This window comes from Lacicoccus kunmingensis DSM 17847 (assembly GCF_059568765.1).
This window is the reverse complement of record NZ_JCANUC010000004.1, coordinates 57,672-115,342: the sequence shown is the minus strand read 5'-3', so window position 1 is coordinate 115,342 and position 57,671 is coordinate 57,672. Positions and strand designations below refer to the sequence as shown.

Annotated in this window: 57 protein-coding genes and 1 riboswitch (2 of these 58 cut by a window edge); of the genes, 43 read left to right on the top strand and 14 right to left on the bottom strand. The window is 42.5% G+C overall.

All coding sequences use genetic code 11. The features are described from left to right. On the top strand, positions 1-248 hold the 3' portion of the coding sequence (locus BO48_RS06165; RefSeq protein WP_496366546.1) for a DUF456 domain-containing protein. Its footprint begins 238 nt before the window's first position; the window shows 248 of its 486 coding nt (coding positions 239-486); its start codon lies off the left edge, out of view; the stop codon is at positions 246-248. A 50-nt stretch (positions 249-298) separates the two neighbouring features. Here the strand turns inward: BO48_RS06165 and BO48_RS06160 are convergent, their stop codons facing one another. From BO48_RS06160 to BO48_RS06145, 4 genes are read right to left on the bottom strand one after another with little or no spacing between them, the layout of a single operon-like run. After that, positions 299-1,387: an ABC transporter ATP-binding protein gene (locus BO48_RS06160; RefSeq protein WP_496366545.1), complete on the bottom strand. Its 1,089-nt coding sequence runs from the start codon at positions 1,385-1,387 to the stop codon at positions 299-301. Beyond that, positions 1,365-2,378 carry an ABC transporter ATP-binding protein gene (locus BO48_RS06155; protein ID WP_496366544.1) on the bottom strand — a complete coding sequence of 338 codons (1,014 nt, stop codon included), beginning with the start codon at positions 2,376-2,378 and terminating at the stop codon, positions 1,365-1,367. Before BO48_RS06155 ends, BO48_RS06160 begins: the two co-directional genes overlap by 23 nt. 16 nt (positions 2,379-2,394) lie before the next feature. Further along, entirely contained in the window at positions 2,395-3,315 is a 921-nt protein-coding gene (locus BO48_RS06150) for an ABC transporter permease (protein WP_496366543.1), read from the bottom strand. Between the two features lie 10 nt (positions 3,316-3,325). Beyond that, positions 3,326-4,234 carry an ABC transporter permease gene (locus BO48_RS06145; protein ID WP_092985416.1) on the bottom strand — a complete coding sequence of 303 codons (909 nt, stop codon included), beginning with the start codon at positions 4,232-4,234 and terminating at the stop codon, positions 3,326-3,328. A 266-nt stretch (positions 4,235-4,500) separates the two neighbouring features. Between BO48_RS06145 and BO48_RS06140 the strand changes: the two genes are divergently transcribed. From BO48_RS06140 to BO48_RS06110, 7 genes are all read left to right on the top strand, one after another. Continuing rightward, positions 4,501-6,183, top strand: coding sequence for a glutathione ABC transporter substrate-binding protein (locus BO48_RS06140; protein WP_496366542.1), 1,683 nt, complete (start codon positions 4,501-4,503; stop codon positions 6,181-6,183). 163 nt (positions 6,184-6,346) lie between these two features. Then, complete coding sequence (locus BO48_RS06135) at positions 6,347-8,029, top strand: glutathione ABC transporter substrate-binding protein (protein ID WP_496366541.1); 1,683 nt, start codon at positions 6,347-6,349, stop codon at positions 8,027-8,029. A 151-nt stretch (positions 8,030-8,180) separates the two neighbouring features. Beyond that, a complete protein-coding gene (locus BO48_RS06130; protein ID WP_496366540.1) occupies positions 8,181-9,872 on the top strand; it encodes a glutathione ABC transporter substrate-binding protein in 1,692 nt (563 codons plus the stop codon). A gap of 307 nt (positions 9,873-10,179) precedes the next feature. Continuing rightward, positions 10,180-11,913: a glutathione ABC transporter substrate-binding protein gene (locus tag BO48_RS06125; protein WP_496366539.1), complete on the top strand. Its 1,734-nt coding sequence runs from the start codon at positions 10,180-10,182 to the stop codon at positions 11,911-11,913. A 119-nt stretch (positions 11,914-12,032) separates the two neighbouring features. Further along, positions 12,033-12,326 (top strand): hypothetical protein, encoded by a 294-nt coding sequence (locus BO48_RS06120; RefSeq protein ID WP_496366538.1) that lies wholly within the window; start codon positions 12,033-12,035, stop codon positions 12,324-12,326. A gap of 44 nt (positions 12,327-12,370) precedes the next feature. Beyond that, a complete protein-coding gene (locus tag BO48_RS06115; RefSeq protein WP_496366537.1) occupies positions 12,371-12,712 on the top strand; it encodes a hypothetical protein in 342 nt (113 codons plus the stop codon). Between the two features lie 33 nt (positions 12,713-12,745). Further along, entirely contained in the window at positions 12,746-13,309 is a 564-nt protein-coding gene (locus BO48_RS06110; protein WP_496366535.1) for a GNAT family N-acetyltransferase, read from the top strand. Here BO48_RS06110 and BO48_RS06105 read toward each other — a convergent pair. Both BO48_RS06105 and BO48_RS06100 read right to left on the bottom strand, forming a co-directional pair. Continuing rightward, the gene (locus tag BO48_RS06105) at positions 13,304-13,894 is read right to left on the bottom strand and encodes an LOG family protein (protein ID WP_496366630.1); all 591 of its coding nucleotides are present in this window, start codon (positions 13,892-13,894) and stop codon (positions 13,304-13,306) included. The genes BO48_RS06110 and BO48_RS06105 overlap by 6 nt on opposite strands. 38 nt (positions 13,895-13,932) lie before the next feature. Continuing rightward, positions 13,933-14,940, bottom strand: coding sequence for a hypothetical protein (locus BO48_RS06100; protein ID WP_496366534.1), 1,008 nt, complete (start codon positions 14,938-14,940; stop codon positions 13,933-13,935). 133 nt (positions 14,941-15,073) lie between these two features. Between BO48_RS06100 and BO48_RS06095 the strand changes: the two genes are divergently transcribed. Next, positions 15,074-15,784, top strand: coding sequence for a DUF542 domain-containing protein (locus BO48_RS06095; RefSeq protein ID WP_496366533.1), 711 nt, complete (start codon positions 15,074-15,076; stop codon positions 15,782-15,784). A 54-nt stretch (positions 15,785-15,838) separates the two neighbouring features. On the opposite strand, the gene pnpS is transcribed toward BO48_RS06095, so the two are convergent. Both pnpS and BO48_RS06085 read right to left on the bottom strand, forming a co-directional pair. Continuing rightward, entirely contained in the window at positions 15,839-17,629 is a 1,791-nt protein-coding gene (gene pnpS, locus BO48_RS06090) for a two-component system histidine kinase PnpS (RefSeq protein WP_496366532.1), read from the bottom strand. After that, positions 17,626-18,321: a response regulator transcription factor gene (locus BO48_RS06085; protein WP_496366531.1), complete on the bottom strand. Its 696-nt coding sequence runs from the start codon at positions 18,319-18,321 to the stop codon at positions 17,626-17,628. The genes pnpS and BO48_RS06085 overlap by 4 nt, the downstream gene beginning before the upstream one ends. Before the next feature lie 195 nt (positions 18,322-18,516). On the opposite strand from BO48_RS06085, the gene BO48_RS06080 reads away from it, so the two are divergent. From BO48_RS06080 to BO48_RS06030, 11 genes are all read left to right on the top strand, one after another. Further along, positions 18,517-22,188, top strand: a complete 3,672-nt coding sequence (locus BO48_RS06080; protein ID WP_496366530.1) for a nitrate reductase subunit alpha — start codon at positions 18,517-18,519, stop codon at positions 22,186-22,188. Next, entirely contained in the window at positions 22,178-23,731 is a 1,554-nt protein-coding gene (gene narH / locus BO48_RS06075; RefSeq protein ID WP_496366529.1) for a nitrate reductase subunit beta, read from the top strand. Before BO48_RS06080 ends, narH begins: the two co-directional genes overlap by 11 nt. Then, entirely contained in the window at positions 23,724-24,302 is a 579-nt protein-coding gene (gene narJ / locus BO48_RS06070) for a nitrate reductase molybdenum cofactor assembly chaperone (protein ID WP_496366528.1), read from the top strand. The genes narH and narJ overlap by 8 nt, the downstream gene beginning before the upstream one ends. Next, complete coding sequence (gene narI / locus BO48_RS06065) at positions 24,295-24,969, top strand: respiratory nitrate reductase subunit gamma (protein WP_496366527.1); 675 nt, start codon at positions 24,295-24,297, stop codon at positions 24,967-24,969. Before narJ ends, narI begins: the two co-directional genes overlap by 8 nt. A 30-nt stretch (positions 24,970-24,999) precedes the next feature. Then, positions 25,000-25,455 (top strand): GAF domain-containing protein, encoded by a 456-nt coding sequence (locus tag BO48_RS06060; protein ID WP_496366526.1) that lies wholly within the window; start codon positions 25,000-25,002, stop codon positions 25,453-25,455. Next, the gene (locus BO48_RS06055) at positions 25,452-26,495 is read left to right on the top strand and encodes a sensor histidine kinase (RefSeq protein ID WP_496366525.1); all 1,044 of its coding nucleotides are present in this window, start codon (positions 25,452-25,454) and stop codon (positions 26,493-26,495) included. The genes BO48_RS06060 and BO48_RS06055 overlap by 4 nt, the downstream gene beginning before the upstream one ends. Next, positions 26,492-27,142 (top strand): response regulator, encoded by a 651-nt coding sequence (locus BO48_RS06050; RefSeq protein ID WP_496366524.1) that lies wholly within the window; start codon positions 26,492-26,494, stop codon positions 27,140-27,142. The genes BO48_RS06055 and BO48_RS06050 overlap by 4 nt, the downstream gene beginning before the upstream one ends. A gap of 19 nt (positions 27,143-27,161) precedes the next feature. Beyond that, positions 27,162-27,692, top strand: a complete 531-nt coding sequence (locus tag BO48_RS06045; RefSeq protein WP_496366523.1) for a hemerythrin domain-containing protein — start codon at positions 27,162-27,164, stop codon at positions 27,690-27,692. 94 nt (positions 27,693-27,786) lie between these two features. Next, complete coding sequence (locus BO48_RS06040; protein WP_496366522.1) at positions 27,787-28,956, top strand: nitrate/nitrite transporter; 1,170 nt, start codon at positions 27,787-27,789, stop codon at positions 28,954-28,956. Positions 28,957-28,968: 12 nt separating this feature from the next. After that, on the top strand, positions 28,969-29,973 hold the full coding sequence (locus BO48_RS06035) for a ThiF family adenylyltransferase (protein WP_496366520.1): 1,005 nt from the start codon (positions 28,969-28,971) through the stop codon (positions 29,971-29,973). A 10-nt stretch (positions 29,974-29,983) separates the two neighbouring features. Next, positions 29,984-30,490 carry a MogA/MoaB family molybdenum cofactor biosynthesis protein gene (locus BO48_RS06030; protein ID WP_496366519.1) on the top strand — a complete coding sequence of 169 codons (507 nt, stop codon included), beginning with the start codon at positions 29,984-29,986 and terminating at the stop codon, positions 30,488-30,490. A 392-nt stretch (positions 30,491-30,882) separates the two neighbouring features. Here BO48_RS06030 and moaC read toward each other — a convergent pair whose 3' ends face one another. Further along, positions 30,883-31,362, bottom strand: a complete 480-nt coding sequence (gene moaC, locus BO48_RS06025) for a cyclic pyranopterin monophosphate synthase MoaC (protein ID WP_496366518.1) — start codon at positions 31,360-31,362, stop codon at positions 30,883-30,885. A gap of 406 nt (positions 31,363-31,768) precedes the next feature. Between moaC and BO48_RS06020 the strand changes: the two genes are divergently transcribed. From BO48_RS06020 to BO48_RS05980, 9 genes are read left to right on the top strand one after another with little or no spacing between them, the layout of a single operon-like run. Next, positions 31,769-33,028: a molybdopterin molybdotransferase MoeA gene (locus BO48_RS06020; protein WP_496366517.1), complete on the top strand. Its 1,260-nt coding sequence runs from the start codon at positions 31,769-31,771 to the stop codon at positions 33,026-33,028. Continuing rightward, positions 33,029-33,484 carry a molybdopterin-guanine dinucleotide biosynthesis protein B gene (gene mobB, locus BO48_RS06015; protein ID WP_496366516.1) on the top strand — a complete coding sequence of 152 codons (456 nt, stop codon included), beginning with the start codon at positions 33,029-33,031 and terminating at the stop codon, positions 33,482-33,484. Beyond that, positions 33,481-33,924, top strand: coding sequence for a molybdenum cofactor biosynthesis protein MoaE (locus BO48_RS06010; RefSeq protein ID WP_496366515.1), 444 nt, complete (start codon positions 33,481-33,483; stop codon positions 33,922-33,924). The genes mobB and BO48_RS06010 overlap by 4 nt, the downstream gene beginning before the upstream one ends. A 2-nt stretch (positions 33,925-33,926) precedes the next feature. Further along, the gene (locus BO48_RS06005) at positions 33,927-34,160 is read left to right on the top strand and encodes a MoaD/ThiS family protein (RefSeq protein ID WP_496366514.1); all 234 of its coding nucleotides are present in this window, start codon (positions 33,927-33,929) and stop codon (positions 34,158-34,160) included. Next, positions 34,160-34,732: a molybdenum cofactor guanylyltransferase gene (gene mobA, locus BO48_RS06000; RefSeq protein WP_496366513.1), complete on the top strand. Its 573-nt coding sequence runs from the start codon at positions 34,160-34,162 to the stop codon at positions 34,730-34,732. The genes BO48_RS06005 and mobA overlap by 1 nt, the downstream gene beginning before the upstream one ends. Before the next feature lie 11 nt (positions 34,733-34,743). Continuing rightward, the gene (gene moaA, locus BO48_RS05995) at positions 34,744-35,769 is read left to right on the top strand and encodes a GTP 3',8-cyclase MoaA (RefSeq protein ID WP_496366512.1); all 1,026 of its coding nucleotides are present in this window, start codon (positions 34,744-34,746) and stop codon (positions 35,767-35,769) included. A gap of 53 nt (positions 35,770-35,822) precedes the next feature. Further along, complete coding sequence (locus BO48_RS05990; RefSeq protein ID WP_496366511.1) at positions 35,823-37,391, top strand: ATP-binding cassette domain-containing protein; 1,569 nt, start codon at positions 35,823-35,825, stop codon at positions 37,389-37,391. Then, on the top strand, positions 37,391-38,947 hold the full coding sequence (locus tag BO48_RS05985) for an ATP-binding cassette domain-containing protein (RefSeq protein WP_496366510.1): 1,557 nt from the start codon (positions 37,391-37,393) through the stop codon (positions 38,945-38,947). The genes BO48_RS05990 and BO48_RS05985 overlap by 1 nt, the downstream gene beginning before the upstream one ends. Before the next feature lie 53 nt (positions 38,948-39,000). Continuing rightward, positions 39,001-39,852 (top strand): DegV family protein, encoded by an 852-nt coding sequence (locus BO48_RS05980; protein ID WP_496366509.1) that lies wholly within the window; start codon positions 39,001-39,003, stop codon positions 39,850-39,852. A 16-nt stretch (positions 39,853-39,868) separates the two neighbouring features. Here BO48_RS05980 and BO48_RS05975 read toward each other — a convergent pair whose 3' ends face one another. Continuing rightward, positions 39,869-40,315, bottom strand: a complete 447-nt coding sequence (locus BO48_RS05975) for a MarR family winged helix-turn-helix transcriptional regulator (RefSeq protein WP_496366508.1) — start codon at positions 40,313-40,315, stop codon at positions 39,869-39,871. Between the two features lie 309 nt (positions 40,316-40,624). Here BO48_RS05975 and BO48_RS05970 point away from each other — a divergent pair, with 309 nt between their 5' ends. The 3 genes from BO48_RS05970 to BO48_RS05960 all read left to right on the top strand — a co-directional run bounded on the left by BO48_RS05970 (position 40,625) and on the right by BO48_RS05960 (position 42,813). Further along, on the top strand, positions 40,625-41,968 hold the full coding sequence (locus BO48_RS05970) for a hemolysin family protein (protein ID WP_496366507.1): 1,344 nt from the start codon (positions 40,625-40,627) through the stop codon (positions 41,966-41,968). Positions 41,969-42,199: 231 nt separating this feature from the next. Beyond that, positions 42,200-42,487 carry a hypothetical protein gene (locus tag BO48_RS05965; RefSeq protein WP_496366506.1) on the top strand — a complete coding sequence of 96 codons (288 nt, stop codon included), beginning with the start codon at positions 42,200-42,202 and terminating at the stop codon, positions 42,485-42,487. A gap of 11 nt (positions 42,488-42,498) precedes the next feature. Continuing rightward, complete coding sequence (locus tag BO48_RS05960; RefSeq protein WP_496366505.1) at positions 42,499-42,813, top strand: hypothetical protein; 315 nt, start codon at positions 42,499-42,501, stop codon at positions 42,811-42,813. A 32-nt stretch (positions 42,814-42,845) separates the two neighbouring features. On the opposite strand, the gene BO48_RS05955 is transcribed toward BO48_RS05960, so the two are convergent. Next, positions 42,846-43,103, bottom strand: a complete 258-nt coding sequence (locus BO48_RS05955; protein WP_496366504.1) for a GlsB/YeaQ/YmgE family stress response membrane protein — start codon at positions 43,101-43,103, stop codon at positions 42,846-42,848. A 266-nt stretch (positions 43,104-43,369) separates the two neighbouring features. On the opposite strand from BO48_RS05955, the gene BO48_RS05950 reads away from it, so the two are divergent. The 6 genes from BO48_RS05950 (at position 43,370) to recQ (ending at position 49,038) form a co-directional block, all read left to right on the top strand. Then, complete coding sequence (locus BO48_RS05950; RefSeq protein ID WP_496366503.1) at positions 43,370-43,948, top strand: anthranilate synthase component II; 579 nt, start codon at positions 43,370-43,372, stop codon at positions 43,946-43,948. 2 nt (positions 43,949-43,950) lie between these two features. Beyond that, the gene (gene pabB, locus BO48_RS05945) at positions 43,951-45,645 is read left to right on the top strand and encodes an aminodeoxychorismate synthase component I (RefSeq protein ID WP_496366502.1); all 1,695 of its coding nucleotides are present in this window, start codon (positions 43,951-43,953) and stop codon (positions 45,643-45,645) included. 10 nt (positions 45,646-45,655) lie between these two features. Then, a complete protein-coding gene (locus BO48_RS05940) occupies positions 45,656-45,865 on the top strand; it encodes a hypothetical protein (protein ID WP_496366501.1) in 210 nt (69 codons plus the stop codon). A 17-nt stretch (positions 45,866-45,882) separates the two neighbouring features. Next, the gene (locus BO48_RS05935; protein WP_496366500.1) at positions 45,883-46,140 is read left to right on the top strand and encodes a hypothetical protein; all 258 of its coding nucleotides are present in this window, start codon (positions 45,883-45,885) and stop codon (positions 46,138-46,140) included. Then, on the top strand, positions 46,137-47,078 hold the full coding sequence (locus tag BO48_RS05930) for a 5-oxoprolinase subunit C family protein (RefSeq protein ID WP_496366499.1): 942 nt from the start codon (positions 46,137-46,139) through the stop codon (positions 47,076-47,078). Before BO48_RS05935 ends, BO48_RS05930 begins: the two co-directional genes overlap by 4 nt. Positions 47,079-47,211: 133 nt before the next feature. Then, the gene (gene recQ, locus BO48_RS05925; protein ID WP_496366498.1) at positions 47,212-49,038 is read left to right on the top strand and encodes a DNA helicase RecQ; all 1,827 of its coding nucleotides are present in this window, start codon (positions 47,212-47,214) and stop codon (positions 49,036-49,038) included. Positions 49,039-49,088: 50 nt separating this feature from the next. Here recQ and BO48_RS05920 read toward each other — a convergent pair whose 3' ends face one another. Then, positions 49,089-49,949, bottom strand: coding sequence for a DMT family transporter (locus BO48_RS05920; RefSeq protein WP_496366497.1), 861 nt, complete (start codon positions 49,947-49,949; stop codon positions 49,089-49,091). Between the two features lie 381 nt (positions 49,950-50,330). Between BO48_RS05920 and nrdI the strand changes: the two genes are divergently transcribed. Genes nrdI through nrdF form a run of 3 tightly spaced genes read left to right on the top strand, consistent with a single transcriptional unit; the run spans position 50,331 to position 53,795 of the window. Further along, entirely contained in the window at positions 50,331-50,738 is a 408-nt protein-coding gene (gene nrdI / locus BO48_RS05915) for a class Ib ribonucleoside-diphosphate reductase assembly flavoprotein NrdI (RefSeq protein WP_496366629.1), read from the top strand. Continuing rightward, positions 50,701-52,806, top strand: coding sequence for a class 1b ribonucleoside-diphosphate reductase subunit alpha (gene nrdE / locus BO48_RS05910; protein WP_496366496.1), 2,106 nt, complete (start codon positions 50,701-50,703; stop codon positions 52,804-52,806). Before nrdI ends, nrdE begins: the two co-directional genes overlap by 38 nt. Before the next feature lie 20 nt (positions 52,807-52,826). Next, positions 52,827-53,795, top strand: coding sequence for a class 1b ribonucleoside-diphosphate reductase subunit beta (gene nrdF, locus BO48_RS05905; RefSeq protein WP_496366495.1), 969 nt, complete (start codon positions 52,827-52,829; stop codon positions 53,793-53,795). Positions 53,796-53,860: 65 nt separating this feature from the next. Here the strand turns inward: nrdF and BO48_RS05900 are convergent, their stop codons facing one another. Further along, on the bottom strand, positions 53,861-54,607 hold the full coding sequence (locus BO48_RS05900; protein WP_496366494.1) for an isochorismatase family protein: 747 nt from the start codon (positions 54,605-54,607) through the stop codon (positions 53,861-53,863). A 27-nt stretch (positions 54,608-54,634) separates the two neighbouring features. Further along, entirely contained in the window at positions 54,635-56,029 is a 1,395-nt protein-coding gene (gene hydA / locus BO48_RS05895; protein ID WP_496366493.1) for a dihydropyrimidinase, read from the bottom strand. A 281-nt stretch (positions 56,030-56,310) separates the two neighbouring features. Continuing rightward, positions 56,311-56,439: riboswitch (FMN riboswitch) on the top strand. 122 nt (positions 56,440-56,561) lie between these two features. Here hydA and ribD point away from each other — a divergent pair. Then, positions 56,562-57,599: a bifunctional diaminohydroxyphosphoribosylaminopyrimidine deaminase/5-amino-6-(5-phosphoribosylamino)uracil reductase RibD gene (gene ribD / locus BO48_RS05890; protein WP_496366492.1), complete on the top strand. Its 1,038-nt coding sequence runs from the start codon at positions 56,562-56,564 to the stop codon at positions 57,597-57,599. Beyond that, positions 57,600-57,671: the beginning of a riboflavin synthase gene (locus tag BO48_RS05885; protein WP_496366491.1), read on the top strand. It continues 567 nt past the right edge of the window; the window shows 72 of its 639 coding nt (coding positions 1-72); the start codon lies at positions 57,600-57,602; its stop codon lies beyond the right edge, outside the window.

Here is a 57,671-nt window from a genome sequence, read left to right as displayed (position 1 = left end):
CTAAAAAGAGTGAAGTTGCAGCAATCATCGGTGTGGTCGCAGGTATGTTCATCTACCCGCCGTTCGGGGTCATATTTGTGCCTTTCGTCTTTGTTCTGGCACTGGAATTTATTACAACGAGAGACATTAATGCAGCTTTCAGGGCAGCCCTCGGTTCACTGCTTGCATTTTTCGCAAGCTCGGCATTCAACCTGGTGATATATGTACTGCTGATCATCTGGTTTTTATTGGATGCATTTCTATTTTAAAAGAAAAGGTGATGACAAAATGTTATTTTGTCATCACCTTTTTTAATATATTATTTTACATCTTTTTTGGCAGATGCCGCCTCTTCGCTTTCATCATCAAGCACTCTGCGAACATTTTTCATGTCGTGAGTGGCTTTATGTCTGCCTTCCTGGATGTCTAACGCATAGTGACATGCGACATCGTGCTGACCGGCATATGTTTCGTCCTTGTGCTCCAGAACAGGTATTTCCGTTTTACATTTCTCGGTTGCGAACGGGCACCTTGTATGGAATCTGCAGCCTGTCGGCGGATCGATAGGTGAAGGCACATCACCGCGTAAGAAGATACGCTCACTCTTATTTTTCGGATCCGGTACAGGGATTGCTGAAAGCAGTGCCTTTGTATAAGGATGCTGAGGATTTTCGAAGATGCTTTTCGTATCTCCCATTTCAACAATTTTACCCAGGTACATTACTATGATCCGGTCGGATATGTGTCTTACCACACCAAGGTCGTGAGCGATGAATAAATACGTCAGACCCATTTCACGCTGCAGTCTCTGCAACAGGTTCAGAACTTGTGCCTGAATGGATACATCCAGGGCACTCACGGCTTCGTCGGCGATGATCAGTTTTGGATTTACTGCCAGTGCACGAGCGATACCGATACGTTGTCTTTGACCACCTGAGAATTCGTGAGGGAAACGGTCGATCTGATGTTTTTGAAGACCGACTGTCTCCATGATCTCTAGTGCACGTTCAGTTCTTTCTTTTTTAGGTACAACATTCTGTATGTCCATTGCTTCAATCAAAGTCATCTTTACAGTTTTTCTCGGATTCAGTGATGCGAAAGGATCTTGGAAAATAATCTGCATTTCACTTCTCATATCACGCATTTCTTTTTTGCTCAATGAAAGAATGTCTTTGCCCTCGAACGTGACAGTACCTTCAGTCGGCTCATCGAGACGCAGAATCGCACGTCCTGTAGTGGATTTTCCACAGCCGGATTCTCCGACGACAGAAACTGTTTCTCCTTCTTTGATATCAAAGCTGATATCATCCACGGCTTTGACATTGTTTACAGTACGGCCAAGAAAACCGCCTTTTATCGGGAAATACTGCTTCAGCCCTTTAACTTCAAGAAGAGTGTTCTTTGTCATATACTTTTACCTCCTCTCCGTCCCATTCATCAGTGTAGATCCAGCATCTGACTTCGTTGCCGTCCTCCTGGGTTTCAAGTTCAGGCAATTTTGAACAGATATCACTTGCAAACGGGCAGCGTGGTGCAAAACGGCAGCCTTCAGGCATCTCATCCGGCGCAGGAACATTTCCTTTGATTGGAACCAGTTCATCCTGGTCCTGGTCGTGACGCGGCAATGAGTTTAAAAGACCGACTGTATAAGGATGGCGTGGATTTTCAAATAAAGTCTCCACGTCTGCAAATTCAACGACTTTACCACAGTACATTACTGCGACGTAATCACAAGTTTCAGCAACAACCCCGAGATCGTGAGTGATCATTACAACACTCATGCCGATTTCTTCCTGTAATTCTTTGATCAGTTCTAAAATCTGTGCCTGAATGGTAACGTCCAGAGCAGTTGTCGGCTCATCGGCAATGAGCAGCTCAGGTTTACAGGCAAGTGCCATAGCAATCATGACACGTTGTCTCATACCGCCGGATAGTTCATATGGATATTGATCCACGCGTTTTTCCGGTGACGGGATACCGACAAGCTCCAGCATTTCTATAGAGCGTTTTGTACCCGCTTTTTTCCCAAGTCCTTCGTGTATTTTAAATGATTCCCTCAACTGTTGGCCGACAGTGTACACAGGATTCAGTGATGTCATCGGTTCCTGGAAAATCATTGAGATTTCATTTCCCCGTATTTGTCTCATCCGCGGTTCTTTGGCAGCTGTGAGTTCCTCACCTTTAAAACTGATACTGCCGTCGACGATTTTACCCGGATCTTCCACGAGTCTTAAAATCGACAGTGCAGAGATACTTTTACCTGAACCGGACTCACCGACAATGCCGAGTGTTTTTCCTTTAGGTACATTAAAAGTAACACCGTCGACTGCTTTTATTTCACTTCCATCAACAAAGAAGGAAGTTTTTAAATTATTTACATCAAGTATGTTTTCTGACATTTTTGTCACTCCCTACCTAGTTTAGGTCCACACGCTTGTTCAGCATTCTGTATGAAATATCAACAAGTAAGTTGACGAATACGAAAGTGACGGCAATTACGAGCACTGCACCCTGAACAACAGGGAAGTCCCTTTGAAGGATTGAATCGATGATTAATCGTCCAAGACCATTAATTGCGAATACACTTTCTGTCAGTACTGAACCAGCAAGCAAGTAACCGAACTGCAGACCAACAACGGTTACGACTGGAATTAAAGCATTTTTAAGTGCGTGACGGAAAATTACAACACGTTCCTTTACCCCTTTGGCACGGGCAGTACGTATGTAATCCTGTGTAATGACATCAAGCATGGAGCTTCGTGTCATACGTGCAACGATTGCTGCACCGGCTGTACCGAGTGCAATGACCGGTAACACCAGCTGATCAAGATTTCCCCAGCCTGTCGGTGCAAACCAGCCGAGCTCAATTGAGAACCACTGGATAAGCATTAAACCTAACCAGAAGTTCGGCATTGAAAGACCGAACAGAGTAACGACCATAAGAGAAACGTCTGAAATAGAGTAACGTTTAACAGCCGAAACGATACCTGCAAGCATACCTAAAACGACAGTGAATATTGTCGAATAGATTGCCAACTCCAAAGTGATGAAAAATCTTGCCTGAATATGGCTCATTACAGGGATGTTATCTCTGATTGAAGTACCAAAATCCAGTTGTAAAGCACTCGTTAAAAAGTTCCAATACTGTACATATAAAGGATCATTCAATCCCAAACGCTGTTCAATAGCCGCGACAGTAGCTTCAGGCGCACTTTCCCCGGCCATGATGACTGCAGGGTTACCTGGAGTGAGGTGCATCAGACTGAACACGAGTATTGAAACCCCGATAAGTACAGGGATCAGTTGCAAAACACGTCTAATAATAAATGTTGTCATGATTTACCTCCTATTGTTTTTGTTTAGGATCGATTGCATCTCTCAATCCATCTCCAAATAAGTTAAATGCAAGAACTACGATTACAATCATCATACCCGGGAAGAAAGTAATGTGACCTGCCTGATACATATAGTTACGACCATCATTCAGCATCGCGCCCCATTCCGGTGTAGGTGGCTGAACACCTAGACCAAGGAATGAAAGACCTGCTGCAGAAAGAATTGCAGAAGCGATGAATAGTGTTGTGTTAACAATTATTGGTGACATGATGTTCGGTAAGATATGTTGGAAAATAATTTTACCGTCTCTGGCACCAAGTGCGCGGATTGCATCGACATACTCCAACTTTTTAGTTGTCAGAGTGGAACCGCGTACAATTCTGGCAAATTGCGGTAATGAGCCGATCGCGATGGCAATAGTAACGTTGATTGTACTGCCGCCAAGTACGGAAACGATTGCAAGAGCAAGCAGAATACCAGGGAATGCAAGCAAAACATCCATAACGCGCATGATAATAGTATCAAGCCATCCACCATAGTAACCTGCAAGAATTCCAAGTGGAACCCCTACAAAAGCCCCCATAAACGTAGCTGCAAAGCCCACACCGAGTGTTATGTACATACCATGAAGTATACGGAAGAAAATATCTCTGCCGAGATGGTCCGTTCCGAACCAGTGTGCAGCTGATGGGCCCTCCAGTTTTTCTGTCAGACTCGTAGCGTTTGAACTGACTCCGAGTAAGTTGTAGTTAGCATCTATTGCGCCAAAGATTGACACAAGAAATAAAAAGGCTAATACATAAAAACCGACCAGGGCTGACTTATTCTTTCTAAGCCGTTTGAAAAACTCTTTAAAACTTTTAATTCGCGGGTTCACAGGTTTTGTATCATGAACCCTCTCTTTAGAAGCGACCGCCATTCAAGAGACCCCCTTATCATTGAAATTTAGGAATAGTGAGAAAACTATACGTATAATATAGCTATTCAATAATGATACATATTAGATTGCATAATATCAATGTTAAAAAAAGAGAATAAAATCACGTAGTTAACAATTTTAAGATAAATATAGACAAATAATGTACTAATCAAAGTAAAAATACAGTTTACAACTTCCAATTCCTAGTGCTATAATATGGATTAATTCCTAGTATATCAATAGGGTATCAAACGGGAGGTTGGAAAATGAAATACATATTCAGATTATCTTTATTGGTTTTGTTCGTAGTTGTTCTTGCGGCTTGTACTGATGACAGCGATGTGGATGAGGAAGCTGAAGGTGAAACGGTAGATGACACCGCAGCTGAAGGTGGCGGAGATCTCGTGTTATCAACAGGCAATGATGTTGTTTCACTGGACCCTCATTCCAGTAATGATCTTTATTCGGACCAGGTCAGAAATACAGTATATGAAGGTCTGGTCACTCAGGATGAAAATTTTGAAATACAGCCTTTGCTTGCTGAGAACTGGGAGCAGGTTGATGAGCTGACATGGCAGTTCACTTTGAATGAAGGAGTGACTTTTCATGACAGCAGTGGGTTTGACGCTGAAGTCGTCAAAGCGAATTTGGATCGTGTACAGGACCCGGCAGTGGCCTCGCCGAGACTGAGCATTTTTGAAATGATTGATGAAGTGAATGTCATAGATGATTATATTGTCGAAATAGTAACCGAGTATCCATTTTCACCGCTGCTCAGTCATTTGACACATGATGGAGGAGGTATGATCAGTAAGGAAGTCATAGATGAAGACTATGAAAAAGCACTGCAGAATTCTAATTCTGACTATACAGTGGATGAATATTATGAATTGAGAGAAGAAGGTTCAGATGAATTTGAAGAAATAGCGGAGGAAATTTCCAGTGATATTGGTACTGTGGTAGATCAAAAACCTGTAGGCACGAATTATGCAGAGTTTGAGTCCAGAATCCCAGGAGAACGCACTGTACTTAAAAGATTTGAGGATTATTGGCAGGAGCCGATGAATCTGGATACAATCACTTTCAAGATTGTCACAGAAACAAGTTCAAGAATTGCAGAACTTGAGACTGGTGATTCACATGTCATCACCGGTTTTGAACCGAATAACCTTGAAAGAATTGAAGATAATCCTGAGACAGAACCTTATACTCTATATAACATAGCAATGGAGTTTATCGGTTTTAATACTCAAAAAGAGCCGCTTGATGATGTCAGAGTGAGACAAGCGATATCACATGTAGTGGACCGTGAGGAAATTATAGATGGAATATACAGCGGTACAGGAAAAATTCCTAAAGGCCCGATTGTTGAAGGTCTGACAGGGCATGATGAAGAAGTGGAAAATCTGGAGTATGATCTGGAAGAAGCTGAAAGATTGATGGCAGAAGCAGGATATGAAGATGGTTTTGATATATCCATCATTACAAACGATGCATCTGAAAGAGTCGATGCGGCAATTTACCTGCAGGAAGCATTGAAACAGATCAATGTGACAGCGACTGTTGATCAGATGGAATGGGGCGCTTACCTTGAAGAAGCTTCAACTGGAGATCATGACATTTTTCTTTTAGGATGGCCGAATGCTACAGGAGATCCGGATCAGTCACTATGGCCATTATTCCATTCAAGCATGGCAGGAGCACAGGGGAATAGAACATTTTATGAAAACCCTGAAGTTGATGAACTGCTTGAAGCGGGCCGTCAGGAATCAGATGAAGAAAAACGTGCAGAGATATATGAAGAAGCCCAGGAAATCCTTGTGGAAGATGCACCCATGATCTATATGAGGCAGGCACTCAGTATGAATGCCCACAGGCAGGAAGTGGAAGATTTGTATATCAGTGATTACAACAAGCCTGACTTCAGAGATGTAACTTTAACAGAATAAAATCTTCTCAACATAAGGTAAATGCATTCGCCATATTGTTAATTTAGAAAATTAGTTATGAAAAAAATGCTTCAGAATATTTACAACTCCAATCCCTAGTAATAAGATATGAATTAATTCATGGTTATTTACTAGGGATTAATTTATTGGAGGAGGGGTATATTTGAAATACATATTGAGGATAACTTTATTAGCTTTGTTTGCGGTGGTGCTAACGGCATGCGCAGATGACAGCAGTGTTAACCAGTCAGTCGAAGGCAGTGAGTCTGAAGAGGGTAGTGAGGGCACAGGCGGCGATTTAATATTATCAACCGGCAATGATGTTGTATCACTGGACCCGCATGCCAGCAACGAATTATATTCGGATCAGGTCAGAAATACTATTTATGAGGGTCTGGTGACACAGAATGAAGATTTCGAAATCCAGCCTTTGCTTGCTGATGACTGGAATCAGGTCGATGATTTAACATGGCAGTTTTCATTAAGAGATGATGTTACTTTCCATGACGGCAGTGAATTTAATGCACAAGTGGTTAAAGCGAATTTAGACAGAATCAGAGACCCGGCAATCGCCTCCCCCAGATTAAGTATTTTCGAAATGATTTCAGAAGTTAGTGTGATAGATGACTATACTGTGGAAATTATAACAGAGTATCCCTTTGCACCGTTGCTTAATCATTTGACACATGATGGCGGCGGCATGATCAGTAAAGAAGTCATAGATGAAGATTATGAGCAGGCTTTACAAAATGCAGGTTCTGAGTATTCAGTGGATGAGTACTATGAACTGCGAAAAAAGAACAATGAAGAGTTTGAACAAGTAGTGGATGAAATTTCTGGTGACATCGGTGCAGTAGTAGACAGGAATCCTGTGGGTACGAATTACGCACAGTTTAAATCGAGAGCGCCCGGAGAAAACATAGTTATTGCAAAGTTTGACGATTACTGGCAGGAACCGATGAATCTTGACACCATCACATTTAAAATTGTTACAGAAACAGGTTCAAGAATGGCAGAACTTGAAACAGGAGCCTCACATGTGATATTTGGATACGAGCCCGGCAGTGTGGAAAGAATTGAGAATAATCCAGAGACAGAAACTTATAACAACTCCAATGTAGCAATTGAATTTATCGGGTTTAATAATCAGAAAGAGCCATTGGATGATGTCAAAGTCAGGCAGGCAATAACTCATGCTGTGGACAGAGAAGAGATTATAGAAGGCATCTACAGTGGTATTGGCGAAGTTCCGGACGGTCCTTTAGTTGAAGGTCTGGTCGGTCACAGTGATGATATGGAGAACTTGGAATATGATTTGGAGAAAGCTGAAAAGCTTATGGAAGAAGCAGGCCATAAAGATGGTTTTGAACTCAGCATTATAACGAATGACACACCTCAAAGAGTGGATGCTGCTATTTATTTGCAGGAAGCTTTAGCTGATATAAACATAACAGCAACTGTTGATCAGATGGAATGGGGTGCTTACCTGGAAGAAGCATCAACCGGTGAGCATGATATATTTCTTTTAGGATGGCCGAATTTTACAGGAGACCCGGATCAGTCACTGTGGCCGTTGTTCCACTCGAGTATGATGGGAGCGCAGGGTAACAGAGTATTTTATGATAACCCTGAGATTGATCAACTGCTGGAAGAAGGCCGCAAGGAATCGGACGAAGAAGTAAGGTCTGATATATATGAAAAAGCGCAGGAAATTTTACTCGAAGACGCGCCGATGATATACATGAACCAGGGAATAAGTATGAATGCTTACCGAAGTGAAGTGGAAGGCTTATATATAGACGATTATATAAAGCCTGATTTTAGAGATGTGATTTTAAATGAGTAATTAAAAATAGAAAAGTGCTGTGTCAACTCATATGTGGTAGGGATTGACACAGCTTTTTATTACCCTTGATATTTATCAGAAAATTCTCTATTGATTGAATACGGAGGGTGAAGTATTATGTTAATAACCATAAAAAATAGAGGGGACTGGAATGAAAAATATTTGGAAATTATTTTTACTCAGTATTATGGTTTTAGTGTTGGCAGCGTGTACGGATGACGACGGAGTTGAAGAGGAAGCGGCAGGGGGGACTGATTCTGATGATCAAACAGAAACAGCCGCCGGAGGGGATTTGACAATTGCAATTCCGAGTGACGCGGTGTCAATGGATCCGCACGGCAGTAACGATGTACCATCGGAACAAGTCAGAGATGAGATTTATGAACCTTTGGTAACGCAGGACGAGAATTTGGAAATTGTACCATTGCTTGCAGAAGAATGGGAAGAGATAGATGAAACTACATGGCAGTTTTCATTAAGAGATGACGTTACTTTTCATGACGGCAGCGAATTTAATGCAGAAGTTGTAAAAGCGAATATTGAACGTTTATTGGATCCAGCAATTGCTTCACCGAGATCATTTCTGCTGGAAATGGTTGAAAATGTCAACGTAATCGATGATTATACAGTGGAATTTGAACTTGAATATCCTTATTCGCCACTTTTAAATAACTTATCACATGGTGCAGGTAAGATGATCAGTAAAGAGCTGATCGATTCTGATTATGAAAACGCCTTATCAGAAGCCGGTGAAGATATGTCGGTTGAGGAATACTACGAACTTCGTGACGAAGGTGGAGAAGGCCACGAAGAAGTTGCGAATGCAATCGCAGGCGATGTGAGCACATTAATTGAACAAGGGCCGATTGGAACGAACTATATGTCGTTCGAATCAAGAAATCCGGGTGAAAATACTGTGCTTACCAAATACGAAGACTACAGAGACGGAGCGGGTACGATTGACAGCGTAACCTATAAAGTGGTCACTGAAACAGGTTCGAGAATTGCAGAACTGGAAACAGGAGATTCAGATTTCGTTCTCAATGTCCAGTCCAGCAATATAGACCGTGTAGAGAACAATGATGACGTGACACTTGAGCGAAATGAATCGGTGTCCATCGACTATATCGGATTCAACACGGAAAGCGAGCCGCTTGATGATCCATTAGTGCGCCAGGCGATCACACATGCATTTGATAAAGAAGCAGTATTATCCGGCGTTTACAATGACTCCGGCAGACCTGCGGTTGCACCGCTTGCACCTGATGTACTAGGTTATTCCGAAGATTTGGAAGGTCTGGATTATAATATGGACAGGGCGGCTGAACTGCTTGAAGAGGCGGGACACGGCGATGGATTTGATATTAATTTAATGGTAAACGATGATAACCCTGAGCGTGTGGATATGGCTGTATTCCTACAGGAGGCACTTGCAGATCTTAATATCAACGTCAATGTCGAGCAGGTTGAATGGGGTGCGTATCTGGATGCCACAGCAAACGGTGAACATGATATGTTCATTCTTGGCTGGTCCAATTCCACCGGTGACCCCGACAACGGTATAGCGCCACTGTTCCATTCAAACAATATGGGGGATACAGGAAACCGTTCATTCTTTGCTAATGATGAACTGGATACTTTACTCGACGAGGGTGCACAGATTACAGATGATGACGAGCGTCAGAAAATTTACGAACAGGCACAGCAGATACTGGTTGACGAAGCACCGGCTATTTTTGTCAGACACGGGGAAAATTTAAACGCATATAATAATAATGTCGAAGGCATTCAAATTGACAGTTACAATATTTTCGATTTCAGAGAAGTGACTTTAACAGAATAATTGATGAGAAAGCAGACCGGGAGTTTTCCCGGTCTGCTTTTTTTTTTACGGTTTCACAAAGGTTTTAAACAGACAGTCATGGATATCATTGACAGTTATATAAAATAGTATTGAAAACGCTGTCATTTATGAATATAATAACTTAGAGGAGTAATTTAATTAAAAAAGGAGATAAAATCGCTATTTGTAAGTTCTGTTATTTCAATTATGAGATATTTCTAAAGTTTCATTGAAATAAGAAAATTATTGAGGTATATTAAAAAAAGGTTAAGATTTTCATTTAATTTTAATAATAGGAGGTAAATAAATGAAAAATTTTAAATTGTTGTTCATGATGGCAATGATTACAGTCCTTTCTGTAGTTCTTGTTGCCTGTGCTGATGATAGTGATGTAGAACCTGAAGCAGACACTGAAGATGGCGCAGCAACTGAAACAGAAGAAGGTTCTGAAGATGCAACAGGAGAAGGATCCGGCGGTGGAGATCTGGTCATATCTGAAGCAGCCGATATTGTAAGTTTAGATCCACACGGAAATAACGACGTTCCTTCAAGTAACGTCCGTAATAATATTTATGAAACACTTGTTTACTTAGATGGAGATATGGAAGTACAGCCGAGACTCGCTACAGAGTGGGAAGAAGTAGATGAGACTACTTGGGAGTTTACTCTTAAAGAAGGCGTAACATTCCATGATGGTTCAGAATTTAACGCAGAAGTAGTTGAAGCAAATCTGGACCGTATACTTGACCCGGCAGTTGCTTCACCACGTATGTTCTTATATGAGATGGTAACTGATGTGGAAGCTGTAGACGACTATACAGTGCAGATCACTTTAGAGTATCCATTTGCACCGATTCTGGCTCACCTCGCACATGATGCAGGCGGTATGCTCAGTAAAGATGTAATCGACGCAGATTATGAAGCGGCATTAGCAGACGCTGGTGAAGAAATGTCTGTTGAAGAATATTACGAGCTTCGTGAAGAAGGCGGAGATCAGCATCAGGAAGTTGCGGATGCGATTACCGATGCAACAGGTAACCACGTAAGTGAAAACGCTATAGGTACTGGTCCGTTTACACTCGAATCACGTTCTGCAGGTGAAGAAGTCGTTCTTGCGAATAACGCAGAGTATCACGATGAAGAAAATGCAGCGGAGCTTGACTCTGTGACGTTTAAAGTTGTACCTGAAACAGCGGCGCGTATCGCTGAAATTGAAACTGGCTCAAGTCACGTTGCCGGTGCAACAGAACCGACAAACGTTGAACGTATCGAGTCTCATGACGCGATTGAATTAAATCAGACACCATCACTGGGTCTGTCATATGTCGGCTTTAACGTCGAAAAAGAACCATTGGACGATCCTTTAGTCCGTCAGGCGATTTCTCATGCTATTGACCGTGAAGCGATCATCGACGGTATCTATGAGGGAGTCGGTACAGCTGCTGAAGGTCCGCTAGCTCCAGGAGTATTTGGATACGATGAAGATGTTGAAGGTATTCAGTATGATTTAGATCGTGCGAAAGAATTGATGGCTGAAGCTGGTCAGGAAGATGGCTTCGAACTTGAAATCCTTACAAACGACGATAACCCTCAGCGTGTGGATACAGCAATCTACATCCAGGAAGCTCTTGAAGAGCTGAACATCGATGTATCAGTTCAGCAGCTTGAGTGGGGTGCGTACCTTGAAACAACAGCAGCAGGCGACCATGACATGTTCGTACTTGGCTGGTCTACTGTAACTGGTGATGCTGACTATGGTATGTATGCGTTGCTTCATTCATCAATGCATGGTGACCCTGGTAACCGTTCATTCTTATCCAACGACAATGTAGATGAACTGTTAGAAGAGGGACGTACTGAGACTGATCCGGATGCACGTCAGGAAATCTACAGTGAACTTCAGGAAGGATTAGTAGATGTTGCACCAATGATCTACATCCACCACCAGGACTTCTTAACTGGTATCAGTTCAGATGTTGAGAACTTTGAAATTGATGCATTAGGTATTTACCAAATGAGAGATACAACAATCTCAGAATAATAAATACAACATTTAAAATAGATGATGTCATTTTGACATCGTCTATTTTTTTGTCTTAAAGAAAGAAAAATATCGTTTTAAATGATATAATGACAACATTGGTAAAAGGAGAGTTCATCTTGAAAAGAGCGATTATACTTGTGTTATTGACGGTGTTTCTTAGCGCCTGCAGCAGTGTACCATCGCAGGCCGAAAAGGATTTGGAAGAAGTGAATAATGATATCAATGAGCTTCAAAGCGAGATAAAGAAGGTTCGCAGTGAAAATGAAACTGTTGAAAGTGATATCGAAAATAAAGAAAGAGAATTGGAAGGATTATCATCGGATGAATCTGAGGATAGCGATTCCGATGATCAGGAAGAGTCAGAGGAAGAAGACAGCGAAGAAAGTTCATCAGAGGGCTCAGAATCATAAATTCTTTCGTAAAAAAATTATATTAAAAAGGAGAATGATATAACATGCATGAGAAAAAATTTTCATTAATAGAAGGCGAAACTTTCACAATAGATGAACTGGGTAAAGAAATAGAAGAAATCGTCGATTCAAAACTTGTTAATTTGACCGGTACGAAAGAAAGAGTCGTCGCTCAAAAACCGAGTACTGATCAGGATTTTGAAACATTTACAATCAAATTCAACCTGGATGATCTGCCTGACTTTGTAGACGTTGTTGCAACAACGGAGAAAAAAGAGAACTTTGAAGATTATGACTTTGACAAAGATAAATTAAAAGTCCGTCTGGTCAGCTATATCAGACAGGAATCTCCTGAAAATAACCAAAGTGAACATGTGAGTGAATAATTGCAAAGTAATTAACAGTGATTGAGGGTTAATATGAAATATATTAAAACAAAGCGATTAATATTACGTGATTGGAAAGAGAGTGACATCCCCAAATTCATTAAAATGAATGCAGATAAAGATGTCCGCCGCTATTTTCCCAATATCGCAACGCCTGAAGAATCCAAAGAGTTTGTATTGAGCGCACAAAGTGATATCGATGCCAGAGGATTTGGATTGTTTGCTGTGGAACGTAGAGATACCAATGAATTTATCGGTTTTACAGGCATCCAGGTATGGGAAGAGGAAGGTCCATTGAAACTTCATTTTCTGCCGACTATTGAAATTGGATGGCGCTTTGCGAAACCTCATTGGAATCAGGGGTTTGCTACGGAGGCGGCACTTGGAGTGGTCAAATTTGTTGAACATAACACTGATATAAAAGAGATTTATGCTTATACATCAAGCATTAACTATCCTTCAATTAACATCATGCTGAAATTGGGAATGCAAAAAGTCCAGAGTTTTGAACACCCGTTGATAATGGAAGGACATTCACTAAAAACTCAGGTAGTATACAAAACAGATATTAAAAAAAGGCATCGCTTCAGATTATGAGCGATGCCCTTTTTGTAGATCTTTATATGTTCTGACTTCTACAGGTTCAAAAACTTTAAATTGCTCGATAAGTGTTGAAAAATCATCACCTATGAACATTTGTTTCATATACTTTTCATCCAGATACTCCTCAGTAATCATCTTATCGAACATCGTGAGGAGCGGATCGAAGTAATCCTTTGTATTGATAAGGCCGAGAGGCTTTTCATGAAGCCCGATCTGGCCCCACGTGTACATTTCAAAGAATTCTTCAAGAGTGCCGGCACCGCCGGGCAGGGAAATGATTGCATCGCCCAATTCATTCATCAGGGCTTTTCTTTCATGCATCGTTTCGACAATCTCCAATTTATGAAGACGCTGATGAGCCAGTTCACGATCGACTAGAAATTGCGGGATGACGCCCGTCACTTTACCGCCGTGATCCACAGTACCGTTTGCCACGGCCCCCATCATACCGGCTGAACCGCCACCGTATATCAATTCATAGCCGCTTTCTGCAATGTCTTTGCCGAGCTGGTATGCCGCTTCTTCAAACTCAGGAAGGCGTCCTGAGGTCGCACCGCAGAAAACAGTAATACTTTTAATCTCCACTGATTATTCCCCCGCAATCTGGTCTTTTCAACTTAAAACTGTTGACGTTTTTTATTGATTTTCTTTTCCAGCTTCTGCTGTTTTTTATTTTTCTTCATATTCGTCTCAATGCCTGATTTACGTCCATGTTCAGCATAATACTGTTCAGCCTGTTCACGGTGTTTTTCAAACAATGATTTCTCTGAATTGTCTTCTTCTGCCGGAGAGACTTTTTCATCAGTGTCATAATTCACAGTATAATCAAGCGTGCTGTGATGCTTTTTGAAAAGCTCTCCTGATTCAAGTCCTTCGATGTTTTCTTCATGATTTTTCACTTTATCAAAATATAATTGTTGTACGTCTTGTGTCATGTTAATCTCCTCGCCATTTGATTGTTCTGTGTCCATTCTATCATTATTTTCCTCTTCAGTGTATTCATCACTTTGTATACCGAGACGATCCTCATCTTGTTTTGTCAGTGAAACACGGCTTAATGTCTGATCTTCATCATACGCCTTTGCAATGCCCTGGTTATCGACATTGGTCTCAAGAGCCGCTTCAGTTTGAGGGTCGATTTTGTTTACATCCATAATTAAATGGTCGTTCACTGTCATGCCCGCCATTTTCTCTTCGTTGGACATAGCCGGGTTCGACTGCATAATTTTAGGCACTTTAGGTTTATCCGACGTTTCATTTTCAAGTCTTTTCGCGCGGTGTTTCTCCTTGTCCTTTTCAAATTGTTCGAGCAGCTTGTCTTCTTTTCTGATACTGCGCTGGTAGGACTGCATATCTTTTTTGTAAGAGCGCGCCTCTCTTTTGTCACTGATTTTACTGCCGACCGTATCGACAGCTGCCTTGCTTGTCTGATAGACGTTGGAGCCGGTCGCTTTTACAGACTGATAAGCCCCTTCGCCTTTATCTTTCACATTGTGGTAAGTATTGCTTGAGAAACGCTCCAATCTCTCAATGTCGGGATGTTCTTTAATATGTTTTCTTTCTGTAAATAAAGGGATCAATATGATGGGGAGAACATTTAACAAAGTTTTAATATTTTTATTCATGAATAGACCTCCATGGCATTTATTAATAATTATATAATACCCTGAGTTAACTTTCATTAAACTGACTGCAATAGGTTTTAAAATTTTAAATATGGTAATAATACTAATAACGAAACAAGGAGGCACCGCTATTATGAAAACTATTACATCCGATATGACATTAAAGGATATTGTAAGTGAAGCACCGGGCGCAGGAAATATCTTCAGGGAACTGAGGATAGATTTTATCCATAACGGCGACAAGACGTTGCAGAGCGTGACGGCTGAGAAAAACTTAAGTCTCGAAAATCTTATTTATGAACTCAATGAGCTGGATTCTACAAACGAAGATGGTATTGATATGAAGTATATGGATGAAAAAAGCATACTCACATATATTCAAAGAAAATATCACGAAGATTTAAAAGATGAGCTTCCTGTACTTGAGGAATACCTGGAGACCGCAGTCAAGCAAAATAAAAAGCACCAGCCGGAACTGGAAGAAGTTGAAGAATTATTTAAAAATATAAAGACGACTCTCCTGGACCATGTGGACAATGAAGACAATACAGTGTTTGAAATGATAAGCACTTATCTTGATGCACCGAATTCCCATCATTTTGAAGCTGTAAAGCCCCACATGACCAGCTTGAAATCAGAACATGAAAATCTTGCAAAAAACTTTTATGAATTGAGGGCGCTGACCAACGACTTCACTTTGGACAGCGGTGCAACAGCAGAACTCAGACTGGTTTATCACCATCTTGAAAAACTGGAGAAAGATGCCTTCAATCATTTCTACCTTGAAAATAATCATTTATTTGAAGGCATTTATGAAAAACAAAAAGCAATATCTGACTTTTAAAAAAGACCCCCGGATGATGAATGAAGTGGATTCACTCATCATCCGGGGGTTTTATCATGTTTGCCGAAGCGGGAATGTAACTGTAAATGTAGTGCCTTCTCCTTCAACGCTGCTGACTTCAATGTCACCTTGATGCGAATCTACGAGGTGTTTGACTATCGCCAGTCCAAGTCCCGTACCGCCGGAATTTCTGGAACGTGCTTTATCCACCCTGTAAAAGCGTTCGAAAACCCGCGGCACACTTTCTTCGGGGATGCCGATGCCGGTATCGCTGATTGAAATATGCACATTGTACTCGGTCATTTCCATTGATATATCGATTCTTCCGCCTTCTCCTGTATAGTTTATCGAATTGGCGATCAGATTTAATAAAATCTGGTTGAGTCTGTCGCTGTCCCCTTCGATGGTAACTTCTTCTGTTGACAGGGGCAGAGTCACTTCCAATGATTTTTCCGAGATTGATTTGGAAAGTGTTTTTGTAATGCTGTGGATGAGGGCGATCAGGTCCACACTGCTCAAATTCAGCGGTGTCACTTTATTTTCAATTCTTGAAAGATGCAGCAGTTCGCGTATCAGGCGGTCGAGCCGTTCGCTTTCGTTGTATATGATTTCAAGGAAAGATTTTGCGGTGGCTTCATCATTGACTTCACCGCCAAGCAGTGTCTCTGCAAAGCCTTTGACGGATGTGACGGGTGTCTTTAGCTCATGGGAGACGTTGGCGACAAAATCACTCCGCATTTTCTCCAGTCTTTTGATGTTTGTTATGTCATGCAAAACAATGATGACCCCGCGCTGCTTCCAGCCATTCCCGTAAAAGGGGCCGAAGTGCGCGTCGAAGACATTTTTGGAAAGATCTTCCGACGTTATTTCCGCATGTATCTTTTCATTATCATCAAAGACGGCTGCAATGTATTTTTTGAGATTAAGGTTATCATCAAATGCTTGGTAATGCTGTCCGACGATGTGCTGGTTATGCTGCGCTAAAAAGCGTTCCATCGCCGAGTTAATCATCAGTATTTCACCTTCCTGATTAACAAGCATCACACCGCTCACCATATTTGAAAGTATAGTGGACAACTGCTGCTCGTTTTCATGAAGTGCACGCATCTGATTTTGCAGGTTCATCGCGAGTTCGTTCACGGACCGGGAAAGGTCTCCGATTTCTCCAGAGATTTCCGTATGTACTCTGCTGCTGTAATCTTTTTCACCGAGGCGTTTGGTCACTTTGATGATATCTGTTACCGGTCGTGTGATGCTGCGGGACAGAATACTTGCAGTAATCGCCGCAATGACCAGGATGATGCCGAGAAAAACAGCCAGGGTGCGCCAGAAGACAATCATTGTATCGTTGATGCTGTTCAGCGGAAGGGAAGTTCTTATCACGCCGAGAAGGAATCCGTTGTCATCATAGATTGGATTGGCGACGTACATCATATCAATATCTTCAGTCACACTGTACCTGACTGATTCACCGATGTCCTCGTCACGGGTCATAATATCCTGGACTTCAGGCCGGTCGAGGTGATTATCCATCGTTTCCGGATCAGACTCTGAATCGGCCAGTACAAGTCCGTCGGTATCGATTACAGTGAACCGCATATTAATAGGCTCTTGAAAAAGTTCGATCCTCGTCTGCAGTGCCTCTGTCTCATTTTCCAGATCACTTGCTTCTATTAACTGCGCAACCAGTTCGGCATTTTCATAAAGATGCTCGCTCGTCATCTCTTCAAATGCATTTTCACTGACATTTGCTACAAAGAACCATAGGAATACAAGTAAAGTTAAAGTTAATAAAGAGAAAGCCAATGTGATTCTGAACCACAATCGATCGATTAGACGGGTCATTCAGCCGGACCTTCCAATTTATAGCCGAAGCCGCGTATCGTCCGAATATATACCGGTTTCTTCGTATCCGACTCGATTTTTTCACGTAAATGGCTGATATGGACGTCGACGATTCTAGTGTCGCCGTCATATTGGAAATCCCATACACCATTTAACAGCTGGTCTCTGCTTAACACTTTACCTCTATGGTTGGCTAAATATAAAAGCAATTCGAATTCTTTTGGAGTGAGAACGAGCTGCTCGCCTTTGAAATAGACATCATAACGCTCAAGGTGTATTTCCAAATCTCCGATTTTAATAATCTGCTCGGATTGTTCGACATCTTCAAACTGCGAACGCCTCAAAATTGCTTTTACACGGGCAACGACTTCACGCGGACTGAAAGGCTTGGTCAAATAATCGTCTGCCCCAAGTTCCAGACCTAAAATTTTATCAAATTCATCATCCTTGGCTGTCAGCATCAGGATGGGAGTATTTACTTTTTCCTGGCGTAAAGTTTTACATACGTCCATGCCGTCCATTCCGGGCAGCATTAAATCCAGTACTATCAGATCAGGTTTTTCTTTAAGAGCAGTATCAAGACCTTTACGGCCGTCTTCTGCTGTTAAAACATTATAACCTGCCTGCTCTAAATTGAATTTAAGTAAAGTTACAATAGATGGTTCGTCATCGACTACAAGAACTGTGCGCATTGGAGCGCCTCCTTTCAATTTTGAACAGCTTATACCGATTATATTTTATCACATTGTAACGGCTTAATTGACTTTCTTTACATACCCTTAACAATCTAATTTCCGAATGATTAGGACTTTCCCTAATATTATTCTGACAAATAAAAACAGATAATAAGAGTATCTTGAAAGAAATGTATTTGGAGGAGAACGCTAATGGACAAACTCTTTGGTCTTCATTTCTTTAAACCGACAGAGAAGTTTAACGGAAATTGGTCAATATTAGAAGAAAAAAGTCGTGAATGGGAAAAAATGTATCGACAGAGATGGAGTCATGACAAAGTTGTCAGAACGACTCATGGTGTTAACTGTACCGGTTCATGTTCATGGAAAGTGTTCGTTAAGAACGGCATCATAACATGGGAAAACCAGCAGACGGATTATCCTTCATGCGGTCCGGACATGCCTGAATATGAACCCAGAGGATGTCCTCGAGGCGCATCATTCTCATGGTATGAGTACAGTCCGATGCGTATTAAGTTCCCATACATGCGCGGAAAATTATGGCGTTTATGGCAAAATGCACTTGAGGAACATGGAGATCCTATTAAAGCATGGGGCAGCATCGTAGAAGACCCTGAAAAGGCAAAATCATATAAACGGGCCCGCGGTATGGGCGGCCATGTACGAGTGACATGGAAAGATGTAACCAAACTTATTGCAGCACAGTTGATTTACACAATTAAAACACACGGTCCGGACAGAATCGCCGGCTTTACGCCAATTCCGGCAATGAGTATGCTCAGCTACGCAGCAGGGTCCAGATTCATCAGCCTGATCGGCGGAGAGATGTTAAGTTTCTACGACTGGTATGCTGACCTGCCGAATGCCTCGCCGCAGATATGGGGAGACCAGACGGACGTACCTGAATCAGCGGACTGGTATAACTCGAATTACTTAATGATGTGGGGTTCAAACGTACCACTGACAAGAACACCGGATGCCCACTTTATGACCGAAGTACGGTATAAAGGAACAAAAATAGTATCTGTTGCGCCTGACTACGCAGAAAATGTAAAGTTTGCGGATAACTGGCTGGCTCCGAATCCGGGGACGGATGCGGCACTGGCACAAGCGATGACGCACGTGATACTGGACGAATTCTACCATCAGCGCGAAGAGCCGATGTTCATCGACTATGCCAAGAAATTTACGGATCTGCCTTTCATGATCATTCTGGATGATTTCAAAGATTCATTGAAAGCCGGACGTTTCCTGAGAGAAAGCGATCTTGGCATCGACAGTGAGAATGCAGATTGGAAACCGATCATCATCGATGAAAACACCGGCGACATGATTGCTCCGAACGGCACGATGGGACAGAGATGGGAAGAAGGCAAGAAGTGGAACCTGAATTTAAAACGGGATGACGGTTCGGATATAGATCCGGCAATGTCCGTTGAAAAATTCGAAGGTGAACAGATCAATATCGAATTTCCATTCTTTGATAACGGCGGCAACGGCACATTCACCCGTCCGATCATGGCCAAAAAAGTGACTTTGGCTGACGGCACAACTAAATATGCAGCAACGATTTATGATTTGATGCTGTCACAGTACGGGGTGAACCGATTCGATTCAGAGTTCGAAGCTAAAGGCTATGACGATGAAGAATCAGTCTACTCACCGGCATGGCAGGAAAAAATTACGACAGTCAAGCAGTCGATCGTCGTACAGATTGCCCGTGAATTTGCACAGAATGCGGTGGACACTGACGGCCGCTCGATGATTATCATGGGTGCCGGTATCAACCACTGGTTCAACTCCGACACCATTTACAGAGCGATTCTGAACCTCGTCATGCTGTGCGGCTGTGTCGGTAAAAACGGCGGCGGCTGGGCACACTATGTCGGTCAGGAAAAAGTCCGTCCGTATGAAGGATGGGGCCATGTAGCATTCGCCAAAGACTGGCAGGGACCACCGCGTCAGCAAAACGCGACAAGCTGGTTCTATTTTGCAACAGAGCAGTGGAAATATGAAGAGTCCGGTGCCGATACACTTCAGTCACCGACTGCAGAAGATATAGAATACGAACACCCGGCCGACTATAACGTGCTGGCAGCAAGGCTCGGATGGTTGCCGTCTTACCCTCAATTCAATAAGAGCAGTCTTGATTTTTATGAGGAAGCGAAAGCAAAAGGCGATGATTCGGATGAAGCGGTAATCGACCTTGCAGTCGAGCAGCTTAAAAATAAAGAAACAAAATTTGCAGTTGAAGATCCGACAGCGCCTGAAAACCATCCGAAAACATTATTCGTATGGCGTTCGAACTTAATATCTTCTTCAGCAAAAGGCCAGGAATACTTCATGAAACATTTACTTGGCACGAAAAGCGGCCTGCTGGCATCTCCGAATGAGGATTTCAAACCGGAAGAGGTCGAGTGGGGCGAAGATGTTGAAGGTAAATTGGACTTACTTATTTCAATAGACTTCAGAATGACCGCAACACCGATTTACTCGGACATAGTATTACCTGCTGCCACATGGTATGAGAAACATGATATTTCAAGTACGGATATGCACCCATTCATCCATCCGTTCAACCCGGCAGTCGACCCGTTATGGGAATCCAAATCAGACTGGAACATATTCCGAGATCTGGCTAAAGGATTTACGAATATGGCTGAAGAACACTTGCCAGGTAAATATAAAGACTTGGTAACATCACCTCTCGCGCACGATACGGCGCAGGAAATTTCACAGCCATTAGGATTGGTGAAGGATTGGTCGAAAGGTGAAATCGAAGCAATTCCGGGCAAGACGATGCCGGCATTCAAAGTCGTCGAAAGAGATTTCACACAGGTCTACGATAAGTTTATTACCGCAGGGCCTGGTTTCAGAGGAAAAATCGGCGCGCATGGTGTTTCCTTTGACGTCACCGAGCAGCATGAAGAGCTTAAATCCATGAACGGTGTCTATACCGACGGGTCAATCAAGGACGGCCTGCCGAAAATGGATACGGCAAGAAGAGCGGCCGATGTCGTCTTACATGTTTCATCATGTGCAAACGGTGAAGTATCACAGAAATCATACGAAAATCTGGAAGAGCAGACGGGACAGGAATTAAGGGATATTTCAAGTGCGAGGGAAAACGAAAAGATCACTTTCAACAATATTACCGCACAGCCGAGAGAAGTGATTCCGACAGCAGTGTTCCCGGGCTCGAACAAGCAGGGCAGACGTTATAACCCGTTTACGACAAACGTAGAACGAAATGTACCATTCAGAACATTGACCGGCAGACAGTCATTCTATATCGATCACAATATGTTCATGCAATTCGGGGAAGCATTGCCGGTGTATAAACCGACATTACCGCCGATGGTATTCGGTTCGAAAGACAAGAAAATCAAAGGTGGAGTGGACTCATTGGTCCTGAGATATTTAACACCGCACGGTAAGTGGAATATCCATTCGACTTACCAGGATAACTTACACATGCTGACCCTGTTCAGAGGCGGACCGACAGTCTGGATTTCCAATGTGGATGCTGAAAGGCACGACATTGACGACAACGAATGGCTGGAAGTCTACAACAGAAACGGTGTTGTCGCAGCAAGAGCAGTCGTATCACACAGAATGCCGGAAGGTACAATGTTCATGTATCACGCTCAGGATAAGCACATTGAAGTACCTGGGTCGGAAATTACAGACACACGCGGCGGAAGCCACAACGCACCGACGAGAATTCATATGAAACCGACTCAAATGGTAGGCGGTTATGCACAGATAAGTTACGGGTTCAACTACTACGGCCCGATTGGTAACCAGCGAGATGTATATGTAGCTGTAAGAAAAATGAAGGAGGTCAATTGGCTTGAAGATTAAAGCGCAAATTGCAATGGTGATGAACTTGGACAAATGTATTGGATGTCATACGTGCAGTGTTACTTGTAAGAGCACTTGGACGAACAGGCCTGGTGCAGAATATATGTGGTTCAACAACGTTGAGACTAAACCTGGAATCGGTTATCCGAAACGTTGGGAAGACCAGGAACACTATAAGGGCGGCTGGAAGCTCAAAAATGGCCGTCTGGAACTGAAAAGCGGTACTAAATTATCCAAAATCGCTTTAGGTAAAATTTTCTACAACCCGGATATGCCTGAAATGAAAGAGTACTACGAACCGTGGACTTACAACTATCAGGATTTGATTACTAAGGAAGAAAGTGAACACAGTCCGGTTGCTACGGCACGTTCAGTAATATCAGGCGAAAAAATGGATTTGGAGTGGGGCCCGAACTGGGAGGACGACCTTGCAGGCGGACACATCACTGGTCCACAGGATCCTAACATCCAGAAGATTGAAGAAGAAATCAAATTCAACTTTGAAAAGACATTCATGATGTACCTGCCGAGACTGTGTGAACACTGTCTGAACCCGAGCTGTGTGGCAAGCTGTCCTTCAGGCGCTATGTATAAACGTGACGAAGACGGAATTGTTCTCGTTGACCAGGAAGCGTGCCGCGGTTGGAGATACTGTATGACCGGCTGCCCTTACAAGAAAGTATACTTCAACTGGAAAACGAACAAAGCTGAAAAATGTACATTCTGTTTCCCTCGTGTGGAAGCTGGACTGCCGACGGTATGTTCTGAAACATGTACAGGAAGAATGCGTTACTTGGGCGTGCTTCTGTATGATGCCGACCGTGTACTTGAAGCAGCATCTGTAGAAGATGAAAAGGATCTTTATGAAGCTCAGCTTGACTTGTTCCTTGACCCTAATGACCCTGAAGTGATTGCGCAGGCAGAAAAAGACGGCATTTCCGATGATTGGATTGAAGCGGCACAAAATTCACCTGTATATAAACTGGCAGTGGAATATAAGCTTGCATTCCCGCTTCACCCTGAATACCGTACAATGCCGATGGTCTGGTACTGCCCGCCGCTGAGCCCGATCATGAACTATTTTGAAGGTAAAGACTCAATCAAGAATCCGGATGCAATTTTCCCTGCGATTGATGAGATGAGAATCCCGGTTCAGTACCTTGCGAACATGCTGACAGCCGGAGACACCGAAGCGATAAAAGGCGCACTTCAAAAAATGGCGATGATGCGTCAGTACATGAGAGCTATTTCAAGCGGTAAAGATTTTGATGAAAGCAGATTAGACCGTGTCGGGATGACAGCGAACGAGACTAAGATGATGTATCGTCTGCTGGCAATCGCAAAATATGAAGACCGCTTTGTAATACCGACTTCCCACCGTGAACAGTATTCAGATCCTTACCGTGCGCAAGGTTCAACCGGCTATGGTTTTGGCGGAGATGATTGTGACGGCTGTGGTCCGGTAATGGCTGCAACTACGAACAACAAGACCGGCAAAGAAATTTATGAAGAGAATTTCTATGGGGGAATTTGGCGTGATTAATCTCGATGAAGTGTATAAATATAAAAAATCATTTGGATTTTTCTCAAATCAATTAACTTTTCCAAGGGAAATAGATTTTCATCCAAGAGAATTTGATGGGGCGTTCGATCCGTCCCATCCAGCTTTTCCTTATATAGAGCAATATTGGAAAGATATGCATGATATCAGTCTGGATGATATCCAGCAGGTATACACCCAGACATTTGATTTTGACAGAGATACCAATCTTTATATGACATACTTTAAATTTGAAGAACAAAAAGAACGTGGACAAATGTTGGCGAAGCTTAAAGTATTGTATGAAATGTTCGGATTGAAAATGCCGGATAATGAGTTGAGTGACTATTTGCCTCTGATGCTTGAATTCCTCTATGCAGCAGAATGGCGTGGTGACGATCGTGCAGCAGAAAGCCTGACTCTGTTAATCATGGTGTTGGAAGACGGTACATATCATATGATTCAGGCGTTGGAAAGAAATAAAAGTCCGTATTTTAACTTGATTAAAGGGTTACGGGAAACTTTTAAAGCATGTGTAGATGAGTCGATGAAAGAGGGCGAGCAAAATGCTTGAGCAATTTTTGTGGGTAATATTTCCCTATCTATGTATCGCTATTTTTATCGTTGGCCATATTTGGCGGTATAGAATCGACCAATTCGGCTGGACGGCAAAATCAAGTGAATTCATTGAAAAGAAACAATTGATGATTGGTAGCATCATGTTCCACTTGGCTGTAATACCAGTATTTTTAGGGCATATTGTCGGTTTATTCGTGCCTGCTCACTGGTTGAGTGCCATTGGAGTGACCAATCACATTTATCACCTCGGTGCGATGTATGTAGGCGGATTTTTTGGAGTCGTTTTGCTGGCGGGCATGTTTTTACTGACATTCCGCAGAATTACAAACAAGTCGATCCGCCGCCTAAGTTCAGCTTCAGATATGATTGTGAATTTCCTGCTTCTGTTTATAACTTTCATGGGCGTGTATGCTACACTGGTAACAAATAATATTGTAACCGATTTTGACTATCGTCAGACGATCTCAGTGTGGGTAAGGGGTCTTGCTACATTTTCACCGGATGCAGCAGTGATGTCAGATGTACCTCTGTCATTTAAAATTCACGTCCTTGCAGCATTTGTGATCTTTGCACTGTGGCCGGCAACACGGCTCGTGCATGCTTGGAGCTTACCGTTCAACTATGTGGGCAGAAGCTATATAGTCTATCGCAAGCATAAATAGGCGATTGCTTAAAATTGGTGGGAGATAGCTATGAATCAATCAATCAGAGACACTTTGTACAGGTTAAAAGAGAAGTACGAATTTGAAATCATTGCTTTGACTGACACTACCAACAGTCGCAGGAATTTCACGTTTAAATGGAAATATGTCTTTGGCAGTGAAAATCAGCGATGGAAGCGGATGGAACTTAGAAAAGGAGCCGGATTGCCCGGCTTGGTATTGAAAACCGGTAAATCGCTGGTCATTCAGGATGTCAGTAAGATATATGATGAGGAAGGGCTTTTGCGTTATCCCATCCTATACTTTGAAAAAGTGAAATCCTTTGTTGCAATGCCAATCTGGAGTGATGATGAACTAGTTGTAGGGGTACTTGTTTTAGGCAATAGAAAACCAAGTCAGATCAGCGAATCGAAGTATGAATCATTAAAAACGGATGTGGAAGAAACATTACGCATAGAAATATTAAAAGAGATGATGGCTATATGAAAATACAGGACTTAACATCGCTCTTGAAAGCGATGTTTCATCAATCGAAAGAGATGATTATATTCGTAGACAGACATGGCGAAATTGTCTATATGAATGAAGAAGCACAAACTACATTAGACGAACGAGATTATGACCGCAATCAATTTGTTAATATTTGCGGTCATTGTTTAGGTGTGGGCAATAACGGCAGTTACGACTGCAGTAACTGTTTTCTGTTGTCCAAGGAAAAACTGACATTTCAAGTCTATATGCGCACCCGCAGCGGGGAAAAGGTCGCATATGTTGCGAATTTCCAGCAGATCGACCATGAAAACAACATCAGCGTTTTCACTTTGAACCCTTTATCGGAACTTATGAAACAACAGGAGTTTGAACATCAGAAACTGTTGACCCAAAGGATCATCCAGGCACAGGAGAATGAAAGAAAAAGAATTTCAAGGGATTTACATGACGGCGTCACTCAGGAGCTGTTGAATCTGCTGCTTGAAATGCGATTGTTCAAATATACTTTGGACCGTGAAGAATTAGATGAAAGAATAAAAAATTCCGAGGACACACTCAGCTACCTGCTGGACTATGTTCGGAATATCTCAGTGGAACTGAGACCGGCGAGCCTTGATGATCTGGGTATTGAAGCTGCATTGAAAACACACTTTAAATGGACTGAAAAACAGTACGGGATACTGGTTAATTTTGACACGAATCTTAAACGGCAAAGATATCAGCCCGAGATAGAGACCGTAGTCTACCGTGTGATACAGGAAGCGGTATTCAATGCTGCCAAATACTCAGACAGTGATGAAGTATCAGTCAAACTCCAGGAAGTAGTATCATTTAATGCCGTGCACATTCATTTTGAAATTAAAGATGAAGGCAATGGCTTTATTATGGAGGATGATCCCAAAGGCTCTGGTCTCGGTTTATTTGGCATGCAGGAAAGAATAAGCAGTGTCGAGGGGACGTTGAACATCAACAGCGAGCCGGGCATCGGCACTAAAGTTGAAGGGTTTATCCCCGTAGAGGAGAGTATTGTATGAGATTAGTAATTGCGGATGACCATGCCGTTGTAAGAACCGGTTTTACGATGCTGCTCAACTACCAGGAGGATATGGAAGTGGTCGGTACTGCAGCGGACGGAACCCAGGCTTTTGACAAAGTGAAAGAACTCTCACCCGATGTCCTTCTGCTTGATTTAAGCATGCCGCCGGGCGAATCCGGACTTTTTGCAGCGAGTAAAATACATGAGGTATTCCCTGATGTTAAGATTTTGATACTCACGATGTACGATGATGAAGAATATATCACACATACGTTCAGAAGCGGGGCACTTGGATATATTTTGAAAAACTCGCCCGATGATGAACTGATACGTGCAATAAGAACGGTGGCGAGAGGCGACAGGTATATAGATCCGGTATTGATGAATGATTCTTTTGAAAAGTTTTTGAACAGTGATGAGACATTGGAGCATGATAAAGAACCGTTTAACATATTGACTCAGAGAGAGCTCGAAATACTGCCGCTTGTAGCGAGAGGTTACGGCAATAAAGACATTGCCGAAATGCTGTATATTTCAGTGAAAACCGTGGAAGCGCATAAGTCCAGAATTATGGATAAACTCGATTTGTCATCAAGGCCGGAATTAGTGGAATATGCTGTTAAAAAGAAACTTTTCGATATTTAATGATAGGTGATGGATATTCATGAAGACAAATGAATTTAAATATAAAGTTAAGGCACTTCGTGTATTGGAAAATGAACACCATTATATCAGGCATTTGATGAATGAATGGTTTCAATTCGTATTGAAATTTGAAAATGATGATGTATACAGTCGTCTCGAAGGTATGATGGCAATCAAGGAAATCAGGGAAAAGCTGAAAACATTCAGGGTACCTTTGAAAAAGCATCAGGAAAAAGAAGAGAAGTATTTCTTCCCGATGCTCGGGGTTTATATCGGCTATGAACAAGGTCCGATTTTATCCATAGAAGAAGAGCACGCAGAAATTGATGCTTATATCGATCATTTCCTTCATCATTCCGAGCAGGTATCGACAGATATGGATATCAGCACGATGCACGATATGGTCGGAGATGTTATGGAAGCTTATGAAGTTTTGATGGTACATATGGTTAAAGAAGAGGCCGTTCTGTTTGATATGGCCGAAAAGATGCTTAAGGAAATTGATGAAGAAGTTTTACTGGAACAAGTGAATACATTAATTGTAGAATAACCTGGTTTATATAGGGATTTCCCTCTTTCAACGCTTTCTGATTCGTTTTATAATAATATTGTAAATAAAATCACAAACTAGTGAGGTTGATCGTATGTCAGAGACTATGGGAAAAAAGCAATTATTTCTTCAAACATTCAGTTTATTGGTTGGATTTATGGTGTGGACACTGCTTGCACCGTTATTTCCGGAAATTGTGAAAGACATTCCTGAAGCGGCTTCGCAACAGGCATTAATCATCGCTTTACCGACGATACTGGGCTCTATTTTGAGGATACCGTTCAGTATTATGACGAATAAAATTGGAGCAAGGTTAGTCTATTTGGCGAGCTTTATCTTTTTACTGATTCCAGTCTTTTATTTAAGTATGGCGACAACGACGACAGATTTAATTATCGCTGCAGTATTTTTAGGTATCGGGGGAGCGACGTTCAGTATTGGTGTAACCGCTCTGCCTAAATACTATGAAAAGAATAAGCATGGTTTCGTAAACGGTGTATACGGTATGGGTAACATCGGTACAGCGGTAACAAGCTTCGGTGCGCCTGTACTTGCAGGTATGCTCGGCGGCTGGCAGGCAGCTGTACAGACTTATCTGATTATCCTTGCATTGTTTGCACTTCTTCAGTTCTTCCTGGGAGATAAAGGTGAGAAGAAAGTCAATCTTCCGCTGGGTAAGCAGTTTAAAGAAGCAATGTCGGATTACAGGTTCTACTTCCTGAACTATTGGTATTTCATCACTTTCGGTGTGTTCGTTGCATTCGGTATTTTTCTGCCGAACTATCTGGTGACATTCTTTGAACTGTCGACAGCGGATGCCGGATTCAGAACAGCGGGGTTCATAGTGATAGCAACATTGCTCAGACCGGTTGGCGGTATGCTCGGTGATAAATTCGATCCGATAACAATGGTGATGATTTCATTTGTCGGTCTGACACTTTCAGGTCTGCTGCTGTCATTTACTTATGAAAGCCTGATCATGTTCACAATCGGTTGTTTATTGACATCGGTATTCGCAGGTATCGGAAACGGACTTGTATTTAAGTTCGTACCGATGTACTTCTCGCAGCAGTCAGGAATCGCAAACGGTTTTGTAGCCATGATGGGCGGACTCGGCGGATTTTTCCCGCCGCTTGTGATGCAGTCGACTTTCGAAGCGACAGGCACATATATGCTTGCATTCCATCTTCTGACGGGTGCCTGCGTGATCGCTTTGTTTACAATGCTCTACTTGCGTAGTAAAGTTAAGGCAAATAGTATTTAGAGAGTGAATATAATGAATCGTTATTCAAGACAGACTTTATTCAATAAAATAGGCAGTGAAGGACAGCGCCTCATCCAATCCCGTACGGTACTCATCGTCGGGGTGGGGGCGCTTGGTTCGCTTTCAGGCGAAATGCTTGCGAGAGCTGGTGTCAAAAAGATTATTCTGATCGACCGGGATTATGTGGAAATGTCCAATCTGCAAAGACAGACATTGTACACTGAAGACGATGCTGATAATAAAGTTCCCAAAGTCATCGCAGCGAAACAACGCCTTGAAAATATCAGGAGCGATATGGAAATAGAAACACATATTGCCCACGCCGATGCCATTTTGATGGAGTCGCTCGCAAAAGAGGCGGATATCATTTTGGACGGCACGGATAATTTTGATACACGGATGCTCATCAATGACGTGGCATTCAAGCTGGACAAGCCGTGGGTGAATGCAGCATGTGTGGAAGCGTCATATTCCAGTTGCGGCTTTGTACCAGGTCAGACGCCGTGCTACAGATGCATGGTCCCTGTGCTGCCGACAACGACTTTGACATGCGACACTGTCGGTGTGATTTCTCCGGCAGTGCATATGGCGGTCTCAGAGCAGGTCACAACAGCATTCAAAATTATGACCGGACAGTTTGAAGCGCCGTATTATATGCGTATGGGCAATACATGGGATATGGATCACATGAAGTTCAAGATTGACGGTATGGTTGATGCGGAATGCCCGACATGCGGGACACATGAATTCCCTGAACTCAAAGAGGGAAGCGGCGGCCAGATGTCAATGCGTCTATGCGGCAGGGATACTGTCCAGTATATAGATGAGCGCCTGACGAAGGACACTGTAGTGAAAGCTCTTGCGACACGCGATATACCCATGAATGAAACGCCGTATTTTGTAGAATTCAAATATGATGACTATCGCATAGTAAGTTTCAATAACGGCCGTCTATTAATCCATGGCGCAGATCAGACGAATAAAGCGAGAACGATAGTGAATCAATTATTCGGATAGGAGAATATACATGAGCATAGTTGAAAGAATTGACCGTGATATTAATGTTGCAGTAATAACTGTAAGTGATACAAGAACTGTAGAAACTGACAAAGGCGGCAAGTTGGTGCAGGAGTATCTGGCCGATATCAACACTGTGGTTGATGAAGACAATTACAAAATCATCAAAGATGATACAGCCTCGATTACAAAAGCTGTTTCCGCCATGCTGGATAAAGGTGTCGATGCGGTAATTACGACAGGCGGGACAGGCATTGCACAAAGAGATGTGACGATTGAAGCCGTCAGACCATTTTTCGATAAAGAAATTGAGGGTTTCGGAGAAATTTTCCGTATGCTGAGTTACACAAAAGACATCGGCTCTAGAAGTATTCTTTCAAGAGCGGTCGCAGGCACGCATGCCAATCAGGTCATCATTTCGATGCCGGGTTCGAGCGGTGCAGTCAAGCTGGCAATGGAAAAACTCGTCGTTCCTGAACTGAACCACCTCGTGTTCGAAGTGACAAAAGAAGATTGATATATGGAAAACTCCCGGAATACATCTTGCCGGGAGTTTTTTATTTTGTCCCGAGAGCGGCGTTGAGATGCCGCACTGTTTAAGGCTGAGTGAACACTTGGAGGACATTTGTGTGCAGATAGACCGGAATTTGTCCCTGGCTGAACGTTTTTGGACGTTTGCTGTGAAGACAAGCTGGAAATTGTCGCCGGCTGCACATTTCGAGGTGGGAAACGTTTAGATAGAAACGAAATCGGTGCTGACTGAACAGCTGCATCGTATTTTAATAATAATAAAAGCCGACAGTTGCTCATTCAGCGCTGAAAATCGCATCAAGCGAGCAGAAAAATAAAAAATCTGCTCACTCAGAGATAAAAAGCACTCCGGGTGAGCAGGGGTATACACATGTTCTGTTATTCGGCTGTATAGTCTCCGGATTTGCCGCCGGATTTGGATACGAGTTTGGTTTCGTGAATGATCATGCTTTTATCGAGTGCCTTGCACATGTCATAAACAGTGAGTGCTGCGGCGCTTGCGGCGGTGAGGGCTTCCATTTCGACGCCGGTCTGTCCTTTTGTCTTCACTTCCGTGATAATGTTCAAAAGGTATCCGGAGTGTGTATCCCAACTGAATGAAATATCAACACCGGACAGTGACAGCGGGTGGCACATCGGTATGATCTGATGTGTGTTTTTTGCGGCCATGATGCCGGCGATCTGGGCAACTGAAAGTACGTCGCCTTTTTTGATTTTATCTTCGGTTATTGCTTTATATATATCTTCAGTGACTTCTACCGAGCTCGATGCTCTTGCGATTCTCGTAGAAACCTCTTTATCAGAGACATCGACCATTTTAGCGCGGCCTTCTTCGTTAAAGTGAGTAAAATCTGTCATTCCAACCATCCTTTTTAATGTATAGGTCAGTTACTGCATACATAAGAACAGCACGTACGGCTTCTTACCATTTGTAACTTATGTTCAATATTATACGCATTTAGACATGAAAAAGATACGAAACACAATCAAGCACGCAGGGGGGAGGAGATTCTGTAATTACTGAAGCATGATGCCCCGGGTAAGGTATGAAAATCGTAATGGGATCAAGAACAGATGCCCGAGTCATCTTCCTGAATTAATTAATGTAAGAAAAAGCTCAACGGTGGGCGAGGCATTGGGAATCGGCCCTTTTTTAATGTAGAATGAGGGATGAAGGCTTAACGCCTGCCCGTATTGTAATCGAGTGAAATGATGTAAAGTACAATGATTTATAATGAAATTTTTCTGGAAAGTAGGAGAGTTAATGACTATAAATAGAAAACCGATACAAGTAAGTGATGCAGTAGGACGCGTTTTGGAAAATGTAACATTGACGGATACTGAAGTTGTTTCTTACCACGATGCGCACGGTCGTATTTTGGCAAATGATCTTGTCGCAACACATGATGTGCCTTTATTTACGAAGTCGGCGATGGACGGATTTGCAATCAGGGCGGCTGACTCTGAAGGGGCAAGCGGCGATAACCGGGTGCCGTTCAAAGTGGCTGAAGAGGTGCCTGCGGGTTCGACAAGTGATTATGAGCTGAAGGGAAACGAAGCGTTCAGAATCATGACAGGTGCAGAAATCCCTGTGAGTGCGGATACTGTGGTGATGTTTGAACAGGCGAAAGAAACTGATGAGGGCTTCACGGTCCGTAAAACTTTTAACCCGGGTGAAAACATTGCCGTGCAGGGAGAAGAGAGTTCCGAAGGTGATGTCATTTTAGAAAAAGGTGCACTCATCAATCCGGGAACTGTCGCTGTGCTGGCAACATTCGGCTACAGTGAAGTGGAAGTATATAAAAAACCGATCGTCGGTGTTTTATCGACGGGCAGCGAACTCCTCGATGTAGACGAAGCGCTGGTCCGCGGTAAAATCAGAAACTCAAATACACCGATGATTCTTGCACAGCTGAAAAGAGCGGGCATAGAAGGCAAGAGATACCACATGCAGAGTGATGACCTGTATACGCTGCATGACAATATGAAACAGATGCTCGAAGAGGTCGACATGATTATCACGACCGGCGGTGTATCTGTCGGAGATTACGATCTTCTGCCGAAAATTTACGAGAGACTCGGTGCGGAAGTGCTATTCAACAAAGTCGCGATGAGACCGGGAAGTGTGACGACAGTCAGCAAGCTTGGGGATAAATTCCTGTTCGGCTTAAGCGGCAACCCGTCTGCATGTTATTCAGGGTTTGAACTGTTCGTGCGTCCTGCCGTTCAGGCAGTGATGGGTTCTGAAAATGTGCATGCACCGTTTATCGATGCGACACTCGATGAAGATTTCACAAAACCGAATCCGTTCACACGTTTCATCCGTGCGGAAGTGCAGTATATCAATGGTGAGGTTTATGCAAAACCTGCCGGATTCAACAAGTCAAACGCGGTCACTTCCATCGCTAAAAGTAACGGTGTCATCGTAATGCCGGGCGGTACGCGAGGGTTTGAAAAAGGGGATGCGGTCAAAGTGATGATGACTGACGTCACTTCAAGTGCCGACCGTTTCGGAGTGGAATAGATGAAGATTCTGCAGATTACCGGTTTTAAAAACAGCGGCAAGACGACGACAGTCAACCGCATGATCAAATATCTTAAAGAGCAGGACCGCAAAGTGGCGGTCATTAAAAATCATCACCGTGACGATGTTCACGACTCGACGACTGATACCGGCAAATTTATAGAGAGCGGATCGGACTTCACAATGCTGAATACGCCGGGCACTGTGATGACTGTTGAAAATAAAGAGCCGGATCTTGAGAAGCAGATAGAAGACTATTCGAAGCTCGTGGATTTTATTTTAATAGAAGGTTATAAAGATGAAGATTATCCTAAAATTTTTATGGAGTATTCTTTCAAACACGGTCACACAAAGTTAAATAATATCGGTCTTCGGAATGTGTTAAAAACATTTGATATACGTTATGATGAAGAGACTATCATGACTTGGTTTAAAGAATGGAGTATAGATGAATGAAACAGTTTGAAGTAGTTGAAACACCACTTGAACCGATGGCGTATCACGATTTTGTCTTGAATGAGAAGCAGGGGGCCATCTGTACATTTACCGGGCATGTCCGGGAATGGACGAAAGGCACCCAGACGGTATATTTGGAATATGAAGCATATGTTCCGATGGCTGAAAAAATGCTCGCACAGATCGGCGGGGAAATTTCAGAACGCTGGCCGGGAGTGTTGACTTCTATCGGCCACCGTATCGGCAAACTCGATATATCCGACATCGCGGTAGTCATTGTTACGAGCTCGCCGCACAGAGCGGACAGCTACAGGGCGAATGAATATGCAGTCGAGCGTCTGAAGGAGGTTGTTCCGATATGGAAAAAAGAAATATGGTCTGATGGTGAAGAGTGGATCGGAGATTCCCGTCATTATCATTCCAGTATAGAGGAGAAATAACGATGAAAGTAATGCTTTTTGCCGGGTTGAAGGAAAAAGTGGGCAAGGACGTTATTGAATTGGACACAGACGGTTCAATGAAAGTGATAGATTTGAAAAATAAAATTTATGCAGACTATCCGGTTCTGGACGGCGAGGTCTTCCAGGTGGCGAGCAATGAGTCATTCGTCAAGGATGATCATACTGTATCAAGCGGAGATATGATTGCGCTTATACCGCCTGTGAGCGGCGGCTGATGAAAACAATCGGCATCGTGCTGGCGGGCGGTAAGTCCACCCGCTTCGGCGAACAGAAAAGTCTGTATGAATTGGGTGGTAAAAAGATGTATCAGCATGTTTACGATGTTTTGTCGGAATCCGGAGTATGTGATGATATAGTCATCAACACAAATGAGACACTTGAGCCGTACTTTGATTATGAGACGGTCATCGATGATGCGGACTATCCGGACTACGGGCCGCTCGGCGGGCTGTATGCGGCAGCGAAGGCCCACCCGGGAGACAGGCTCCTGGTGGTCTCATGCGACACACCGTTCATTACGGCGGAATGGCTGAAAAAGCTGTATGATTCGGCAGTGGCCAATCCAAATACTTTCATTGTCTCAGCGGAAGATGATAAAATGCATCCAACAATCAGTGTCTTCCAGGGGACTGATCTAATAGATGAATTGGAAGGGCAGCTCAAGTCAGAACGGTTGAGTTTCAAGGCGTTCTTCAATAATCAGAAGGTCAAAATGCTGGATGTGGCCGACACGGAAGAGCGCCCGGAAATATTCAGGAATATAAATTATAAAAGTGATATAGAATAAGGAGGGATGCTATGACTGAGCAGATTACAGATAAGTTTGGCAGGCCGATAAGAGACCTTCGCATCTCTGTAACGGATAAATGTAATTTCAGATGTCGCTATTGCATGCCTAAGGAGATATTTGGCGATGACTTTCAATTTATGAAGCAGGATGAATTGTTGTCCTTTGAAGAGATTGAGCGGATCGCAAAAATATATGCAAGCATGGGCGTTAAGAAATTAAGGATTACCGGTGGTGAGCCGTTACTCCGTAAAGATTTACACGAGTTAATAGCAATGTTGAATGATATAGAGGGTATTGAAGATATCGGACTGACGACGAACGGTCTGTTGTTGAAGAAACACGGCCAGAAGTTATACGATGCGGGCCTTCGCAGGCTGAACATCAGTCTGGATGCACTGGATGACGAACTGTTCGGCCAGATTAACGACAGAGGAATCGGTACATCGAGAATACTGGAACAGATTAAATATGCACAATCCATCGGTTTTGAAATCAAGGTGAACATGGTTGTCCAGAGAGGGCTGAACGAACACGAAATTGTACCGATGACGCGTTACTTCAAAGAGCTGGATGGTGTCACACTGCGTTTCATCGAGTTTATGGACGTCGGTAATGATAACGGCTGGAATTTCGATAAAGTGGTCACCAAAAAAGAGATTATGGAGATACTGGATAAAGAGTTCGACCTGGAACCGCGCTCTCCGAAATATTATGGTGAAGTGGCCAAAGTGTACCGCCATAAAGATGCGAAGTCTTACTTAGGATTCATTACGAGCGTGTCAGAGAGCTTCTGTTCTACATGTACACGTGCGAGGCTGTCATCAGATGGCAAATTCTACGGCTGTCTGTTTGCTGTCGAAGGGTTCGACATTAAAACATTGATGCGTGACGGTATAGATGATTCAGAGCTGCAGGATATTCTGGTCGGTGTGTGGAATAAGCGTGATGACCGTTATTCTGAAATCAGAACTGAAATCACTGAAGAAAGGCGCCAGGCGCGCAAGAAAATCAATATGAGTTATATTGGCGGATGAAACGTGAAGATTACTTCACGTTTTTTTCAAATTTATTTTAGGAAGCGTTAAGAATGAAAATAGAATTTCCAAGAAAATGGCTGACAATTTATGCATTGATCTCCCTCATGATGATTATATTTTATGTCTTTTTCGGACATTATCTGTCAGTCATTTTATCTGACTTCATCGTCGGAGATCAGACATTATCATACACTTTGCTCGTTTGGATGCTGGTTTATTTCACGGCATTCATACTTTTGCGTGCAATTTATCAATACAGCACCGCCCATGTCGCCCATAAACGCATGGAACGCTACGGAAATCAATTGTTATCCAAAGTGAACGATACAACGAATAAAAAATCAGAGTCCTTTTTAAATGCGCTTTATGTACATTTGGAAAAATACCGTCCGTTCGAGCAGGTGTTTATACCGACGATCGTCAACACGATGGTCAAGCTCGTTGTCATCATCATCGTGCTGTTTTTCATACACAGGAACGCAGCCATCATCCTGCTTCTGACAGCACCGTTTGTACCGCTCTATTATGTGCTGGTCGGGCTGCAGACGAGAGACGAGTCATATAAGCAGGCCTCCAAGTTCGATGATATGGGGACTTTATTTTTAAATCTTGTACGCGGTAAGGATACTGTTCGTTACACAGGTTCAAGAGCGTCTGTCAAAGGCAGGCTGGAAGAGAACAATAAAGACTTTGTAACGCAGACGATGAAGATTTTGAAATATGCATTCCAATCGTCCTTGATGCTCGAATTCATAACGATACTCGGTATCGGTCTTGTGGCGCTCGAAATCGGGCTGCAGATCATCATATTTGAAAACATCACCTTTTATGCGGCGTTCTTTACGCTGCTGCTCGCACCGGAATTTTATAATGCACTCAAAGTGCTGGGCGTGGAATTCCATAATGGCCAGCTGGCCAGAGGGCATCTGGATAAAGTGAATGAATGGCTGAGGACACCGGCAAAGCATGAAGAGTACAGAACGGTATCTGCTTCAGGAGACTATGCGGTCGAGCTGGAAAATCTTGATATCGGCTACGGTGACCGGCGCCTGGCCGAGGGTATAAATATCAGGTTCAGGCTGCGGACCATCAATGCAATTACCGGACCTTCGGGAGAAGGGAAGACAACGCTCCTGAAGACGATTGTCGGACTGCATCCGCCGGAGAGCGGTGAAGTCAGACTGGCCACAAAAGACATCGGCTATATTTCTGATGAACTTTATTTTAATGACAGTACATTATTCGAGTATCTTTCCGACGGCGAATCCGGCGAGGAAGCGGTGCTCGGTATACTTGAAAAGCTGAAACTGATGGACAGTGTGGAAAAGCTGACTGAAGGCATCCATACACCGATTGTAAATAATAATGTGCCGTTTTCTGGCGGTGAAATCGTCCGTCTGAAAATCGCACGGGTGCTTTTAAAACGGCCGGGTATCATCGTCATGGATGAGCCGACCGAGTTTCTGGATGCTGAAACGGAAAGTATAGTGCTGGATCATTTGAATGGATTCAAAGAGTTTTCAACAATCATTGCGGTTGTTCACAGACGAAGACTGCTGAATATCAGCGATACACATTATCACCTTGAGAATAAAAGAATAGAAAGAGGTGGTATATGATGGAATACTTAAGAAATGAGAAGAAGCACGTAGTATACAGCATACTGCTCGGTGTGGTCGGCAGCCTGATTGGCATATCGATTTTCGGACTCAGCGGTTATATGATCAGTCTGAGCTTTTTCGAGCCGCCGATATTTGTCATCCTGCTGATCATTTCAATGATAAAACTGTTCGGCATGACGAAGGGTGGATTGAAGTATTTGGAACGCCTTCTGTCTCATAACTCGACATTTAAACTGATTTCAAGAATGCGTACACGGTATTTCGAGTCGACGTTATCCGATGACGAAGACAGGCACAACGTCCGGTTCATCCAGACATTGAGCCGCCACTTCGAAGATATCGAGAATTATTATATTACCATCATCTATCCTTACGTTGTCGCAGCACTGCTGTCGATTGTCATCATTCTGCTGTCTGCTCTGCTCAACACGGTGATGGTGGTCATATCACTCATAGTCGCACTGCTGATGCTCGGCGTTCTGCCATTTGTTTTCAGCAGATGGGACGATAAAATTGATTCGGAGTATGACAGGCTGGATACGAATGCATTTCTTAAGACGTATCAGTTTATCCACGGTTTCACGGACCTTTTCATCGACGGTAAACATAAGGATGTCCAGTCAGGTATTGATGATCAGCTGAATTCAATCGCCCGTAATCAAAACAGGAAAAGCTTTAAAGATTCAATGATCGATTTTCTGAGCGGCATGATACAGCTCGGCATCATTACAGCGGTCATACTCCTGATGCAGGATGACCATATATTTTTAATACCGATGCTGATACTGCTTGTCATCAGCTTCTTTGAAGTACTGACTCCGGTTGTAGAACCGGCGAGCCAATACTTCAATACAAAGCAGAAAGTCGAACAGATAGAAAATGAGGCATCGAACATCGAAAGTGCACCGAAGGACTCCGGACCTGGGCTGACTTTAAGCAATGTTTCCTATAAATATCCTGCCGGGGCATACGATGCATTGTCAGACGTCAGTCTTACAGTCGGCGCCGGTGAGAAACATGCGATTATCGGCAGCAGCGGCTCAGGTAAGACAACCTTGCTCAACAGGCTGATTGAAAAGCGGGATATGGGTGTCATGCCGCAGCATCTGGATTTTTATAATGCGACCATCCGGGATAATCTGACGATGTTTGGTCATTTCGAAATCCCTGATGAAGAAATAAAAAAACTGCTTATGGAATTTGATCTGGGCCATTTCATTCCTGATGATTTTGTTTATTATACAGGGCAGCTGTCCGGCGGCGAGCAGAAAAGAATGCACTTTATCCGGATGATTATAGAGGATAATGACTGGTGGATACTGGATGAGCCGTCAGCCAAGTTGAATAAAGCGCTGCAGGAAAAAGTCTGGCAGTCGATTTTGGACAGGGAGACGGTCATTGTAAGTACACATGATCTGTCCCATATTCATGAATTTGACCGGATACATTTCATTGAGAATGGCCGTATTATAGAGAGCGGCACATACGACGAATTGATCTCGCGCGGCGGTGCTGTCCATGAAGCGGTTAAAAGGTTCAGGGATTATTTGTAGATGGACGATTCATCATGCTACACTATGTTTGATATGTATTGAGGAGGATAATTGTGAAAAAATATGCGATCATAACTGATTCTGCATCCGGTTTAGAACAATCTTTTATCGAGGAGCATGACATTAAAGTGTTACCGATGTCCGTTATCGTTGATGGGATTGCATATAAAGACGGTGTGGATAAATCTGTCACAGAGATTTATAACCTGTTGAAAGAAAGTGGGGAGGGTGCTAAAACCTCACAGCCGACCATTGGCGAATTCATGGATATATACGAAGAGATAGAACAGGATGACCAGTACGACTCAGTAATTTCCATCCATGCATCCAGTGAACTCACAGGAACATACCAGAGTGCGCTGAGTGTATCAAAAGAGATTTCCAAGCCGTCGTGCGTCATCGATTCCAGAACCGGCAGTTATCCGATGAGACAGATGATTGTGCGCGTGGTGGAAGGCAGAAAAAATGGAGAAACTTTGGAAGAAGTTGAAGCGGCGGTTACAAAGATGATCGATAATTCGCAGCTTTATCTGCTGCCGCACAGTTTTTCACAGCTTAGAAAAAGCGGACGTGTGTCTGCATCACAATCCGTGCTTGCAACGCTGCTGCAGGTCCAGCTGAAACTTGAATTTGAAGATGGGAAAGTGATTGTGGGACATAAGGTCAGAACAAAGAAGAAGATGATCTCCCATATACTGCAGACTTTGGAAAACCATGTGAAAGATGACGCGATAAAAACGCTGGCGATACCGTATGCCGGCCATGAATCGCTTGCCTCAGAATGGAAAAAGATGATTCAGGATCAGCTGCCCAACCTGAATTTAGTATTTGAACCGCTTGTGCCTGTAGCCGGAGTACATGTCGGACATGGGACAGTAGGGTTCGGATTGATTAAAGGGCAATAAAAAAATAACTCAGCCGTCACGGCTGAGTTATTTTTAATTTATTTAAATCTGAATTTATCAGTTTAAGTGTTTCCAGAAGCTCATCATTTTTTTCCCGGCTCATTGAGAGGTGTTCGGTAAATAATGAAAATCTATGTCCGATTTTCTCTTCTAAACTTTTGCCTGTCTCAGTTGCTGTTACATATACATGTCTTTGATCATAGATGTCTTTTTCGCGCTTGACGTACCCGAGATTTTCTATTCTTTTGATCAGAGGGGAGATTGTGGCATTGTCGAGCTGAAGTAATTCTGCTATCGTTTTAAGGTTCAGTTTTTCATGTTTCCATAAAAGGGTGAGAACCAGATATTGTGTATATGTCAAATCAGTATCGTGCAGAACGTGATTGGAATAGAAGCGGTTCACTTGTCGCTGTATATTATATAGATTGAAACAAAGGCGTTCATCTAAATTGGAATAACACATTACTACACCACCTTTAATTTTTACAAGTATCATTATAAGACAAAACTATATGCGTTTTCAATACATATTTTGATGTGTAAAAATATCTACAAATTTAAGTGGTTGGATTTAATAGTAAAATTGCTTTCATCTGTGGTAAAATACTCTTAATAATTAACTTTTGGTGGAGGTGACTGCAATTGGGAAGGCGATTTTGAAAATTAAATTATTACTTACGCTGCTAAGTGATAATTATATCAGTATAAATAATTCAATATTGCACAATCGTGGTCAAAAATTACCGGAGGTGAATCCCTTTTAGGGAACATTTTGGATATATCAACCTTTATAAATTTATTTTTATTTATAATATTAATATTATTAACGATGCTATTCGTAGGATCGGAATTCTCATTAGTAAAAGCAAGACAATCGCGTCTGGACAACCTTATAGATGAAGGAAATAAAAAAGCCGTTTTAGTAAAATCCATGACACAGAAGCTCGACTATTACTTATCAGCCTGTCAGCTGGGTATTACAGTGACAGCTTTAGGCCTGGGGTGGATCGGTGAATCGACTTTCGAAGTAATTCTTCACCCGCTTTTCACTTTTATAGGCGTGCCTGAAGACTTAACTACGCCGCTTGTTGTGGCATTCGCATTTGCGATTGTTACATTTGTGCACGTCGTGGTGGGTGAACTCGCACCGAAGACGGTCGCAATCCAATACGCAGAACAGATGGCAATGACGTTTTCGAGACCGATGTATTTCTTTGGAATAATCATGAAACCATTGATCTGGTCGATGAACGGTACTTCAAGATTCCTTTTGAGACTTGTCGGATTTAAAGATATGCCGACAGAACAGGCGCACTCGGAAGAAGAATTGAAAGTCATCATGACGAACAGTTATCAGAGTGGTGAAATCAACCACACTGAACTTGCGTACATGCAGAATATCTTTTCATTTGATGAAAGATTGGCAAAGGATATTATGGTCCCGAGGACGCAGATGATTACATTAACCGAGCCCATAGAAATTGATGATGTGCTCGAAGCTGTTCAGGAACATAATTTCACACGTTATCCTGTCACTGATGACAGTGGCGATAAAGATCAGATTATCGGTTTTATCAACGTTCGTGAATTTTTAACAAATCACGTCTCCAGCAGTAATGTCGGACCGGATAACTATATACATGACATCCCGTTGATTACCGAAGTGTCACGCATCAGTGATGCACTGATAAAAATGCAGCGCGAACGCGTTCATATCGCATTAATCATCGATGAATACGGCGGAACAGCAGGGATGATTACGATGGAGGATATTCTGGAAGAAATCGTCGGTGAAATCAGAGATGAATTCGACGAAGATGAAGTGCCCGATATCGTAAAAGTTGAGGATAACATCTATCATATTAACGGCCGTGTACTGATTGATGATATTACTGACGACTTCGGCATAGAATTCAAGGACAGTGACGATATCGATACTATCGGCGGCTGGATGCAGAGCGTCAATGCAGATATCGAAGTCGACGATTATATCAACACCGAAAAGGACAAGTGGATTGTACTCGATACAGACAATCATACAATCAAACAGGTCGCTCTGATGAAAGGCTATAATATCATCAGCGATGAAGATTCATCAGGTGAAAAAGATAATTAAAATATAAACAACAGACACCGCCGGATATCCTTTGATACCCGGCGGTTTTAAATCTTGCTGAAAACTGTATTCAAATGGCGTCACTCATTCCTGTTCGCAGTGCTGAATGAGTACAGAGATTTTTATTTTCAGCAATTTACAATTTTATTCAATTTAAACCATTCGGGAACATATTTTCTTACAATTTAATGATAAAATATAGTTAATAATAAAACCTATGAGGTGAGGGGTATGGGGATTTTTGAATTTTTGGTGGCCACGGTGCCGGTCGTATTGTTTTTTGCAGTGCCGCTGTATGCGATAAAGCGCCGTTCGGATCAAAAGGATGATCGGCTGAAGGTTGACCATATACGGGAGCAAAAAGAGCTGGAGCAGGTCAGGCAGGAAAACTATCTGCTGGAAAATAAACAGATGCGTATAGAGCTGGATAAAATAAAAGAAAAAAGAGCCTTGAGGGAAAGTAACGACCAGAAGAAGGACAGATGGCTGATTGAGGAAAGTAAAGAACGTGAATTGTAGGTGTTGAATAAATGGGTTTTTTTGATGTCATCATGGGACTCGTCGGCCTGGGCGGTCTCGGTATTATAAGTATTGCAGGTATAGCATTTTATGCGATAACAAGAGATTTCAACCAGGAAAAAGAAAAGTTGCAGCTGAAGAAGATGCGTGAAGAAAGAAAACTGGAACAGATCAAACAGGAAAACTATTTGCTGGAAAATGAAGATATGCGGCTTGAACTGGATAAGATTAAAGAAGAACGATTATTGACTGGGAAAGAAAATGAGGGAGATAAGCGCTGGTTAATCCAGGAGACAAAATATGATAAAGAAAAACCTGAGAATTGAACATTCTCAGGTTTTATACTGTATAAATTCTATTAAGCTTTGTTGCCACCGATTGCTTTCATTATAAATGATACGATTAAAATGAGAATAATTGCGCCAATCAGGCCGCCAATCAGACTTACACCGCCGATTTCAGGACCTATGCCGAGGCCAAGTGAGTTACCAATTGAAGCGCCGACCAGCCCGGCGACGATATTACCGATAATACCGAACGGTACATCTTTACCTAAAATTCCACCGGCAATCCAACCAATCAGACCGCCGACAATAAGTGTTACAATCCAACCCATAATGATATCCTCCTTAACGAATTAAAATAAAATAAAAACATTTGAAACAATATTCTTTTTCTTGCTCTAAAATTTAATTACCCTTTTATATATAATTCTAATCATTTTATTACAAAGAATATATATAATGGGCTCTGTGGACTCTCTAATAATTTACCCGTTTCAGGTCTTTTTAATCATAAACCTGGCTGAATATAAAGGAACAAATATTAACATTAAATGATATATGCTAAAATATAGGAAAACAAAAGGAATACGGAATACTTATGAAAATATTAATGATAGATAACTATGATTCATTTACATACAACCTTGTCCACTATATGGAAGGCAATCCATATGGTGTGGAAATTTTAATAAAAACACCGGATGAGCTGGACGAAGTGTCGATTGAGCCCGAGGGCATCATCGGTATGGTCATCTCTCCCGGCCCGTCCCATCCAAAAGACCGGCAGGAAGTGATTGGCTTTGTTGAACAGCATTGGAAGAAAGTGCCGATACTTGGAATCTGTCTCGGCCATCAGATGCTTTGGCATATGACAGGCGGAAATGTCATCAGAGGCGAACGGCCGATTCATGGGCATACTTATGACATCCGGCATTCTGGTCATTTTATATTTGAAGGTGTCGGACAGCCTTTGACCGTTACAAGATATCATTCTCTGATCTGTGCCGGTGAAAGTACAGCGTTTGATGTGACTGCACAGTCAGACGATGGTGTGAACATGGCCATCCAGCATAGGACACTGCCGATTTACGGTGTGCAGTATCATCCTGAAGCAATTTTATCCTCGGACGGCAGAAAACAGTTATTCAACTTTATTAAAATAGCAATGGAGGCCTAGAAGTGCACGTACATGCAAAATTTAAAAAACAATCACAGGTGGAAGATTTGTATTTTACAAATCCGGTCCTTGTTATGACAGAACAGACACACAGCCTTCATGAAGCGCTGAAAGCCGGAGAGGACTATATGAAGGACGGCTATTATGTTATCAATGCCATCACTTATGAGTCATTCGACCAGGAAAATGAACAGTTCATTATCGGGGTCTTTTCAGATGCTGTGGATTACAGAGCGTTCATCTCAGACAGAGAAATCTCAACATATGAAATGACCGAGCCCGAGTTTACAGAAACACGGGATCAGATCATGAAAAACATTGAGCAGGTCAGGGAGTACATCCGTGACGGTCATACTTACCAGGTCAACTACACGACGAGATTAAAAGGTAATTTTTACGGCGACGGCCATACTTTGTTTGAAACGCTGATGTCTTCTAATAACGGCGATTACGCCATGTATATCGAGTACGGCGATGAACAGCTCGTCAGCTGTTCACCGGAATTGTTTTTCGAAACGGATAAAGAGAGAACTATCCTTACGCGTCCGATGAAGGGCACAGCGCCCCGCGGCAGTAATGAGAAGGAAGATGACGATAACTACCGCTTTCTTAGAGAGTCGAAAAAGGACCAGGCTGAAAATGTCATGATCGTCGATCTTCTTAGAAATGACATCTCCAAAGTCGCTGCGAAAAACAGCGTCAATGTACCGAAACTGTTCATAATAGAAAAATATGCGACGGTCTTTCAGATGACTTCTACAGTCGAGGCAGAGCTTGCGGAAGGTGTAAATCTTACAGATATAATGGAAGGATTGTTTCCATGCGGTTCCATCACCGGGGCGCCCAAACTTTCAACCATGAATATCATCAATGCCCTGGAGTCGACACCGAGAGAATATTATTGCGGGACACTTGGAATAATGTATCCAGACGGCGAATCCGTCTTTAATGTGCCGATCAGGACGCTGTATATAAAAGGTGAAGAGTATATTTATGGTGCAGGCGGAGGAATTACATACGATTCAAAACCTGCATCGGAGTATGATGAAATTGTGGCTAAGACTGCATTTTTAAAGAAGGCACAGTTCGAGCTGATAGAATCGATGCGGCTTGAAGACGGCCGGGTGCCCCGTCTTCAATATCACGAGAACCGGCTCGCCTTGTCGGCTGAGAGATTTGGCTTCAAGGCGGTCAATCTGACTGAAAAAGTCGGCGAATATAAGCAGTCGGAAGCTATCAGCGACGGTTTATATAAGCTGAGGGCAACATTGGACCGTACCGGCGGACTAGTCATATCCCATACGCCGCTTGACGACCGGGAGGAAGAAAATGCGGTTCTGTACAGTGAACCGATTAACGCACCGCCTGAATTTATTGAGAATAAGACGACGGTAAGGTATCATTACAAAATACCAAACAATGATTTCGACATCGTTTTATATTATAATGAACATCAACAGCTGACCGAATTCAACATCGGGAATATCGTCATCTCAGAGGACGATAAACATTATACGCCATCAGAACAGACAGGCATTTTAAATGGCGTGATGAGACAATCTTTATTGGACGATGGAACAATTCAGGAAAAAGATTATTCAATTGATGATTTTATTGAAAAATATAGAGAAGGCCGGGTATCTGTGTATCTGATTAACAGTGTCCGCGGCTGGCTAAAGATCAGACTTACAATATAGAGGTGAAAAAATGCTTACTTTTTTACTAATAATACTGCTTGTCGGTATCGTCTTATTTACACATTTTGTAGTCACTTACTTAATAGATAATAACTTAAAGATAATTGGTGTATTGATTGGTTTCACCGGTCTGGTCGTAGCAATTATCATCACGTATTTTATCATTACAAATATCACTGAGTTTTTAACGGCTGAATTAGGCTTATTCTACAATAACTAGTACTTAGGAGGACAAGGATGTTTTTTGCTAATGGTGATCATGCGGTTACATACCAACAGAACGAAGTCATAGATCCGGCGGTTCTTAAACGGCTGACAAATGCTTTCGCCACATCAGTACATGAGTATTTAACAGAAATAGTTACAACAGAGAATACATTGACTTTCATGTATGAGCCGATAAAAGTGATGGAAAATCATGATACTATCGAGCCCTGCAGACTCGTTGTCGAAGAGGCACAAAGATTTTTAGTTGAAAAGGGGTTTTTAAAGTGAGTTTAATCATTCAGGACAGCGGTCTTTTTTCAATCGTCCAGTCGTTGAACAAACAGCCCTCGCCGGAAGGTCAGGAATTCAACGGTGCCTGTGACAGGCTTGCCCATCAGCTGGCAAATCAGCTGGTCGGTAATAAACAGGATGAACTGACAATAGAGATGACTGTCAAACCGGCGAGCATTAAATTCACCGAGCCGACCATCATCGCTTTTTCAGGTGCTGAATTTACAGGCCGGTGCAACAATCAGGAAGTGCTTCCGAACAGAATATATCTTTTCGACCGCGGAGACGTGCTGAAGTTCGTTGACACACCGCGCGGCAACAGAATATATATAGCGGTGGCAGGCGGCATCAAAGTCGAAGGTTCCAATATATTAAAATCCGGTGACGAAGTGATTATGTGCCGTGACTATACATTCCAGCATGATGAACTGTTCAATATGCTTCGCAATCAAAACATGGTGAGCTGGGGAGTGGATACATACTCTCTTGTTGAAATATATATATCCGATCTGTTTCATGTGGTCAGAAGACCGGACGTCAGTGACGAAGTATATGACACTCTGGAAAGTGCAGAATTCACTGTATCAAAAGAGAAGAACAGAGTTTCCCTCCATCTGGAAGGTAAAGAACTGGAGATCGACTCTTCAAATATCACCCACCCGGGCATTAAGGGCGGGGTGTACATTGCTGCAGGCGAGCCTGTCCTTGCACTCAATGATTTCGATCAGCCGACAACAGCAGAGCATGTAGGAACGATTCCTTCATATCATATGCATAAGCTGTCACAGAAACGACGCGGTTCCAAAGTTAAATTTAAAGTGATTGACTGCGACGATGCCCATGCGAATCTGTATGCACAGAATTTATGGGTGAAGAGCTTGTTCAAAGCGATAGATTACCGGTTGTCCAAAGAACTGGTCAAAGAAAAAATGTAAAGTGAAACATCTGGAGTATTTCCAGATGTTTTTTTGTAGAAAAAATCATTAAACCAACAAATCAGCCGAGAAATCGGGTATAATATATATCATTAATTATTGAGACATTCAGTTTTAAACGGTGGGATAAAGTATGATAGAGACTACACTAGAAAAATATTTTGGATTTAAAACGTTCAGACCTAAACAACGTAATATTATCAACTCTGTTAAAAACAGACAAAATACATTGGGTGTTTTACCGACCGGTTCGGGTAAATCACTTTGTTTTCAAGTGCCCGGATTAGAGCTGGAAGGCATCACTTTAGTCATATCTCCATTGATTTCACTGATGAAGGACCAGGTGGAGCATCTTAACAGAATCGGAATTTCTGCAGAATATTTAAATTCCACATTAAAGAAAAGCGAAATAAAAAACATTATGGAAGACGGACTGAGAGGACGCTATAAATTTTTATACGTCGCTCCCGAACGTTTTAATAATGAAGAGTTCTGCCAGTTTGTCAGGAATTTGGATATACCGCTGGTCGCATTTGATGAAGCGCACTGTATTTCCAAATGGGGCCATGATTTCAGACCGAGCTATCAGGAAGTAATACCGGCTATCCAGTCACTGATACCGGAAGCGACCTTTGTTGCTCTGACAGCAACTGCGACAGAAGAGGTTCAGGAGAATATCCAGGAACTATTGGATATCAAAGATGAACATGTGGTTCTCCAGAGTATAAAGCGGGACAATCTGCACTTGATTGTTAATAAAACATATCAGCGGGAACAGTTCATTCTCTCCTACATTCAGGAGCGGAAAAATATGTCGGGCATCGTATACGCTGCGACAAGAGCAGAAGTCGAAAAAATTTCATCCTACCTGAAAGATCAGGATATTGATAACGTAATTTATCACGGCGGTCTCGGAAAAAAAGAACGGGATGACAACCAGCATGCATTTGTTTCGAATCAGGTGAACATTGTTGTCGCAACGAATGCTTTCGGTATGGGTATCAACAAACCGGATATCCGCTTCATCATCCACAACAATCTGCCGGGAGACGTAGAGAGCTATTACCAGGAAATCGGACGTGCAGGACGTGACGGTCTCGACAGTGAGTGTATATTATTGTCCAGCGAGAGAGATGTCAATCTGCATCAGTTCTTTATTGACCGCTCCAATGGGACCGACCAGCATAAAGACCATATGCGAAACAAACTGGATCGCATGATTCAATATAACAGAACGTCCAAGTGTCTGATGAGCTTCATGGTCAAGTACTTCGATGCAGATGAGTATGTGAAAGCGTGCGGACATTGTGTAAATTGCTTGAGCAATGAGCGTACTTATAATATGAAGAAAGAAGCGAAGACTGTACTGAATCTGATTCAGGATACCGAAACACCTTTGACAAAGGAGCATGTCATCCAGGTCTTAAGAGGTGAAAGAAGCGAAAATATTCTTTTTGGCGGACTTGATCAGTCCCGTTATTTCGGTCTCATGGAAAATTACCTGACAGGGGAAATCCATCACATTCTGGATGAACTGATTTTAAATGGGCACGTGCACTTTAAAAATGATTATTTGCACCTGGTGGATCTCAGTTTCTATATTTTAAAAGATAACAAAGATATATTTACCGTTCCATTCAGAAAGCACTTCAAGGAAAAAGTGAATGTTTCAACCGCCTCTTCGCCGAATGAAACGCTGTTTCAGAAACTGATGGATAAAAGAGTATCGCTGGCTGAAAAATACGGTGTGGAAGAAGAGAGTATATTCAGTGAAGGTACGCTGAAGGAATTCGCAAGGAAACTGCCGATGTCAAAACAGGATATGGTGCATCTGGCAGGTGTAGGCAACTACAAGCTGAAGCATTACTGTCCGCATTTCCTGAAAGTGATCAAACAGCACAGAGAACGTCTTACAACACGCAGTAACAACTCCAAACATAAGTCACCGCAGAAAAATTAAAAATAACGATCAAATTCAGTTTTGAATTGATCGTTATTTTAATGGCTGAATCAGAATTCTTCTTTTGGCGCACGGTTTTTCATAAACATGTAGTAGCTGGCTCCAAATATGACGAAGTATCCGATGACGGACATCATATCCGGCACTTCATTCAGGATGAATATACTCAGCAGGGCAGTGAAGAGGATTGTCGAATAGAAAAATATAGATATCTCCCTGGCCGGTGCAAAGCTGTACGCGATAGTCAGGCCGAATTGCCCGAATGCTGCAAATATACCGGCAAGAATCAGCATGATCCACTGTTCGAAAGTCATGGATTCATATTGAAATATGAAAAACGGAAGCAGTGCCACGGTTGAGAATCCGGAAAAATAAAATACAACAGTATAAAATTTTTCGCGGTCACCGAGTACACGGAGCACCGTATAGGCACCAGCAGCAAGAATTGCACCCAGTATACCGAGCAGAGCATAAGCAGTGTCACTGGACATCGACGGCTTGATGATGAATACGGCGCCGACGAGAGCGACGATGATTGAAATCATCTGGTATCTTCTTATGTATTCCTTTAAAAATATAGCACATAAAAGAATGGTGAAGAACGGACTTAATTTGTTCAGTATTTCCGCGTCACTTAAAACCATGCGGTCGATGACGAAGAAGTTCAGAAGAACACCGAGCAGTCCGAGACTGGACCGGAGTAAAAGTAGCCCCTGATTCTTCTTCTGTCCAAAAAGCTTTTCTTTATAATAAATGACCAGCGCCAGAGAAATGACCATCGCAATGAAATTTCTGAAGAACGTTTTTTGGACGGTCGGTAAATCGCCGCTGTATTTTACAAAGAAGGACATGAGGCTGAACCCAAGAGAGGAAATCAGCAGTGCAATAATGCCTTTTGTAGTATTACTCATAAAATATCAAAGCTCCTTATTTTATGTTTGCATTAAATTTCATTAAAAATAATGTAATTAAAAACGCGAAAAAAAATATTAAAGATTTACTGAATCAGTATATCATATATATCCCAATGGTTAGATGAATTAATTAAAAGGATTAAGCGATGAAACTTAATGAAATTCCAGTCTTTTACCATTGATAAATTGATTTTATTGTGGCAATATAGAACATGAGAAAACAATATATAGTGTACAGAAAATTTTTACGACACCATATATTGTGTTAAAGTTGAATAATGTGATGTCCGGGCCAAACGGACAGATACATAAAATAATTTCGAACGTATGTTCGATTTATTTATTTTGTGGTATTATTTAAGGAGGGAGATGGATGGTATGCTGATTGCATTCTACTCCATGACCGGCAATGTCAGGCGTTTTGTAAACGGTACTGATATTGGAGATCAATTTGAATTATACGAGATTAAAGCGGCTGACAAAAACGAAAAGATTACAGAACCCTATATACTTGTTACAAGCACTTATGGATTTGGCGGGGTCCCGGCTCCGGTCGAACGCTTTCTGGATGTAAATAGCGAGGGGATGCAGGCTGTAGCTGCCAGTGGCAACAGGAACTGGGGCAGCAACTTTGCAAAAGCGGGGGAACACATCCAGCAAAAGTACAAAGTACCGCTGTTGATGAAGTTTGAGTTGCATGGCACCGAAAGCGAAAGAGAATTATTTAAAGAGAAGGCAGGGAGTATAAATGAAAGTATTGGACGAGAAGAAGTACAATCATATTGAACTCAATAATGAAGTGACGAAGAGAGATGAAACAGGCTTTTATAAACTCCATAAAGATATCGAGGCACTCGAAGTATTCATGGAGGAAGTAAAGGATAAAACGATTCATTTCGACACAGAGCTTGAGCGCCTGCATTATTTGGTGGACAATGATTTCTACTATGACTTGTTTAAGGAATATACAGAAGAGCAGGTCACTGACATTGTAGACTATGCAGACTCACTTCCTTTTCAATTTAAGAGCTATATGGCAGCAAGTAAATTTTTCAAAGATTACACATTGAAGACGAACGATAAAAAGCAGTACCTGGAAGACTATAAACAGCACGTTGTCATCGTGAGCCTGTACTTGTCAAAAGGTAATACAGACCAGGCGAAACGTCTGATCAATTCAATGATTGAGCAGCGTTACCAGCCGGCGACCCCGACATTTTTAAATGCAGGTCGTGCACGCCGCGGTGAGATGGTATCATGTTTTCTTCTTGAAGTGGATGACAGCCTGAACTCAATCAACTATATCGATTCAACTGCAAAACAGTTAAGTAAAATCGGGGGCGGTGTGGCTATCAACCTATCCAAGCTTCGCGCACGCGGTGAAGCGATCAAAGGCATTGAAGGCGTGGCAAAAGGGGTACTCCCTGTTGCGAAAGCACTGGAAGGCGGATTCGGCTATGCCGATCAGCTCGGCCAGCGTCCGGGTGCAGGTGCAGTTTACCTGAATATCTTCCACTATGACCTGCCTGAATTCCTGGATACTAAAAAAGTGAACGCAGATGAAGATTTGCGTCTGTCCACGATTTCAACGGGTCTTGTGATTCCGTCCAAGTTCTTTGATCTTGCTGCGGAAAATGAGCCATTCTACCTGTTTGCACCACATACGGTGGAAAGAGAGTACGGCGAGACCCTGGATGATATGAACCTTGACGAGATGTACGATCAGCTCGTTGCCAACGATAATGTTAAGAAGCGTAAATTTGATGCACGCGATATGCTGAATACAATTGCACAAACACAGCTGCAGTCAGGCTATCCTTATATCATGTTTAAAGATAATGCGAATAAAGTTCATCCGCTTAAGGATGTCGGGGATATTAAAATCAGCAACTTATGTACTGAGATCTTCCAACTGCAGGAGACTTCGACAATCAACGATTATGGTACCGAAGATGAAATCAGAAGAGATATTTCATGTAACCTTGGTTCACTGAACATCGCAAATGTCATGGATTCCAAGAAAGTCCGTGAATCTGTTCATGATGGCATAGAGGCACTGACAGTCGTAAGTGACGACACTGCAATCGCAAATGCCCCTGGTGTCAAGAAAGCAAATGACGAACTTCACTCAGTGGGCCTCGGTGCGATGAACCTTCACGGCTATTTAACTAAAAATAAAATTGCTTATGAATCAGAAGAAGCAAAAGACTTCGCAAACGTGTTCTTCATGCTGCTCAATTATTATTCATTGGAAAAATCAATGATGATTGCAATGGAACGCGGTCAGACGTTCAAAGATTTTGAGCACTCTGATTATGCAACAGGCGAGTATTTCGACAAATACGTCAGCAATTCATATGAACCTGTTACAGATAAAGTGAAGCCATTATTTGAAGATATTTATATTCCGACGAAAGAAGACTGGGCGGAACTGCGTGACCAGGTAAAAGAAAACGGTCTTTACCATGGCTACCGTCTGGCGATTGCACCGACTCAGAGCATTTCTTACGTACAAAATGCAACAAGCTCTGTCATGCCGATTGTAGACACGATCGAGCGCAGAACTTACGGCAACTCGGAAACATTTTATCCAATGCCGTTCCTGTCAAAAGAAAACATGTGGTTCTATAAGAGTGCGTTTAATGTGGACCAGATGAAATTGATTGATCTGATAGCAACAATCCAGGAGCATATCGACCAGGGAATCAGTACAATCCTTTACGTCAACTCGGAAATTTCAACACGCGAACTATCAAGACTTTATATTTACGCGCATCATAAAGGTCTTAAATCACTGTATTACACAAGAAATAAATTACTCAGCGTTGAAGAATGTACGAGTTGTTCAGTTTAATAGATAAAGGAGTCTTATAAATGATAGCAGTTAACTGGAATAAAGAAGATGACATGACCAATGTATTCTGGCGCCAGAACATCTCTCAGATGTGGGTGGAGACGGAATTCAAAGTATCGAAAGATTTAAGTTCATGGTCAGGCATGTCTGATAACGAAAAAGACACTTTTAAAAAGGTCTTGGCAGGTCTGACAGGATTGGACACACACCAGGCTGATGACGGCATGCCGCTCATTATGCTGCACACGGAAGACTTGCGTAAAAAAGCGGTATATTCATTTATGGGGATGATGGAGCAGGTCCATGCGAAGTCATACTCCCATATCTTCTCAACACTCATCTCATCAAAAGAAACGGATGAGCTGCTGGATGTCTGGGTGTTGAACAATGAACATCTTAAATTTAAGGCAGATAAGATTGTCAGCCGTTATCACAAGCTTTTCGACAAGAACGCATCATTATATGATCAGTACATGGCACGCGTTGCATCCGTGTTCCTGGAATCATTCCTGTTTTATTCAGGTTTTTATTATCCATTATATCTGGCAGGCCAGGGCCGTATGACAACAAGCGGGGAAATCATCCGTAAAATATTACTGGATGAATCGATCCACGGTGTGTTCACGGGACTTGATGCACAGACGATCAGACCGCAGCTCTCACAAGAAGAGCAGGAACATGCGGACAAGGAAATGTATGAGCTTCTTGATGAACTGTATGCGAACGAGCAGGAGTATACAAGAGCGCTTTATGACAAGATCGGTCTGACTGAAGACGTAATGAACTATGTGACTTACAATGCGAATAAGGCGCTTGCGAACCTTGGATTTGAACCTTATTATGAAGAAAAAGGCTTCAACCCGATCATCGAAAACGCGCTCGATACTTCAACGAAAAACCATGATTTCTTCAGTGTCAAAGGTGACGGCTATGTACTTGCATTGAACGTTGAACCATTACAGGACGAAGATTTTGTATTTGAAGATTAATGAGTATAAAGATAAAAATGACCCTGCCGGGAAATCCCCGGCAGGGTCATTTATTATATTTTCAATTATTTGTTGTCGAACTGTCTTTCGTGTTTAGTATATACGCTTGTATCAATGCCCTGCAGGTATTCAATAGTATCTTCAACAGATAATACGTCTGCGAATTTCGCTTCCATATCAAACATGTTCCATTCTACGACACCTGGCACACGGTCGCCGATTGTACCTTCAGGAATTAAAGTTTTGTAGCCGTGGCCTGTTGAGTCCATTACTGTGTGGCGTACACATGCACAAGCTGTTGCTCCCATAACGATCAGAGTATCTACACCAAGGAAGTTTAATGTGTCATTCAGGTGCGTACCGTGGAAGTTGGATGCATATTTTTTGTGGATGACCGGTTCTTCTTTACGCGGCTCAAGTTTAGGGTCGATATCCATCCAGTCAGATTCAATATCAAGTGCACTCATTGGTATCTTTTCATCCCAGCGGCCCATGTCCCACTTGGCATCGCCAAGATATCCTGTTGTAGTATGGAAGATAGGGATGCCTTTTTCACGTGCAGCATCTAGAACTTTCAAGCTTTCAGCACAAACTTCTTCGTTGTTGTTACAAGTGAACGGGTGGCCGTCACTCATCCATGCTTTAGCCATATCCACCGTTGTGATTGCAGGTGCTTTACCTTGTCCCATTTCACGCATGAATCCACGTTCTTTATAAATCTTTTTCGCTTCTTCAAATGCACCTTCCAATACTTCTGTGTTAAAACCGTAGTTACCTTCGTTATCTTCAAAGAATAATTCTTTTTCAGCCATTAATAAAAACTCCTTTATAATTTAATTTTAATATGTTGTTTTTGAAAAATTGTCATAGCAGATACCGTAAGGTTTTGACTTAACGTATTCGCCAATCCCTTTTTCCCCGGTTAATTTGCCTTTTTCAGCCATCAATTGACCGCGGAGATATACTTTTTCTGCGATCCCTTTTTGAGGGAATCCTTCATAAGTGGAGTAATCTGTCCCTTCGTAGCTGTTCTCAAATGTAATCGTACCTTCAAACTCCGGATCGAAAACGATAATATCTGCATCTGCACCTGGTTGAATGACGCCTTTTTTCGGATGCAGGCCGACCATTTTGGCCGGGTTTGTTGAAGTGAGTTCAACGAATTTCTGTCTGGAAATTCTGCCCTTCGCCACACCCTGCGTCCAAAGCATCGTCAATCGATCCTGAAAACCGGGCGAGCCCGGCGGTATGTTTGGAAACTCAAATTGTGATTTGGCTCCAAAACCACCCTGATAAGCCGCATGGTCGGATGAAACAGCGAGCAGCTCTCCATTTCTGACACCTTTCCATAACGCATCCAGATGGGACTCTGGCCTGATGGCCGGAGCACATATATACTTGGCACCTTCCATATCTTCGGTATCCAGATAAGATTCATCCAATGTTAAATAGTGTGTACACGTTTCACCGTATACAGGAAGGTTTCTCTCCTGGGCATCTTTAATATGATCCAGGGCACCTTCTGTCGTTACGTGAACGATGAAAGTCGGACAGTCTGCCTGTTCGGCCAAATATATGGCTCTTCTGGTTGCTTCATCTTCAACCAGCGGCGGACGTGACTTTGCCCAATTTATCGGTGTGCGGTGACCTTCAGCTGCGAGCTGTTCTTCCAAATCCACAATCAGATCTCCATTTTCACAGTGGAGCATGACAGTGATGCCATAATCACGGGCTTTTTGCATCGCTTTAAAAATCAAGCTGTCCTCTGCATGGTACGGGGTACCGTTATAAGCCATCAGTAACTTCAAAGTGGAAATTCCATTCTCGGCCATCTTTGGAATCTCATCGAGTAATTTCTCGCTTGGATCCATGACCATGGAGTGGAATGAATAATCAGCTGTAGATACACCTTCTGCTTTTTCTTTATGGTGCCTATGTTTGGAATCGATCACACCCATATCTTCGAATTGAGGCGCAAAGTCTACAATAGTAGTCGTGCCTCCAACTACAGCTGCATGCGAAGTTTCGAACGAGTATGTGTTGAACGGTCCCATGTGAACATGTTCATCTACACCTCCCGGCAAAACATATTTGCCGGTTGCGTCAACAATTTCATGACCATCTGTTGATAGATCCAGCCCTACTTCAACAATCCTTTCATTTTCAACAAGAACATCTCCAATAAATTCATCACTTGCTGAAACAATCGTTCCATTCTTGATAAGTAATCCCATGTTTTCCCTCCTTGTTCTAAATAATTCGGCTGTTGAACACCGGCTTTAATAATTAAATCCATATTTTTCTGAAAATAATTATTAAATGGTTAATTTTAGATAAGTTTATAAATTTTCGAAGTATTGAAACAACTTATCATATCCACCATATGAAAGTGGTTACAAAAAGTCAACCTTTCCGGTTCAATAATTATTTTAATAAAGACCGTCAAAAAAAGAATTATTTGATTGACAATTCCTATGATTCATATATGATTATATTAGAGTTTTTCAACTGAATATAATTCTTTCGGGGCAGGGTGTAATTCCCAACCGGCGGTTAAAGCCCGCGACCTGTACGCGACCTGCGTATGGCTGATCCAGTGAAAATCTGGGGCCGACAGTGAAAGTCTGGATGGGAGAGAGAATGTTGCATGCGTATATCATACGTTTATTTTGTGCTGGCTGTATGCAGCGCATTATTTAGCATACAAATTTTGAGGCGCCGATGAATATTTTTCATTGGCGTCTTTTTTTGTTCAGGAGGGAAAACTTGAGTATTTATATGGACAAAGCGGTCGCTGCAGCGAATATCGCAGGCGGCCAGACAGAAAAGAATCCGACAGTCGGTGCAGTGATTGTAAAAGACGGCGTAGTCATCGGCATGGGCAGCCATCTGTTAATGGGGACTGACCATGCTGAAGTGCAGGCGATAAAGTCATGCATTGAAGACCCGGCGGGTGCAGATATGTATGTGACTCTGGAACCTTGTTCACATCATGGCAAAACACCGCCGTGCACAAAAGCAATCATCAATGCAGGAATAAAAAGAGTATTTTATGCCGTCAAAGATGAAAATCCAAAAGTTTCCGGTCACACTGTTCTGGAAGACCACAGTGTGCAGGCTGTGCACGCGCCTCATGAAGCAGCAGATGAAATGTACGAAGATTTTTTCAGTCATCTGTCCGCGGGGAGGCCGAATGTCACTTTGAAAAGTGCAGTCAGTCTGGACGGCAAGCTTGCTCTTGATGACGGTACGAGCCGCTGGATTACGAATGAAGAGTCAAGAGAAGATGTCCAGCATTTACGGCATGAGCATGATGCGATTCTGACAGGCGGCGGTACTCTGTTGGATGATGATCCGCGTCTTACTGCAAGGATTGAAGGCGGCGGCAATCATCCGAGACCGATCATCCTGTTAGGCAGCAGATTGCTGAAAGACGGCCTTAAAATTGAGGACCATCCGAAAATGCCTGTCATCTTTACGAATAACGTTGAAAATAAAAAATTCAACGAGAAATATCATATTGAATTCGGACAGTTTTCCAATGGAGAAATATTGGAAATACTATACCGGGATTATGATATCAGCAGTGTTTTAGTCGAAGGCGGTGCAAAAACATTAACGGCCTTCATTAAAGAAGAACTGTACAATCAAATAATTTTATACATTGCCCCGAAATTATTTGGTAGGTCAAAACATGAATTGTTTCAATCTTCAGTGTCAACGATGGATGAAATCATTCATTTAAAACTTACAGACGTCGAAAAACTCCGGTCAGATTTAAAATTGACATACAGGAGGAATTAGATGTTTACAGGATTAATTGAACAAAAAGGCAAAGTGCTTAATGTAAACAGCACAGCAGATGATACAGAACTC

Coding starts and splice junctions, on each gene's coding strand:
- BO48_RS06160 (WP_496366545.1), bottom strand. CDS start 1,387: ATGACAAAGAACACTCTTCTTGAAGTTAAAGGGCTGAAGCAGTATTTC.
- BO48_RS06155 (WP_496366544.1), bottom strand. CDS start 2,378: ATGTCAGAAAACATACTTGATGTAAATAATTTAAAAACTTCCTTCTTT.
- BO48_RS06150 (WP_496366543.1), bottom strand. CDS start 3,315: ATGACAACATTTATTATTAGACGTGTTTTGCAACTGATCCCTGTACTT.
- BO48_RS06145 (WP_092985416.1), bottom strand. CDS start 4,234: ATGGCGGTCGCTTCTAAAGAGAGGGTTCATGATACAAAACCTGTGAAC.
- BO48_RS06140 (WP_496366542.1), top strand. CDS start 4,501: ATGAAATACATATTCAGATTATCTTTATTGGTTTTGTTCGTAGTTGTT.
- BO48_RS06130 (WP_496366540.1), top strand. CDS start 8,181: ATGAAAAATATTTGGAAATTATTTTTACTCAGTATTATGGTTTTAGTG.
- BO48_RS06125 (WP_496366539.1), top strand. CDS start 10,180: ATGAAAAATTTTAAATTGTTGTTCATGATGGCAATGATTACAGTCCTT.
- BO48_RS06115 (WP_496366537.1), top strand. CDS start 12,371: ATGCATGAGAAAAAATTTTCATTAATAGAAGGCGAAACTTTCACAATA.
- BO48_RS06110 (WP_496366535.1), top strand. CDS start 12,746: ATGAAATATATTAAAACAAAGCGATTAATATTACGTGATTGGAAAGAG.
- BO48_RS06100 (WP_496366534.1), bottom strand. CDS start 14,940: ATGAATAAAAATATTAAAACTTTGTTAAATGTTCTCCCCATCATATTG.
- BO48_RS06095 (WP_496366533.1), top strand. CDS start 15,074: ATGAAAACTATTACATCCGATATGACATTAAAGGATATTGTAAGTGAA.
- pnpS (WP_496366532.1), bottom strand. CDS start 17,629: ATGACCCGTCTAATCGATCGATTGTGGTTCAGAATCACATTGGCTTTC.
- BO48_RS06085 (WP_496366531.1), bottom strand. CDS start 18,321: ATGCGCACAGTTCTTGTAGTCGATGACGAACCATCTATTGTAACTTTA.
- BO48_RS06080 (WP_496366530.1), top strand. CDS start 18,517: ATGGACAAACTCTTTGGTCTTCATTTCTTTAAACCGACAGAGAAGTTT.
- narI (WP_496366527.1), top strand. CDS start 24,295: ATGCTTGAGCAATTTTTGTGGGTAATATTTCCCTATCTATGTATCGCT.
- BO48_RS06060 (WP_496366526.1), top strand. CDS start 25,000: ATGAATCAATCAATCAGAGACACTTTGTACAGGTTAAAAGAGAAGTAC.
- BO48_RS06055 (WP_496366525.1), top strand. CDS start 25,452: ATGAAAATACAGGACTTAACATCGCTCTTGAAAGCGATGTTTCATCAA.
- BO48_RS06050 (WP_496366524.1), top strand. CDS start 26,492: ATGAGATTAGTAATTGCGGATGACCATGCCGTTGTAAGAACCGGTTTT.
- BO48_RS06045 (WP_496366523.1), top strand. CDS start 27,162: ATGAAGACAAATGAATTTAAATATAAAGTTAAGGCACTTCGTGTATTG.
- BO48_RS06040 (WP_496366522.1), top strand. CDS start 27,787: ATGTCAGAGACTATGGGAAAAAAGCAATTATTTCTTCAAACATTCAGT.
- BO48_RS06035 (WP_496366520.1), top strand. CDS start 28,969: ATGAATCGTTATTCAAGACAGACTTTATTCAATAAAATAGGCAGTGAA.
- BO48_RS06030 (WP_496366519.1), top strand. CDS start 29,984: ATGAGCATAGTTGAAAGAATTGACCGTGATATTAATGTTGCAGTAATA.
- moaC (WP_496366518.1), bottom strand. CDS start 31,362: ATGACAGATTTTACTCACTTTAACGAAGAAGGCCGCGCTAAAATGGTC.
- BO48_RS06020 (WP_496366517.1), top strand. CDS start 31,769: ATGACTATAAATAGAAAACCGATACAAGTAAGTGATGCAGTAGGACGC.
- mobB (WP_496366516.1), top strand. CDS start 33,029: ATGAAGATTCTGCAGATTACCGGTTTTAAAAACAGCGGCAAGACGACG.
- BO48_RS06010 (WP_496366515.1), top strand. CDS start 33,481: ATGAAACAGTTTGAAGTAGTTGAAACACCACTTGAACCGATGGCGTAT.
- BO48_RS06005 (WP_496366514.1), top strand. CDS start 33,927: ATGAAAGTAATGCTTTTTGCCGGGTTGAAGGAAAAAGTGGGCAAGGAC.
- mobA (WP_496366513.1), top strand. CDS start 34,160: ATGAAAACAATCGGCATCGTGCTGGCGGGCGGTAAGTCCACCCGCTTC.
- moaA (WP_496366512.1), top strand. CDS start 34,744: ATGACTGAGCAGATTACAGATAAGTTTGGCAGGCCGATAAGAGACCTT.
- BO48_RS05990 (WP_496366511.1), top strand. CDS start 35,823: ATGAAAATAGAATTTCCAAGAAAATGGCTGACAATTTATGCATTGATC.
- BO48_RS05985 (WP_496366510.1), top strand. CDS start 37,391: ATGGAATACTTAAGAAATGAGAAGAAGCACGTAGTATACAGCATACTG.
- BO48_RS05975 (WP_496366508.1), bottom strand. CDS start 40,315: ATGTGTTATTCCAATTTAGATGAACGCCTTTGTTTCAATCTATATAAT.
- BO48_RS05965 (WP_496366506.1), top strand. CDS start 42,200: ATGGGGATTTTTGAATTTTTGGTGGCCACGGTGCCGGTCGTATTGTTT.
- BO48_RS05960 (WP_496366505.1), top strand. CDS start 42,499: ATGGGTTTTTTTGATGTCATCATGGGACTCGTCGGCCTGGGCGGTCTC.
- BO48_RS05955 (WP_496366504.1), bottom strand. CDS start 43,103: ATGGGTTGGATTGTAACACTTATTGTCGGCGGTCTGATTGGTTGGATT.
- BO48_RS05950 (WP_496366503.1), top strand. CDS start 43,370: ATGAAAATATTAATGATAGATAACTATGATTCATTTACATACAACCTT.
- BO48_RS05940 (WP_496366501.1), top strand. CDS start 45,656: ATGCTTACTTTTTTACTAATAATACTGCTTGTCGGTATCGTCTTATTT.
- BO48_RS05935 (WP_496366500.1), top strand. CDS start 45,883: ATGTTTTTTGCTAATGGTGATCATGCGGTTACATACCAACAGAACGAA.
- recQ (WP_496366498.1), top strand. CDS start 47,212: ATGATAGAGACTACACTAGAAAAATATTTTGGATTTAAAACGTTCAGA.
- BO48_RS05920 (WP_496366497.1), bottom strand. CDS start 49,949: ATGAGTAATACTACAAAAGGCATTATTGCACTGCTGATTTCCTCTCTT.
- nrdI (WP_496366629.1), top strand. CDS start 50,331: ATGCTGATTGCATTCTACTCCATGACCGGCAATGTCAGGCGTTTTGTA.
- nrdE (WP_496366496.1), top strand. CDS start 50,701: ATGAAAGTATTGGACGAGAAGAAGTACAATCATATTGAACTCAATAAT.
- nrdF (WP_496366495.1), top strand. CDS start 52,827: ATGATAGCAGTTAACTGGAATAAAGAAGATGACATGACCAATGTATTC.
- BO48_RS05900 (WP_496366494.1), bottom strand. CDS start 54,607: ATGGCTGAAAAAGAATTATTCTTTGAAGATAACGAAGGTAACTACGGT.
- hydA (WP_496366493.1), bottom strand. CDS start 56,029: ATGGGATTACTTATCAAGAATGGAACGATTGTTTCAGCAAGTGATGAA.